This window comes from uncultured Bifidobacterium sp. (assembly GCF_959020155.1).
Taxonomy (GTDB): domain Bacteria; phylum Actinomycetota; class Actinomycetes; order Actinomycetales; family Bifidobacteriaceae; genus Bifidobacterium.
In genome coordinates this window covers 114,759-169,814 of record NZ_CAUERC010000001.1, presented here as the reverse complement: position 1 = coordinate 169,814, position 55,056 = coordinate 114,759, and the positions used below count along the sequence as shown (strand labels likewise).

Sequence of the window (55,056 nt, the reverse complement as noted above, 5' to 3'; positions counted from 1 at the left end):
CGGTCAGCATGCCCTCCACGACCAGCTCAATCCGCGTAACCTCGCCCAGCCGAGCGCCGAGAACGCGGATCGTGGTCCCCGCTATAAGCTCGAAGTCGACAGCAAGATTTTGCGCTTTATGAGCTCCAGAATCGCCGACATCGCCCACTTCGACGGCTTCTGGACCACCCGACCCGCCGAAAGCCGCCCCGGCCAGCGTTACTGGTACATCGGCAAAATCGACGGTGTGATCAACTACGTACGCCATATGAGCGAATGGACAGTGACCGCCGCCCTGTTCGAATTCGGCCCGGACAATGAGCCCAAGCCGATCATCGGCATCGTGCACGCCCCGGCCCTCGGCCTGACCTACCTGGCCGCCAGGGGAGCGGGCGCCGTGCGCATCCACAAAACCACGGTCGGCGAAAAGCGCGACAAAGTCGTGCCGTCGATGACCTCCTCACTGGATGGTTCCGTGCTGGGCTACGGCATGTCCTTCTTGCCCGGCGAATCGCAGCGTGCGCTCGACGTGGCATCCTCGCTCGCCGGACGCCCGGCCGACATCAAGCGTGTGGGCCCTGCCTCGCTCGACCTGTGCAAAGTGGCCGACGGCACCTACGACGCCTACTTCGAGCCGATGCTGCACGTGTGGGATATCCCCGCCATCGCCGCCGGCACCGTGGTGGTCTGGGAGGCGCAGGGCACGCTGAGCCGTTGGGACGGCGAACGCATCCACTGGCGTCACGATAACGATGTAGTGGCCTCCAACGGACTCATCATCCGCGAACTACAGCATTACCTGCACCAGTATCCGTGGCCCGACTCCATCAACCAGCGATAATTCGATAATTCCTGTCTCCTCCGGTTCCCCTCGGGTGAGGGGAGCCGTCGGCCGAAGGCTGACTGAGGGGAGTTTGACAACCCAAGAAGAAGACAACATGCCACAACAATTCGAACAACCTCAAGCACAGCAGGCCGCGACCCAGGAAGACGACGCCCTCGCCACCACGCAGGCCGCCGCCCAAACCGAGTCCACCGACCAAGCCGACGTGTTGGACGACATCCTCGACGACATCGAATCCGCCTTGGAAACCAACGCCGAGGAATACGTCAACAGCTTCGTGCAAAAAGGCGGCGAGTGATGCCCCAACTGCGTGACAGCGGCACCCGCTCCCTGCACGCCACGGAACCCGTACCATCCGCCGAGATGGACGGGTTCTGCCGTATTTTCGGCGTCGAAACCGAATACGGCGTGGCGGTCACCGGTGCCGAACGCCCCGTGGACGCCGGCCAGGTGGCGATGACCATGTTCCAGCCCATCGTCTCCCGTTCCCGCTCCACCAACACGTATCTGGCCAATGGCTCACGTCTGTATCTGGACGTCGGATCCCACCCCGAATACGCCACCGCCGAAGCGCGCGACCCGCGCGAGGCCCTGGCCCAGGACCTCGCCGGCGAACACGTGATGCGCAACCTAGCCCTGAAGGCCCAGCGCAAGCTGCGCGAATCCTACGGCGCACACGCCACGATCCATGTGTTCAAAAACAACGTCGACTCCGCCGGCCACGCCTTCGGCTGCCACGAAAACTACCTGGTCCGCCGCTTCGTGCCGTTGGAGACCATCGAACACCAGCTGCTGCCGTTCCTCATCACCCGCCAGCTGTACACCGGTGCCGGCCGCATGACCCCGGACGGCTTCCAGATCACCCAGCGCGCGGACTTCCTGGACGAGGCCGTCTCCTCGGCCACCACCCGCTCCCGCCCGATGGTCAACACGCGCGACGAACCGCACGCCGACCCCGACTCCTTCCGCCGGCTGCATGTGATCATCGGCGACTCGAACCGTTCGCAATGGTCCACATGGATGAAGCTTGCCGTCACGCACCTTGTGCTGTGCGCGATCGAAGACGCCTTCCGCCATGGCGTTCCGTCCGGATTCGAGCAGTATGCCTTTGCTGATCCGGCTGCCGCCAATCGCACGGTCAGTCGATTCCTTGACAATCCGCGCGCCGAACTGACGCTCGAATCAGGCGAATCCGTGTCCGCACTGGGTCTGCAGCGCCGGTATTATGCGGCGGTCAAGGCCTTCATCGAAACCCATGGCGATGCGCTGGCAAGTTCGCTGCCGGCCACCACGATCGACACGATTATGGGGGAGTGGAGCCGCGTTCTGGACGCGCTGGAGCGTGGTGCATACGATGCGCTCGCCGACCGCGTGGACTGGGCCGCCAAGAAGCGTCTGTTCGACGCGCTCAAACGCCGTCGCCCGGACGTCACCTTCGCCCAGATGGAACAGCTTGAGCTCGACTACCACGACATCGCCAACGGTCGCCTGTACGGTTCGCTCGTAGCCCGCAACCAGATGCGTGAGCTGCTGACAGGAGACAACGTGGAATACGCCGTGCACAATCCGCCGACCGACACCCGTGCCGCCCTGCGTGGCCGGTTCGTGGACGCGGCCCTGAACGTCGGAGCCCAGTTCTCCGCCGACTGGACCCACCTGGCCCTGACCGCCCCCGAACGCCGGGAAGCCATACTCCTCGATCCCTTCGAGGCCGAGCCCACCCTGGGATTCGAGCAGCTTATGGAAGCGCTGAACTAGTCCGGAATAATACGGTTGGACAACACGTCACAGCACCACAACAAAAAGACCCCGACCATCTCGGTCGGGGTCTTTGTCGTCAGTAATGCTCGAAGTAATCGCTACGAGCAGAAGGTCACTCGGTGACGGCCTTCTTCAGCAGGGAGCCAGCGGAGATACGAACGCCGTAGGAAGCCGGAATGTCAATCTGCTCGCCAGTGCGCGGGTTGCGGCCGGTGCGAGCGGCGCGCTTGACGCGCTCAGCGGAGAACAGGCCGGTGAGCTTCAGGCCTTCGCCGGACTTCATGGCCTCGACGAACACATCCTGGAAGGCGTTAACAGCAGCCTCGGCCTGAGCCTTGGTCAGGTTGGACTTCTGGGCGATCTTCGAAACGAGGTCAGACTTGTTGTATGCCATAAAGCATCCTTCTTGGGTCAGGGGACAAGCACTTTTGCTTAGTCCATGTTGTCATCAATGATACTAGCGCATGTTTCTGCGAAAACCCGCGTTTTATAAGGGTTTTCACATCTATTTCCCCGAAGGGGGTATGAAAATAGACGAATCAGACAAGATTATGCTTGTCAAGCCACTTCATGGCCGCCGCGCCCAGCGGAATGCGCAGCCAGTAGAACACCACGCGGTGCAGCAAAGTGGCGGAAAGCGCCACGCCCTGCGGCACTCCGACCGCCACGAACGCGAATGTCAGCGCCGCTTCCACACCGCCCAGACCGCCTGGAGTGGGCACTGCGGAACCCAATGCATAGGCCAGCAGGAAGACGAACGTCGTTTCAATCGGATTCGATGAATGGCCGAACGCTTGCAGGGCCGCCCAGAAAGCGAGCCCAGTGGTCGCGTTCTGGAACAGCGCGCCCAGGCAGCTGACTGTGAGCTGTCGGGGCTGGGAAAGCACGTCCAGCAGCTGGTTGATATACGTCTTGGCCAGCGGCATAAGACGACGGGTCACCCAGTGGCGCAACGGCGGAATCATCATCGCAATGGACAGCACCACGACCACCACGCCCAGCACGATAACCAACGTGTTTGTCGGGATTGCGCCGGAGAACATGTTGCGGCCGGTGAACAGGCCGATGATGACCAGCATGGAGAAGTACACGGCGTAATACACTACGAGCGCGGCGCTCATGATTGCGGTGGCCGGGGTGTTGCGATAGCCGGATTTGCGCAGGAACTGCAGGTTGACGAACGAGGGGCCCACGCCGGCTGGCATGGATACGGTGGCGAAGCCGCCTGCCACCTGGCTCATGAAGACGCCCATATTGTCACGCTTGTGCCGCGCCATCAGGGAACCGAGCGAAATCGACGAGCCGATCCAGCCGCAGACACCGAACGCGAGCGTCACCACCGCCATCAACGGGTTGGCGTTGGTCAGCGCGGTGATGATCTCCTCGGGCTTCAGCTGGGTGAAGACCACGACCACGGCCACGATGACCAGCAGCATGGTGATCATCGAACGCCAGGAGAATCGGGCCAGCGTCACCGGTTCGGCGGATTCCACCGTCTCCTCGTCAGCCAGCGCGGTGATACGACTCCTCAGGCCCTTGAGCAGCTGCTTGTCCCAGGATTCCAGCGCGCGCGTGGGGGAGGGGACCGCGACCTTCTGAATGAACGGGGCCAAGGCCGTCAGAGTCGTGTCTCCCCACGCCTCGCGGGCGGCCTCCACCGCCGGTTCCACGCCGATCAGCGCGGCGAACAGCACTAGCAGCTGAACTTTGTCGAGCGCGGTGTTGGCCGGACCGGAAGCGTTGTCGCCGTTGAGCCAGCCGGCAATCACGGCGGTGCCGTCTTCAAGCCGGGCGAGTGTGTCCGGCGTGATGCGCCGGTGCGTATAGCCGCGCCGGCTCGCCACGGACAGGTAGCGCATGTAGGCCACGGCATCCGCCTTGGTAAGCGTGTTCAGGTTGGCGGGCAGTTCGATGGTGTGTGCATCCAGCACCAGAATCGCGGATTCGTCGGTATCGGCGATGCCGTAGGGTGCGGGCGCGGGCAGTTTGATATTGTGCAGACCCAGCAGCATGGCGAAATGATGCTGGACGGCGTCACGCACGGAACGGTCACGTCGGATGGACACACTGGTGAAACGCACCCAGTCCCACAACTGCTTCAGATAGCCGACGGTATGGGTCTGCGCGTCGATGACGGAAACGATGAAACGACGGTTGTCCGTGGTATCCAGATCGTAGATGCGCGAGCCTTCGGCCAGATCGTCGTCCAGCGTGACGGCCAGTGAACCGTGGCCGACGCCGGGCTCCTGATGCCGAATCAGCGAGGCGGTGTCCAGTCCGATGCCTTTCAGGGCGGCGACCAGATCTTGGCCCCACACGCCCTTGTTCTGCGTGCCGACCACGAATCGGATCAGCATGCCCACCGTGCGACCGGCGGCCATCGAAACCAGCATGCCGGTAACCGAATGCCACGAAAGCACCACCATCACCGCGGCGATGGCATACAGGATATTCCAACTCCATTTGACCGTGGAGCGGGTACGGCGTGGCCCGGCGGCGGTCAGGAAGGACGCCATGCCGGCGTAGATGTCGGGCAACAGCCCGGAGCCGTATGAGGTGGCGGCTGAGACCAGTGCCATTGGCAGGGTGAAATCGTTCAGACTGCTGATTGCCGTCGATATGACCCACACAATGCCGTATCCGGCAAACATGGCCAGCGCGGACACCGCAGCTTGCAGCCATTCGCGGGCCAAGAGCAACTGAGCGAGCACGATAACTACGATGACCGTGGTGGCCAGCTGCGTCAGTACGGTGGAGGGGAAAGCAGCCAGCCAGTTGATGGCTTGGGCGGCGGTATGCGCGTCGGATTCGACGCCGCGCGTCATGCCGCCCAGATACACGGCGAACACCATGACCACGGCGGCCATCAATAGCGACAGACCGGCTCGGGTCAGGTCGCCGAAGTCGCGCGTGCGGCGCGGAGCGATGTCGTCGATGTATGGTCCGGAATCGTTGCTGTCGTCGGTTGCCGGGCTGTCCGGTCCGCTGACAGCAAAACTGGCCGACCGGCCGTCACCAGAGGCGATCGGCCGGTCGGTAGTGGAGGAGGTCGCCTTGTTCGGGCGATCTTCCGTAGTGGACTGATCCTGTTCAGTAGTCATGAAATGGTCACCTGACGCCTGTCCTTGTTCGGTTCAGTTTGCGGTTCGGTTTGTGACTCAGCGCAGTAGTGTGGTGGATGCGAAGGATTCGAGGGACTCGAGGGACTCGAGAGACTCGCATCGCGCCTATCTCAGCGGCCGAAAGCGACGAGCTGGCTGGCCACACCGGTGTAGGTGGCGGGGGTCAGAGCCTTCAAGCGAGCGGCGGTTTCCGGGTCGAAGGACTGCTGGTCGATGAACTGCTCGACCTGTTCCTTGTTGATGGTGTGGCCGCGCATAAGCTCCTTGACCTTCTCGTACGGCTTGTCCATGCCCGGCAGGCCCTTGAGCTCGCAGGCGCGCATGGCGGTTTGGATCGGCTCGCCAAGCACCTCCCAGTTCTCATCAAGCTCACGCTCGATGACGTGGGTGTTCGGGTGGATGGACTCAAGGCCGCCCATGAGGTTGGTCAGGGCGAGCAAGGAGTAGCCGAGCGCGGAACCGATGTTGCGCTGGGTGGTCGAATCGGTCAGATCGCGCTGCCAACGGGATTCCACCAGCGTGGCGGAGAGGGTGTCAAGCAGCGAGCAGCTGATTTCGAAGTTGGCTTCGGCGTTCTCGAAACGAATCGGGTTGACCTTGTGCGGCATGGTGGAGGAACCAGTGGCACCCTTGACCGGCACCTGGGCGAACACTCCACGGGAGATGTACATCCACACGTCCACACACAGGTTGTGCATGATGCGGTTGGCGTGGGAGACGGTGGAGTACAGCTCGGCCTGCCAGTCGTGGCTTTCGATCTGCGTGGTCAGCGGGTTCCAGGTCAGGCCCATGCGGTTGGTGACGAATTCGCGGGAGACGGCGACCCAGTCGACATCCGGGCATGCGGCCAGGTGGGCGCCGAACGTGCCGGTCGCGCCGTTGATCTTGCCCAAGTACTCCTGGTTTTCGATGTGCTTGAGCTGACGGTTCAGACGGTAGACGTAGACGGCGAGCTCCTTGCCGAGCGTGGTCGGTGTGGCCGGCTGGCCGTGGGTGAGGGAGAGCAGCGGCATATCCTTGAATTCCTCGGCCTTGCCGGCGAGGTGGTCGATGATGCGCTTGAACTCCGGGGTCCACACGTTTTCCATCGCGTTCTTGACGCAACGGGCGATGGAGAGGTTGTTAATGTCTTCGGACGTGCAGGCAAAGTGCACGAGGGTCTTCAGCTCGTCGTTGATGTTGGCCAGCTCGGCCGGAGCCTTGTCGATCTGATCATCGATGTAGTACTCCACGGCCTTCACATCGTGGTGGGTGATGGCCTCATGAGCGGCGTGCTGCTTGATGCCTTCGGCGCCGAAGTCCTCGGGAATGGCGCGCAGGAAGGCCTGCTCTTCGGCAGTGAACGGCTTGACGCCGTCAACGATTGGCTGGTTGCCGTTGCCCTCAAAGCCGTTGGCCAGAAGAATCATCCATTCGACTTCGACACGCATGCGTTCGCGGTTCAGGGCAGGTTCGCTCATGTATTCGACGAGCGGGGCGGTGGCCTTGTGGTAACGGCCGTCGAGCGGGGTCAATGCGATTGCGGGGGAAATATCGGTAAGCTTCATAACCTCCAAGGGTACTTCCAGCCGTGAACCGAGCGGCTATACTGTGGTGTGGCGTTCCCGCCCGAGCCGCACAGGTCAAGGAACGCCCGTGATTCGATTACTGTGTGCGGCCTTTAAGGCTAGGAGATCACCATGCCTGCAACCACCATTCATACTCTTCCGAAACGTTCGGTCGCCGTATCGTCGCTGAAATGGCAGCCGTTGGACATCGCGGTCGGTGCCACACTGGGCGCGGCCTGCGGCGTGATCTTCTGGGGATTCAACTTCGCGTACATGCCGATCTCTTCGGTATTCGGCGCGATTCTGCCCGGTTTCGCCAGCATCGTGCACGCCGTCTGGTACTTCTCCGGTACGCTGGCGGTGCTGATTCTGCGCAAACCCGGAGCGGCGCTGTACGTGAACCTTATCGGCACGCTGGTCGAAACGGTGATTGGTAGCCAGTTCGATTTGGGCTTCGTGATTATCTCGGCGCTGTTGCAAGGTGTTTTCGCTGAGATTCCGTTCGCCTTGACCCGTTACCGCATGTTCAATCTGCCGATTTCCATTGCATCCGGTGCGTTGGTCGCCTTGGAATACGGCACATATCTGATGCTGTTTCGCTACGTGGGTGTGTCATTCGTCAGCCCGCGTGGCATTGTGCACATGATTTCCGAGGTCACCGGCGGCGTGCTTATCAGCGGCGTGATGGCCTGGTATCTGATGCTGGCCATCGCCAAAACCGGTGTGCTCGACCGCCTCGCATCCGGCCGCGCACTCATCGAGCGACGCGCCTGACACTCTTTGCGCGCCACTCTCCCGGGAATGTTGCGCTGATAGAGGGGGGTTTCGGGCATGCTGGCGCAACAATCCCGGGAAAGTGGCGCTAGCCGCGTCTCTGCGGTGATTGCATTGTGGGGTAGCCGATTGATGCTAAGCATTGACAAGTTGATGTGCCCGTTGCCGTGAGACCCCGAGTATATCGCCTATTTGCTGTAGGGCGAGACCCATGCCATGTAGTTCTTGTGCCGCGGCGCGAGTTTCCCGCGCTGCGTTCGATCTGCATTCCGCTTCTTCCTTGCGCAGTCGCCGAGCTTCATCAAGATGCTCCTGCACGGATTGCGGCAGCTTTGTCTCTACGGTGAGTGCGAAATCAGCATCTTGTGTCATGACGGTGATAAGGTCGCGTGCCATACTTTCAATCTCTGCTGTTGTTCTTGCCTGCGTGAAACCGATACCGGGAATCTCAAGAATCCAGTATTTTTCGCCAGGGCGAACGATGACCTGATATGTTTTCACTGCTGATACCAGCCTTTCCCGAGTTTGGCTTCTGCTTCTTTGCAAATAATGTCCGCGAGGTTGTTGTCGATTTCGTTATGTCGTGGGATGGGGAATCATAAGTCCGTCGAGTTGGAATATCTCATGACTCCCTCCTTGCCTGATACTTTCAAACGTGACATTCTTGCGTTCTGCCGCTTGCTTCATCAGTTTGATGAGCCATCTCCTACTCGTCATTATATTGTTAACTCCTTTCTTGACAACTCTGTCAAGTGTGGTATTTACTTTTAACCGCCGAACGTGCTGAACTCGGTGGTTCGCTCGCTAGGGGCAATGGTCGCGGACTGGGTCATGCGGCCTTGGTAGTAGCGGGTTTCCTTGAGCTCTCCGTTGATAACTTCCTGGAAATGGGCTTCGTGGCGTTGCACGGCGGGGGAGCCGAGGTCGGTGGCGTTCTGATAGGCGGCCTGATGGTATTTGATCCAGTGCGACAACTCCCTGCCGTTGGTCGAACCAGCCACGGGTGCGGCGTCATATGGGGTCAGACCGGTGATGGGCGTTGCGCCGGGAGTGCATGAGCCGTCCGAATGCACTGTGGATGGTGTTGCCGCGGGCGCGGGCGATACATGCCCTTGTACGGTGAGCCAGTTATCGGTGACCGGGTTGGCGGCACCATCCAGTGCGGCGACCAGTTCATCATCGATTTCCACGCTGGTGACCCACGTGCGTTGCGGAATCGGATGATTGGCCACCGGCGATCCGGCTGTCACCACATGCTCGATGGTATATTCCTCCGCCCAATCCGAGGCAAGCGTGGCGGCAACGATACCACCCTGGGAATGGCCGATCAGCGCCACGGGCTCATCCTTGCCGATGCCTGCCTGACGCATCGCCTCGGCAACCATGCGAGCGCTGTCCGCTTTCCTGCGGCGCTCCTGATCGGCGCTCATCAGTTCCACGTTCTGCGCCCAGCCAAATGGTGAGTCAGGCTGTCCATCGGTACCCGGGATGGTGACCAGCCAGGAGTTGGTTCCATCAGATCGTTCATAGCGTTGAATGGCGATGGTCCCATATTCGAGTCCGCTGTTCAGCTCGATTTTGCCGAGCCGCTCTTCGGCGAGCCTGCGCAGATTCTCCATTGACTCGGCCACCGATCCGCTTGCGCGGACAACGTCGGCATTCGCCTGCACCTCGCGCACGTCCAGATGATTGCCTTGGACGACGTCTTTCGCCGGGCCGGAGAAATTGGCGATTTTCCCCGCAGCCTTGTTGACCTCATCGGTGTGCGCAATGCTCTTGCCGATAGGTACGCCGCCAATGATTCCGCCCGCGCCGCTAAGCACTCCTTCCTGGAACGGATAGGTGAACGTGGACATCCATGCCGGGTTCGGTTTGCCGTCAATAGTCCAGCCGGCCAGAAAGCCGCCCGCCGCCACAGCGGCAACACCCGCCGCGGCATATCCCGGTTTGGCCTGTGTGCCGGCCTGCAATAATTCGGTAAACATGCGCCGAGCCGTCATCTCCGCCTGAGAATACAGAGAGTGTGCGCGAATCAGCAGATCGGCCGCGCCACGCAGATCATCGCTCAACCGCTGACATGCCGTTGCATGGTCATAACACCGATTGCCCAGCGCGGCATATGGTGCAGTGACATGGCCGGGAACAACGGCGCTCGGATCGCCCGACTGCAAGGTGACGCACATCGGCGCACTATGCCGATGTGACTGCAACTGTAATGCGGCCGATTCCCAAGCCGTGGCTATGGCCGCAAATCCTGCCGCCTCGTCATCGAGAGCCTTGGCTATGGCGGCATATTCTTCAAGAGTGGCTGGCGCATATCCCACTCCGCCGTAAACGGACGATTCCACTTGCCAGTAATCGTGCTCGCTCATGACGACCCCCAAGCCAATCGGTGGGTGGTCTCCATGTCTTGCGCGAGACTGGCCGAATACTGTGCGGTGCGACTGAGCCGCGATCGGAATAGATCGGCGGCTTTACCGGTCCACACGATGTTGCTGGAGCGGTTCACGGCCACCGCCGTCTGGTCCGATTGCGCCAGTGTGGCCGCACGCTGGACGGACACGAGGTCGCGACTACGCTGTACCGCCGCATGGCAAGGGCAAGTGCCGTAATCGAACGGCGTCACCGTATTGCCGGCAAAGCCGCCGGTGGGATCGATGGGTGCTGGGTTGCTGGTGTAGGTATTCATATATCCAGCTAAAAGGACAAGACTCATGCTTGTCCAGCCGGAACGACCAATGTGGTTCTAGCTTGCCGATTTTGGGTGAAGTTATCCCCAAGTGTTGTGCATAGTCGTAACGATTATCCACAAATAGCCTGTTTGGACATACCTTGGATCAGCCATGGCCTATCGAAAATTGGATAAATGCCAAAGCCGACAGCCGAAACCGGGAAACAGCCGCGATAAAGCCATGACCCGTGAGGGTGTGAGAAAAAAGAACAACTGTGAACGACTGCTTACCACGGCTTGGTAGCCCCGGTACCCTTGTTCTGCGTCGCTTTCTGCTCGGATTGGGTGGTGTTCGACTGGGTATCGGTGGATTGCTGATTGGCCTTCATCAGCTCCTCGACCTGCTTCTTCTGTTCGTCGGTCAACGCGCCGCCCTTTTTGGCATTGGATGAAGAATTCTCGGATTGCTGTACCGACTGGGCTTGCCCGGAATCGGAACCGCTGTTCTGCGCCTCGGCCTGTTTCAGGGTGATCTTTGTCAGCTCGGAAGAAATCGAAGCATTGGTGTCGATGGCGTCCTTGACTTGCGGCAACAGAAGCGTGCGCATTCGCCCGGCCTCGTCGAATTGCGCGTCGGTCTGCTGCTGTTGCGCCTTGAGCGTGGTGATATCCGTGGACTCGTCCTGAGCCGCTTTGATATTGGCGTTCAATGATGCGGTGGCCTGATTGAACGTAATCGAAGCGGACAGGTTTACTGCCGCCACGCCGGCAACCAGCAACAGCAATACGGCGCCACAAGCCAGGACGATACGTGCCCAAAGCGGACACTTCGCCCGCATCCGAGTATTCGCCGAGCCATCGTTCTCGTGGATTTCGTTACTGTTTCTCACAGCAGTCTCCTTGAGGTTGCGATCCATGCACCGACTTCCATGGCAAGCAATATCGCCAACGCAATGGCCAACGGCCATACCACCGGCGTGGTGCGTGTGCGTTCCCTGACCGTGGTGGTCATGCGCCACTGCTTCGACGACTTGGCCGAAACCGAATCCGCCAAAGTCTGTGAAGCGTTCACGGCCACATACGTGCCACTGATCTCGTCGGCAATGTCTTTAAGGTTCTTCTCATCCATCTTGGAGATGCCGGGTTCGCCGGTATCCGGGTCGACCACCCAGTGGTCCGTGGTGTTGGAATCGCCGGCACTGACGCCATCGGCGATGACGGGAATCTTGCCGCCCTCGGTCGAGCCGACGCCCACGGTAAACCCATCATTGAGATACTGGCGCAGTGACGAGAACGTACGACGCGTCACATTCGAGGTCTGTTCGCCGTCAGTGATGAGGTACAGCACAATCGCATCATCCGGGTGCGCTTCACGAATCGACTTCACGGTCAGCAGCAATTGATCGATCGGAGCATCCAGACTGGAGCCCGCCGACACGGATGTGGCTTCCACCGCCAACGTGTTGGCCCAATTATCGATGGCCGGCGCATCCGGGGTCAGCGGCACATCAAGCGTCCCCGAAGCACCGAACCGTAACGCCGCGAAACTGGCGTCCGGATAAGCGGCGGTCACATCATGCACGGCCTGGCGTGCGGCATCGATGCGGGTAATGGTCTTCTCGGACCCGTATGTGGCGTCGGCCACCGCCATCGACCCGGTGGTATCCACCGCCACAATGACGTCGGTGGCATTGATGGCCTGTGAGGTGGTAGACGATACCACGCTGGGAGTCAGTACCATCACCGCGACGATGAGCAGCATAAGCGTACGTCGTATGCAAGCCCACACGGTCTCGTCACTGGAAGCACGGCGACGAACAAATAATGCGATTTCGAGAATGGCCAGTACGGCGAGCCCGGCCGCCAGCAGTCCGCCGGCGACCCAGCCCAAGGCGGGGGAGAAGGTGAATCCGTTCATCGCCTCAACCTCCATGCACATACGATCCAGATAATGAGTATCACGGCCAGAGCAAGCGTCCACAGACCGGGAGCGTCCACCATCGAGGATTTCGCCTTGTTCTCCACATCCGTATCTCTACGCGACTGAATATCCCGTACCAGCTCATCTATCGACGCGCCATTCGATTGGGTGAGGAAGATGCCTCCATGCGACTCGATCGCGGACTTCATATCCGTTGTGGTTTGGTCCGATTCACTGGCTTTCGGCCCGGAATACAGGCCGTCCACGGTGATTTTGGTCTGCTGGGTCAAATCCAACGCTTCGGTCAGCGAATAGGTGGGCTTGCCCGACACGACGTTGTCGGTGGCCAGCACGATGGATGCCGCACGCTGACGGTCGGCATTCGCATGATTGGCTTCGCCATAAGCGAAACCGGGGAGCATCGCCGCGCAAGACACCACGCCGTCGCCAATCAAGGAGGTGGCGTCCTTGCGGTTCTGCGTGCCTTCGAGCCAATTGGCGATGTCCTGATATTCGGCATCGGACATCTTATCGATGTCATCCTGCGACTCGACGCCTTTCAGCGCCTTGCTGGCGGAGGTCAACTGTTTGGTGACCAGTTCGTAGTCGTCGGTCAGCGGGAACACCGTGCGTGAGGTCGAGTTGAAGATACTCAAACCGATACGTTCCCCCTCGAAATGCTTGACCAGTTCCAAATAGGTGTCGATGACCTCGCGATCATAGGGGAGCGTGGACCCCGACACATCCAGACACAGGACGATATCTCGGCTGGAAGCGCGTTCGTCACCGGCATCCACTTGGCTGGGGCGAGCCACCAGCACAATGGCCAGCGCCAGCGCAAGCACCAGCACGCTGATGGCGAGACGGCCCAAAGCGCGCCATTGACGGAACAGGCGGGAAGCGTGCTCGGTATTGAGATCGTCGTCCATCGAGAATACAGGGGTGTCGTCGGCGGCGTTACGGCGGGCGAACACGACAATCAGCACGATAATCGCCAGCGTCGCCAAGACGCCGGCCAGAGCGGCCCAAGGCCAATGCCATGCCAGCATCATGAACGCCACCTTTCCACCAGATTCGCCACCCACTCGGCGGCCTGCTGCACGCTGGTCGTCTGGGCGATTCGGTTGCGGGCATCATCGGCAAATTCCGGTGGATACAACGCGCCAATGGTCTGCTTCAATGCGTCCAATCCTTGGCGATTCGCGGGCGTGCGATTCAGGTACGCCAAATCGGTCAGCGTACTGGAACTAAGCTCCTTGCCTGATGCGGCACCGGCGAAATCACGGGCGATGACGGACAATTCGACGAAAGCCTCATGCCGGGGCAGTACTCCGGATTCATGACGGGCCACCACATCGTCGATGCGGGCACGCCACTCGGCCTTGGAGCTGGCATTGCTATGAGCGCCACGCGCGCGGTCGCTGTTCCGAGGTTTGCGTGCGGGGCGAGACAGCATGATGATCAACGCGATCAGACCTACCGCCAGCAACAGGCATGCGATGATGGCCACCACCAGGGGAGTGGTCAAGGCCAACGACTCCACGGGCCTGAGATCGCCGGGATCAGTGGCGAGCGGGATGATGGGGAACATGCTGTGCATCATAGATCACCAGCCAAAGTCAGTCCGACCAGTTCGGGTGCAGTACCCAGTCTATTGCGTGTGGTGCGGGCCAATGCCCGGGACACCAGGGCGACGAAACGATCGAACATGGATTCGCTGGATGCGGATCGAATGATATGGGAACCGGCACGGGTGAGCTCCTGTTCCAAAGCCGCGGCCATATACGCGCGATGAGTATCGACCTCGGCCGCTGCCTTGGCGTTGCGCAGGAATGCCGGCACACGCCGTGCACTCAAGCCGTCGGTGGGAGCGTGGCGGGATGAGACGGCCTTGAACGGATTCATCGTCGCCACATCGATCAGCACCATCGGATGGGTGCGGGTAATACGACGGATCGTGGTGATATGCCGCTCCTCCATCGCATGCTCATCGGTGGCCAATACGATCAATGCCTCGCGATCCTTGATACGGCGCGCATATTCCAGCAGCGCGTCGATATTACGGTGATGATCCCAATCACGGTCAAGCGCCTTGTCCAGCGTGCGTTCGAACTGCGCGAACCCACCGTTGAACGGCACGCGGGTGATACTGGACTCATCGCCGAACACCAGCGAAATATCGTCCGACCGGCGCAACGACAGTGCGGCGAACATACGCAGCGCATTGGCGGCAACCTGCCATGCGCGTTCTCCGGAAGGGCATACGCCAGTCATCTCCAGGCCCACGTCCATCAGCAACCAGACCCGTGACGTCGACAGGCGCTCGCGCTCGACCACCATGGGGCGGCCTTGGCGGGCGCTGGTCTTCCAATCGATAAGACGGGATTCGTCGCCTGGCTCATAGGCATGCACATCCATCGCATCGCCGCTGCCGCCGCGACGCCCGGATGCGTGTTCGCCCTCCAGCGCGCCCAAAGCCTTCCTTACGGTAGGCAGGCTCAGCTGAGTGCCAAGGGCCTCGATCTTCTTGCGAACGGAATCGGAACTCACGGAACAGGAACCGTTTCGACGATCTTGTCGACGATCTGATCGCTGACCACGCCATCGGCCAGTGCCTCGAACGTCAGCATAATACGGTGGCGCAGCACCTCATGAGCGAACGCCTTGAGGTCCTCGGGTACCACATAGTCGCGCCCGGACAGCAACGCCTTCGCCTGGCCGATACGGGTCAAGGCGATGGTGGCGCGCGGCGAGGCGCCCAAACGCACCAAGGACGACAGTCCCTTGATGGGGCGGGAGCCGGCACCTCGTGACGTGGCGGTGATATCGACCGCATAACGCATGATCGCGTCGGAAACATGCACGCGGCGTGCCGCCTTGCGCAAAAAAACAACGTCGGACACGGAAATGCGTTCGCCGGTGATGGTGTCGGGACCGATCATATCGGAGCCGCGGCGGGTGAGCATGGCCAGCATCCGAGCCTCTTCGTCGGGCGAAGGATAGGTCATGACGGCCTTCATCATGAAACGATCCATCTGGGCTTCGGGCAGGTTGAACGTGCCCTCCTCCTCGATCGGATTCTCGGTGGCGATCACCATGAACGGCTTGGGCAAGGCGATACGCTGCCCGCCGATGGTCGTGGCACCCTCGGCCATGGCCTCAAGCATGGCGGACTGGGTTTTGGCATTCGAACGGTTGATCTCGTCCAGCAGTACGAAATTGGCGTGAATCGGACCGATCTGCGTGGTGAACTTCTGCGACGCAAAATCGAAGACCTGCGTGCCCACCAGATCAGATGGCATGAGATCAGGAGTGCACTGCACGCGCTTGAACGAGCCGGATACGCAGGTGGCGAGCGTCTGGGCGGCCGTGGTCTTGGCCAAGCCCGGCACGGATTCGATAAGAATATGCCCGCCGGCCACCAAGGTCACGATAAGCGATTCGCGTAGATTATCCTGACCCACCAGTGTCTGGGCGAACCTCGCCCGAATGGCGTCGGCCAGGATACGTGCGCGTTTGGCGTCATCGGCACCCAGCGGAGCCGACACGCCGGGCGCGGGAACGGCGACCGGTCGTGCGGCGGTGGTCGGCGAAGGTATGTTCGGTTGCGTGGGGAACAAAGTCATGCCCCCCACTGTAACTACTCACAATGACTGTTGGCCTGCCTAAAGAGTCCAATCCACCGGGTCGGCACCCATGGTGACTAGGGCTTGATTGGCTCTGGAGAATGGTTTGGAGCCGAAGAATCCGCGGGAAGCGGACAGCGGACTCGGATGAGGCGATTTGATAATGAAGGCATTGGTCAGCAATGGCTCGAGGCTTTGCGCATTACGCCCCCAGAGAATCGCCACCAGCGGCTGGGGCTTGCCGTCGGCGTCCGTGCGCGCGTTCAACGCACGAATCGCGGCCTCGGTGACTTCCTCCCAGCCTTTGCCCTGATGCGAATTTGGCCGCCCGACGCCGACAGTCAGACATCTGTTGAGCAACATCACCCCACGTTCCGTCCACGGTGTCAGATCGCCGTTGGTGGGCATGGGCACCCCAAGGTCGTCAACCAATTCCTTATAAATATTGATCAGGCTTTTCGGCAGCGGGTGAACATTTGGCGCCACGCAGAAGCTCAAACCCACCGGGTGACCCGGGGTCGGGTAGGGGTCCTGGCCGACAATCAGCACCTTGATGGAATCGAACGGGATGGTGAACGCGCGCAGAATATTGTGGCTTGCCGGCAGCCACGGGCGCCCGGCGGCGTTTTCCACACGAAGAAAATCGCCCATATGGTGGATGGTGGGCTCCACGTCGGCCAAGGCATGGGCCCACCCTGGCTCTACCAGTTCGCTCAATGGTTTGATCATGACTCACCACTGTAGTCAAACGTGCATATCCGGTGCATGGGGCGTGGTGTGGTGGACTGATGAGTTGTTTGCCGATTACACTCATGGGTAGTTTTGATAGGAAGAAAGGGCGATTATGGCACGCGACACGATGACCTACGAATCCTATGAACCGGATTCCTTCGACAATCCTCCGAAGGGACCGGTGGGAGTTCACCGTGGCGCTCGTTCGGTAATGGCCCGCCTCTGCCCGTTCATCGTCGTTATTCTGGTGGCCGCGCTGTGCGGTGTCGGGGCCTGGGCATGGATTTCCGGAGAATACAAGAATGTAGTGGGAGGATCGTCCCAGACGGCGACCACGTCCAAGTCCGATTCGTCCAGCAAGGCTGAGACCAAGAACAGCACCAAGGATGATTCCTCGTCCACTTCGACCGATTCGTCCAAGGACTCGACTTCGGATTCGGCAAAGTCCGATACCGACAGTGACACGACATCCTCGAATGAGAATCAAAACTCCGATCAGCAGTCTCAGCAGTCCGAAGCCATCGCGACTGTGAATAAGGCCACGCAGGTGCGTGTGGTCAACGCCACAGGAATCCAAGGATATGCGGGTCAGCAGGCCGATGTGCTGCAGACCGCCGGTTACACCAGTGTCGAGGCGACCAATCCGAGCGGCACATTGCCGGCTTCTTCCGTGGTGTGGTATCAGAATGAGACCGATAAGGCCACCGCTGAGGATGTGGCGACCACGCTTGGCATTTCGGCTGTGGAGCAGGTGCAAGGACTCGCCGTTCCCATTACGGTGGTGTTGCTCAACTAGCGTTGTTGATGCGCCCCTGATATCGGCGAGAAATACATCGAAAACTGTGAGCGTTCTCACGCCTATGGAATAATTCGTACCGAAAATGTGCCACTGCGGTTGAGATTGTTCCCTCGTCACTGTACAATCGTCATCTAGTCGCGAGGTAGGGGGAGCGCGATGCGGTTCTTTCTACGTTCCCTATAGGTTTTGTGTCGCGACGCCCAAGGGAACAAAGGAAAGACCAGATATGGCACAAGGTACCGTGAAGTTCTTCCTTGCCAAGAAGGGGTTCGGGTTTATCCAGCCGGATGACGGCGGCGAGGACGTTTTCGTGCACTACGCGGAAATCAAGGACGACGGCAGCACCAATAAGTTCAAAATGCTGTACGAAGGCGATCGCGTGGAGTATACGCCCGCTTCGTCCGGCAAAGGCACGCAGGCAAAGGATGTTGTCAAGCTGTCTTCGGGTGAAGCCCGCTCCGAGTGAGCAACACGCACGCAAGGATGTGCTTTGAAGGCCCTGACCGTTTCGACGGTTGGGGCTTTTTCATGCCCAAAGCGCAATCGCCGCCGATGGTGTTGGCACTCGGCGGGCGCGAGTGCTAATGTCTGGGTTAGCACTCGGAGGTCGAGAGTGATAATCGGCAGCTGACGGCTGGTCGTCACGACTCGACGCTTGCGAGTGATAACCGGTATACCTAGCCATTTGGAGGAATACGCAACCATGGCAAAGATCATCTCTTATGATGAGGAAGCCCGTCAGGGCATGCTGGAGGGCCTTGACAAGCTCGCCAACACCGTCAAGGTCACTCTGGGCCCGAAGGGCCGCAACGTCGTGCTCGACAAGACCTACGGCGCTCCGACCATCACCAACGATGGCGTGTCCATCGCCAAGGAAATCGACCTTGAAGACCCGTACGAGCGCATCGGCGCCGAGCTGGTCAAGGAAGTCGCCAAGAAGACCGACGACGTCGCCGGTGACGGCACCACCACTGCAACCGTGCTCGCTCAGTCCCTGGTTCACGAGGGTCTGAAGAACGTGGTCGCCGGCTCCAACCCGATCGCCCTGCGTCGCGGCATCGAGAAGGCCACCGAGGTCATCGTCAAGGAACTCGTCGCTGCCGCCAAGGACGTCGAGACCAAGGACCAGATCGCTGCTACCGCCACCATCTCCGCCGCTGACCCTGAGGTCGGCGAGAAGATCGCTGAGGCTCTGGACAAGGTCGGCCAGGACGGCGTTGTGACCGTTGAAGACAACAACCGCTTCGGCCTGGACCTCGACTTCACCGAGGGCATGCGTTTCGACAAGGGCTACATCGCCCCGTACTTCGTCACCAACGCTGACGACCAGACCGCAGTGCTCGAAGATCCGTACATTTTGCTGACCTCCGGCAAGGTCTCCTCCCAGCAGGACATCGTGCACGTGGCCGAGCTGGTCATGAAGACCGGCAAGCCGCTGCTGATCATCGCTGAGGACGTCGACGGCGAAGCACTGCCGACCTTGATCCTGAACAACATCCGTGGCACCTTCAAGTCCTGCGCCGTCAAGGCCCCGGGCTTTGGCGACCGTCGCAAGGCCATGCTGCAGGATATGGCCATCCTGACCGGTGCTCAGGTTGTCTCCGACGAACTGGGCCTGAAGCTCGAGTCCGTCGACACCTCCGTGCTCGGCCACGCCAAGAAGGTCATCGTCTCCAAGGACGAGACCACCATCGTTCAGGGCGCTGGCTCCAAGGAAGACATCGACGCTCGCGTGGCCCAGATCCGCGCTGAGATCGAGAACACCGACTCCGATTACGATCGTGAGAAGCTGCAGGAGCGTCTGGCCAAGCTGGCTGGCGGCGTGGCTGTCATCAAGGTCGGCGCTGCCACCGAGGTCGAGGCCAAGGAGCGCAAGCACCGCATCGAAGATGCCGTGCGTAACGCCAAGGCCGCCATCGAGGAAGGCCTGCTGCCCGGCGGTGGCGTGGCCCTCGTTCAGGCTGCTGCCAAGGCCGAGAAGACCGAGGCCGTCACCTCCCTGACCGGCGAAGAGGCTACCGGTGCCGCCATCGTGTTCCGCGCCATCGAGGCCCCGATCAAGCAGATCGCCGAGAACGCCGGCGTGTCCGGTGACGTGGTCATCAACACCGTCCGCTCCCTGCCTGATGGCGAAGGCTTCAACGCCGCCACCGACACCTACGAAGACCTGCTGGCCGCCGGTGTGACCGACCCGGTCAAGGTGACCCGCTCCGCTCTGCAGAACGCCGCCTCCATCGCTGGTCTGTTCCTGACCACCGAGGCCGTCGTTGCCAACAAGCCGGAGCCGAAGTCTGCTGCCCCGGCCGCCGGTGCCGACATGGGCTACTGATCCGCAAACGATCGCTAGCTGATTGAGCTGAAAGGGGACTCCTTCGGGAGTCCCCTTTTTTGTATTCCAGCCCCCTCAGGGAGGAGAGCCAAGAAACTAGCTGGCAAACAGGCGCGAAGCTTGGATTTCGGCGTCAGCGTACACGGTGGAGGCTTGCGTCAGCGAGCGTTGGATGGACTCGAGTGAGGCCTCCATCTGCTGTTGGGCCGCACGCCACTGTTCGGCTACCGCGGTGAACTGGGTGGCCGCCGAACCTCGCCATGCGTCCTGCAAGGCATTGAGATTGGTGTACATGCCGCCCACGGCCTGCCTGATTTGCGAGATCGAAGTGGCCACTGCGGCCGAGGATGATTGGATTCGCTCGGAATCTACCTGATATTGGGGCATCGTTGCTCCTTTTCTAGAGAGTTAATGGTATGTATGGCGGCCGCTTGCCAATACCGGCCGTTAAGGTGGAGGATATGTCAACAACGAATCGGGAAGACGGAAAAACAACTATTGTGGTCCTAGCTTCGGAGCCGTCCTATTCGGCCTTCGGGAATATGGTCCGAAAATGGCTTGTTTGCGCCATTTGCGCCCTTGCTGCAGTAGCGATGAACGCAATGTGGATAACTGCAAATGCCTATGGGGATAACTCAGGCGACAGCTCTGACAGCTCCAGCAGCAGCACCGACAGCGGCGTGACCATCACCGAGAACATCACGGATACGGAAAATCTCCTGGGCTCCCATGTGGCCGAAGTCACGGATGCCATCGCCAAAACTGAGAAGGAAACCGGTGTACACGTGCATCTGCTGTATCTTTCCAGTTTCAATAGTCAACAGGAACCAGGAGACTGGGCGGCAACCGTGATGGAGTCCATGAATCCCAAGCCGAACACAGTGATGCTTGCCGTGGCCTCGAATGACGGCAACCTGGTGGTCGTCGTGTCCAAGAACTCCGATAAGTGGCTTCTCGATAAAAAAACCGTCGATAAGCTATCCGACGCCGCGCGGCAGCCGTTACTGGAAAAACCGCAGAGCTGGTCTGGCGCGGCAACGGCAATGATGGATCAAATCGTGAAATCCAAAAAAGCCTCCACCCCATCGTCCACGGTGACCGTAGGCATAATCATCATGGGCGTGGTGTTGGTGGCGCTGGTCATCATCATCGTGGTCATGGTGGTGATTCGTCGGCGCGAGGAGATCAAGAAGGATTCCAAGGCCGAACTCCAAGATGACATTCAGGAAACGCCCAGAAGAGCGCGACACTCTAGGAAACATGAGTAAGCCTATTGAAGCATCGATTGTTGTTGTCGACGACGAGCCGTCCATCCGAGAACTGCTGGTCGCTTCCCTGCACTTCGCCGGATTCGAGGTAAACACCGCCGCTTCCGGTTCCGAAGCCATTGAGGTTATCGAAAAAGTGCAGCCTGATCTCATCGTGTTGGACGTCATGCTGCCTGACATCGATGGATTCACCGTCACCCGTCGCATCCGCCAGGAAGGCATTAACGCCCCTGTGCTGTTCCTCACCGCTCGTGACGACACCCAAGACAAGATCATGGGCCTGACCGTCGGCGGTGACGATTACGTCACCAAGCCGTTCAGCCTCGAGGAAGTCGTGGCTCGCATCCGCGCCATTCTGCGCCGTACCCGCGAACAGGTGGAAGACGACCCGATTATTCGCGTTGCCGACTTGGAAATCAACGAGGACTCCCACGACGTGACCCGTGCAGGGCAGCCGGTTGACCTGAGCCCTACCGAATACAAGCTGCTGCGCTACCTGATGGACAACGAGGGCCGAGTACTGTCCAAGGCACAGATTCTCGACCATGTCTGGCAATACGACTGGGGCGGCGACGCAGCCATCGTCGAATCGTACATCTCCTACCTGCGCAAGAAAGTCGACGGCATCGAGGTCGACGACGGCGAAGGCGGCAAGCGCAAGGTGACTCCGCTGATCGAAACCAAGCGCGGCATCGGATACATGATTCGCGAACCGAAGAACTAATCGCCTCCATCCATAACGTATCGCAATCTCATGAGTATCCCCGATAAGCAGTCAGGCGGCGTACCGCCGAGCAGCACGCCGAACGCCGCCCCGAACACGAATCCCATGCCTGCAATGTCGCCGTTCGCCGCCCATTTCCAAGAGCAGCGCGAGCGTAAGAAAAACATGCTGATGCGGCATATCGACCGTATCTCGTTGAGCAGCAAGCTGGTGGCCTGCACCATCGCCGTGCTGCTCATCGGCGTGTCGGTGATTTCCTTCTCCATCCGCGCGTTGGTGAACAACTACATGCTGCAGAAAACCGACACCCAGTTAAGCTCGCAAAGCCAACTGGTGGTCAACAATATCGATCTGCTGTCAAAAAATGACTCATCGGGGCCGAACTCGTACTTTCTGCAGATTCAATACACCGACGGAACCAAAGACAAAGAAGGCAATCCTCTGGTCGTGACTCCGCTGATGCCGCAGATGCAGGACGGTATCGTATCGGTGCCGATTCTGCCTACCTATGGCGATACCAATGGCATCACGCTCGGTCAGGCATTCACTACGCAGGCGGTGGCCAAGCAGATCATTACGGTGCAGTCCGACAGTGCGGACAACCAGAACGATTCGGCCAACGGAAACTCCAATTCCTCTGACACCATCACCAAGGTACTGGCCAACCCCACTGTCAATGCCAACCATGCCGCCATCGTCACGGCGAGGGCACCATGGCGTATTCTGCCGGTGACCTTCCAACAAAACGGCAAGGACCGGGCCGTGGTGTACATCGGCTTGTCGCTGGCCGACCAGATCGACACCGTCAAAACACTCACCCGATACTGCATTGTGGTCGGCATCGCCGTGGTGCTGCTCGGCGGCTCCCTGTCCACGCTGATCATCCAGCACACGATGACGCCGCTGAAGCGCATCGAGAAGACCGCCGCGAAAATTGCAGCCGGTGACCTGAGCCAACGTATTCCTTCCGCGCCGGAAAACACCGAGGTCGGCTCTCTGGCCGCCTCGCTGAATTCCATGCTCACCCGAATAGAATCCAGTTTCCATGAGCAGGAGGAGACCACCGACAAGATGAAACGGTTCGTCTCCGACGCCAGCCATGAGCTGCGCACCCCGTTGGCCGCCATCCATGGCTATGCGGAGCTGTATAAGATGCAGCGCGATATGCCTGGTGCCTTGGAGCGTGCGGACGAGTCCATCGAACATATCGAACGGTCCAGCCAGCGCATGACTGTTCTTGTTGAGGATCTGCTGTCTTTGGCCCGTCTCGATGAGGGGCGCGGCATCGATATGACCGGCACGGTGAAACTCTCGTCGCTGGTCACCGACGCCGTCGACGATTTGCACGCGCTCGACCCGGACCGTGCCGTTCGCCGCATGCGGATTTCCCTCGAACCGGCGCGCGATTTGAACCATCCCGCCGAATTCAACCTTGCCGAAGGCGATTGGCCTGAGGTCGTACTGCCCGGTGATGCCTCTCGACTGCGCCAGGTGGTGACCAACATCGTGGGCAACATCCACCGCTACACGCCTGCCGATTCGCCCGCTGAAGCCGCGCTCGGTGTGATGCCGGCCGCCATCGATCCAAGACAGCTCGCTCGCATGCCCGCCAGCGACGCGTCAATGCGGCGGTTCATCGACGCCGCCGAAGTAGGTGCCTCGATGCAGACCGGCTATCGATACGCCGTATTGCGTTTTGTGGACCATGGCCCCGGCGTGCCGCCTGAATCACGCTCGAAGATTTTCGAACGCTTCTACACCGCGGACCCGTCCCGTGCCCGAGAAAAGGGCGGTACTGGTTTGGGCATGGCCATCGCGCAATCCGTGGTCAAAGCACATCACGGCTTTATCTGCGCCACCGGCACCGATGGGGGAGGCCTGACCTTCACCGTGGTGCTGCCGATTGAGCAAATCGCCGCGCCTGAGCCCAAGCAGTCCACCGGCAAAACCAAGGACGCCAAACAGAAGACTTCTTGGTTCAGCTCTGAGCGTAAGACTCAGGCGACTCAGCCCAAAGCGTGAGGTCAAGCCCTGTGAGGTAAACTGTACCTTCGGTTTACTATTTCCATTGAGGATTAAGGAAGGTTCGCAATGCCCACCGGTCGAGTTCGTTGGTTTGACGCAGCCAGGGGTTATGGCTTCATCACCAGTGAGGAAGGCAAGGACGTGTTCCTGCCGGCTCAGGCCCTACCCACTGGCGCCACCACGTTGCGCAAGGGGGCCAAGGTGGAGTATTCCGTGGTGGACGGCCGTCGTGGGCCGCAGGCCATGGATGTTCGCCTGATCGCCTCCGCTCCCAGCTTGGTCAAGGCCACCCGCCCGAAGGCGGATGACATGGCCGCCATCTGCGAGGACCTCATCAAGATGCTTGATGCGGCCGGTAATACGTTGCGCCGTCACCGTTACCCATCTGCTGCCGACAGCAAAAAGCTGGCCACGTTGCTGCGTGCGGTGGCGGATCAATTCGATGTACAGGACTGATCTGATCTATGACTGATACCACCGAAACCATCGTGACACCGGACCCTCACGCCATCGCGCGCGCCGTGCTGCTCGAAGTGGCCGACGAGAGCGATCAGGTGGGGGATTTCGTTACCTCATATGATCTTGAGGATCACGTCACTGACTTCCGCTTCGCCGCGAATATCCGTGGCTACGAAGGATGGCAATGGTCGGTGACGCTGTATCACGACGAGGAGATCGACTCTTGGACCGTCAACGAATCCTCCTTGATTCCCACTGAGGGCGCGTTGATGCCGCCCAAGTGGATTCCTTGGAAGGATCGCCTCGAGCCCACGGATCTGGCTCCCACCGATTCGATCGGTACCGATCCGGATGACGAGCGCATCGAGGAAGGCGAAGTCGAGGAATCCTCGCTGCAGGATGTCAACGACGCCGTCGAGACCTTCCGACTGACCCGCCGTCACGTGCTGACCTCGTTGGGTCGTGCGCAGGCTGCCAAGCGTTGGTATGAAGGTCCGCGAGGCCCCAAAGCGTTGAGCACCAAAACCGCCGAAGGCAACCTGTGCTCCACCTGTGGTTTCTTCGTGCCGCTCGCGGGCGAACTCGACCGTATGTTCGGCGTGTGCGCCAACAAGTGGAGTCCGGATGACGGCCGCGTGGTTTCCCTGGACCACGGCTGCGGCGAGCATTCCGAAATCGAACCTCCCGAGCCAAGCCAGCTGTGGGTGCAGTCCAAGCCTGCTTTCGACGATCTGCATATCGACGTGGTGGCCAACCGTCCGCGCAAGCAGGAGCCGGCTGCCCAGGACGAGGCCGAAGGCGAAACCGACAAGACAGGCGAGCCTGCCGGCGATGATATCGAAGCACAGAAGACTGTTGACGGGAACGCCGTCGATACTGAGCCCGCTGAGGGGACGGCAGGTGACGGGACCTCGCAATCCCAGTCTGCCGGTGATGAGTCCGTTGCACAGAACGCATCCGATTCCGTTGTGGATGTTGATGCAGCTGATTCCAGCGACGAGTCCAAGTCTGATGCTGACGACGAGGCCACCGAAGAGGATATCCTCAACAACACCGTTGCCGATGATGATGAGGATGATGAGATGGACGACGAAGAGGATAACGCTCGTCCTTCAGACGATGTGGCTCCTGAACTCGAAACCGTCATCGATCTCATCGAGCAGCTGCGCCAGAACAGGGCGGACGAAGAATAAACTCCGAATTCCGCGAAAAGTAGATGGTGATGGGGTTGCAGGAATAAAGAATTCCTCCCTGCAAACCCATCACCGAGGCGTGCGTTAGCACTCCATGCCGATTTCGGTGAATCAGTGCACCACGGTCACCGTGCACTCGGCGAAGTTCACGATCTGGCGGGACACCGATCCCAGGAAGTGCGCGTCCAGCCCGGACAGGCCACGCGAGCCGACCACCAGATGGCTGGCGTACCGCGAGGCCGCGATCAGACCTTTGGATGCGGGAATATGGAAGGCGTTTGTGCTGACCTTGACGCCATCGGGAATCTCGGCTTTGGCCATCAGCTCGGCGAGAATCTCCTCGGCGCGGCGTTGACCGACCTTCACCGGTGCCACGGCGTTCTCATAGCCCGGAATAACGCCCAAATCCTTGAGCTGCCAGCAGAACATCACATGCAGCGGCGCGTCGTGCAGTCGTGCTTCTTCCAGTGCGAAATCGAACGCGCGGCGGGAAGTCTCGGAACCATCCACACCAACCACCACCGGGCGGCGAGCCTCCTCGACCACCGGCTGAGGCTGCGTGTAGTGAACGGGCTTGTCTCCCGGAGTCAGGGCGTTGGCAATGGCGTCGGTCACGGTCTCATCCTCGCTGCCGGCGATGCGCACCACGGTCACCGGCACTTCGGCGGCCTCGGCCAGCGAAGCGGACAGGGACCCCATGAACCAGCGGGCCATACGGCTCAGCGAGCGGCGGCCGACCACGATCTGCTGCGAATCATGGCCGATCTGCAGCAGGGCCGAAGTGCCGGAGGCCTTCACCGAGGTGAGCTTCAGATTCGCCGGATCGAAGTCGATGCCTGCAGCGGCCTTGTCGACCCACACACGCAGCTCGTTGGCAATATCGTGGCGGACCTTGGCCCAGGCCTCGTCACTGTCCGGTTCGGATCCCATATCCCAGGAATGCGTCCAGCCAAACACGGCGTTGACGCTTTGGCCGGTTAACGAGGCCTCCTCAAGCGCCCACTTCAGCGCGGCAAAGGATTCATCGGAACCATCCACACCGACAACGATGTCGGGCTTGGTTGCAGCTTCACTCATTTCGAGCCTCCTTGTAATCGACTACGGGTGAATCTAGAACCAGCATATCGTTTTCTTCTCCTCTCACGGCGCAATTCGTGGAATCCGATGAATAAACGTCATCGTGAATCGGTAGAGTAAGACGGAATGTCAATTGAGGAAGGACAAGCATGTTCGAACGGTTTACCGACCGTGCACGGCGCGTGATCGTGTTGGCGCAGGAAGAGGCGAGGGCCCTTCAGCACAACTACATCGGCACCGAACACCTGCTGCTCGGCCTGATCCGCGAAGGTGAGGGTGTAGCCGCCAAGGCACTCGCCTCGAAGGGCGTGGAGCTGGATGCCACCCGCAAGCAGGTTGAAGAAATGATCGGCAAGGGCAACGCGGCTCCGAACGGGCACATCCCCTTTACTCCGCACGCCAAGCAGGTGTTGGAGTTTTCGCTGCGTGAAGCCCTGCAGCTGGGCCACAGCTACATCGGCACCGAGCACATCCTGCTCGGCCTGATTCGCGAAGGCGAAGGCGTGGGCACCCAGGTGCTCATCAAGATGGACGTCGATCTGGGCGAGTTGCGTAGCGCGACCATCGATATGATTCGCGGCAACTCCGGCACCGGCACCGGTGACGGCAAGGGCGACTTGGCCAACGCCGGCGGCGTGACGGACAAGCAGAACAAGTCCGGTTCCGCCATCCTCGATCAGTTCGGCCGCAACCTGACCGCCGAAGCCGCTGAAGGCAAGCTGGACCCGGTCATCGGCCGTACCAACGAGATTGAGCGCGTTATGGTCGTGCTTTCCCGCCGCACCAAGAACAACCCGGTGCTGATCGGCGAGCCCGGCGTGGGCAAGACCGCTGTGGTCGAAGGCTTGGCCCAGAAGATCCAAGCCGGCGACGTGCCGGAAACCCTGAAGGGCAAGCAGGTCTACTCGCTGGACCTCGGTTCCATGGTGGCAGGCTCCCGCTACCGTGGTGATTTCGAGGAGCGCCTGAAGAAGGTGCTGAAGGAAATCAAGACTCGTGGCGACATCGTGCTGTTCATCGACGAGATTCACACCATCGTGGGCGCCGGCTCGGCTGACGGCGCGCTGGGTGCCTCCGACATGTTGAAGCCGATGCTGGCCCGTGGCGAGCTCCAGACCATTGGTGCCACCACCACCGACGAGTACCGCAAGTACATCGAGAAGGACGCGGCTCTGGAACGCCGTTTCCAGCCGATTCAGGTGCACGAGCCGACCATCGCCGAGACCATCGAGATCCTGAAGGGCCTGCGTTCCCGTTACGAGAACCACCACCACGTGACCATCACCGATGGCGCGCTGCAGTCTGCCGCAGAGCTGTCCAGCCGGTACATCCAGGACCGTAACCTGCCTGACAAGGCCATCGACCTGATCGATGAGGCCGGTGCACGCCTGCGCATCAAGCGCCTGACCGCCCCGCCTGAGCTCAAGGAACTCGACGAGAAGATCGCCAAGATCGCCGCCGACAAGGACGAGGCCATCAAGGGCCAGGACTTCGAGAAGGCCGCCGAACTGCGCGACAAGCAGGAGAAGCTGGAAGCCGATCGCAAGCAGAAGGAAGACTCCTGGCGCGAAGGCGAGTCCGACGTCAAGATGGTCGTGGACGAGGACGTGATCGCCGAGGTCATCAGCTCCACCACCGGTATCCCGGTGTTCAAGCTGACTCAGGCCGAGTCCAAGAAACTGCTCAACATGGAAGCCGAACTGCACAAGCGCATCATCGGCCAGGACGAGGCGGTTTCCGCCCTGTCCCGCTCTATCCGCCGTACTCGCGTGGGTCTGAAGGACCCGAAGCGCCCGTCCGGTTCGTTCATCTTCGCCGGCCCCACCGGCGTCGGCAAGACCGAGCTGGCCAAGACGCTCGCCGAATTCCTGTTCGACGATGAGGACGCGCTGATTCGCGTGGATATGTCCGAGTTCTCCGAGAAGTACGCGGCTTCGCGACTCTTCGGTGCGCCTCCGGGATACGTCGGCTACGAGGAAGGCGGCGAGCTCACCGAAAAGGTGCGCCGCAAGCCGTTCTCCGTGGTGCTGTTCGACGAGATCGAAAAGGCTCATCCGGACATCTTCAACACGTTGCTGCAGGTGCTCGATGACGGCCACCTGACCGACGGTCAGGGCCGCAAGGTGGACTTTAAGAACACCATCATCATCCTGACCACCAACCTCGGTACGCGAGACATCGCCAAGGCCGCCAACACGGGCTTCAACCTAGGTGCCAACAACGAGTCCAGCTACCAGCGCATGAAGGACCAGGTCAGCTCCGAATTGAAGCAGCAGTTCCGCCCGGAGTTCCTGAACCGTCTGGACGACATCATCGTCTTCAAGCAGCTCACCGAGCCGCAGGTGCGCCAGATCGTGGATCTGGACGTCAAGCAGCTCAACGACCGCCTGTTCGACCGTCATATGTCGCTCGAACTCACCGACGCCGCCAAGGACCTGCTCGCGCAGAAGGGCTTCGACCCGCTGCTCGGTGCCCGTCCGCTGCGCCGCGTGATTCAGCGCGACATCGAGGACGCCATCTCCGAGAAGATCCTGATGGGCGATCTCGAAGACGGTCAGCGCGTGATTGTGGATGCGGAAGGCGAGGGTATCCTCGGCGAATTCACCTTCAAGGGTGAGGAGTTCGAGGAGCCGGCCGCCGCCGATAAGCCCGCCGAAGACGGTGCCGCCACTGATGGCGAGACTCCAGCCGACGCCACTCCGGCCACTGAGCCGGCCGAATCCGCTCCCGCCGATTCCGGTGACGCTCCGCAGGAGTAGTCCGTTTCGATAGCGTAGCTAGCGCATACCAGCAAAGCTCCCCTTGACAGGGGAGCTGTCAGCGAAGCTGACTGAGGGGTAGACCTGCGCACACATGATGTGCACGTTTGTGGTCTACCCCTCAGTTGCCTCTGGCGACAGCTCCCCTGTCAAGGGGAGCTACTGTTTGTGTCGGATTATTACAGCAGGGCGAGTCCGGTGTCGATGGTCTCCTCGCGGGTAAACAGCGTGCGGCCGGCGCGCACCGAACGCAATACCGAGCAGCGCTCATACACGGCGTTGAACACGCTATCGGCGTCCAGCACAATGAAGTTTGCTGGCTTGCCCGTTTCCAAGCCGTACATATCGCGCAGGCCCAACGTAGTGGCACCGTTGACGGTCAGGAACTTCAACGCATCGTCGATTTCTTCAAAGCTCATCATCTGTGCCAAATGCAGCACATAATCAAGAATGAGCATCATATTGCCATTGCCCAACGGGTACCACGGGTCCTGCATTGAATCCTGGCCCAATGACACATTGACACCCGCCTCAGTGAGCTCCTTGACTCGCGTGATGCCACGGCGCTTGGGGAAGGTATCCTGACGGCCCTGCAAATACAGGTTCTCGGTGGGGGCGCAGGCGAAGTTGATATGCGCCGCCTTAAGCAGCTTGGTCAGGTGGAAGAAGTAGGCGTTGTCCGCCGATCCCAGCGAACAGGTGTGGCTGGCGGTGACCTTCGGGCCAATGCCAGCCTTATATGCCAGCGCCGAAAGCAGCTCCACGTAACGGGAATTCGGATCATCCGTCTCATCGCAATGCACGTCGATGAGCTTGTCGTATTTCGAAGCCAACTCAACTACCGTGTGCATGGAATGCTCGCCAAACTCACGGCACTGTTCGAAATGGGGGATGCCGCCCACGCAGTCGGCACCCATCTTGAGTCCTTCCTCCACCAGCTCGGCACCCGATTCGCCATGCGGGCCCTCGTAGGAGTACATGCCCTCCTGCGGGAAGCTGACGATCTGGAGAGTGACCGTATCCTTCAATTCCTCCTTAAGCTCCAGCAGCGCCTTTAACGAGGTCAGGTTCGGGTCGGTCACATCGGCATGGGATCGAATGAGCTGCACGCCATGCAGCATTTCTTTCTTAATGCCGATTTTCGCGCGCTGCTTGATCTCGTCGACCGTCAAGTCGGACTTGGTCTCACTCCATCGCTGGATGCCCTCAAACAAGGTTCCGCTTTCATTCACCGCACCGGGCTTGCGGGCCGTGAATACGTAATCAAGGTGCAGATGCGTATCGCAGAACGGTGGGCAGACAAGTTTGCCGCCCAGATCGACCACCTCAATGGCCGCCAGATCACCACCCTGAGCCTCATATTGTTGCGCGAGTCCGGGGCCGAATGCGGTGAACACACCATCCGTGACGAGAATGTCCTGCAATGGCAGGGTGCTTGCAGCCGTGCTTCCGGGTTCTCCGGTGGCGATATGTGCGTTGGTGAACAGTGTGGTAGTCATCGTCGCTCCTTCAACTGGTGTGTTGCCGAACGGTTACGTGAACCGACTGCCCGCGTAACCAACTGAGGTTATTGTCAACAGCACGCTTTGCGGTGAGGTTAACCGGAACGACCGGTGTTCCGCGGGGGAATGGACAGATTGTATGACTGTATCGATTCGCAGTGTGCTTCATAACACGCAGTTCAAACGAGCCGATCCTGTGGTGGAGGTCGAAGGCAAAGACCTCGATATGCCAGTGCGATGGGTGTTCACCAACGAGCGAGAGGATGTCTCCAGCTTCCTTTCGGGCGGTGAGATGCTGATTATCGAGGGCAACGCTCTGCTCGCCGCCGATTGGCACGGCACGCTAGGACAATATGTAGCAAGCCTGGCACAGGCTGGTGTCGCCGCTCTGGTGGTCGAACTGGTGGAGGGTGTGGTGCGGATGCCGGACGAACTGGTGTCTGCGGCCAGGCTGCATGGGTTGACGTTGATTGGTTTGAAATCTCGCGTACCTTTTGTCGACATCTGTCAGAGCGTCAATACCGCTATCGTGCACGAACAGATGCACTTGCAATTGGAGGTGGACACAATGTCCACTTCATTACGTGAGGGATTGTCCCGTACCGGCAATATCGAGGCTGTGGCCGAAACCATTGCGTCGCTGTTCGGCGAAAGCGTCGCCATTTTCGATGGTGACGGTCTGTTGGCCGCTCGAGCGGGTCGTGCGTTCGATGCCGGCAACGAATCGAGCGCCGTCATCGCCCTTGAAAGTCGCTCCCGGCCGGTGGGAGCATTGGAGATCACGCAACGCACCATGACTTCCGACGCCACGATGCGTCGGGCCATCGCCACCATCGTGTCTCCGGTGGCCGCCCTTTATATTGACGGCGGTGCGCGCATGGGCATGATGCATCATCTGAGTATGGGTCCGGCCGACGGCGTGCACGTCAATACATTTGAGGCGCAGGAAGCGCATGCGATGCTCGAAGCGCTGGGTTTTGCCGGATCATGCATCTATATGCCATTCGCTTTTCGGTTCAGATCGGTGGTGGAAGGCATCAACCATGTATCGACGATGGTCGAACGGTTCGAAGAACTGTCGGGATGCGCCGTCTCCTGCATGCTGGAAGGTGACTTGATGGTCGGATGGTGCTCCACCACCGATTCCTCAGACGGTGCGGCCGCATTCGGACGCCATTGCATGGATGCGCTTGCCGTGCTGGAAGGCGACGGTGTATACGTGGTGCATGGCCGAGTGGCATTGGACACGGTGACGCTGGTCGACGGGTTCGCGGTATTGCGTGACATCGCCAATCAGGAACCGGCATACGGGCGAATCGTAAGTACCATGTCCGCACTCGTCGACCGTTTCGTCGCATCCTCTGATATGGACAAGGCGATGCGCATGCTCGTGGTGCAGACCATCGGATTCGAGGTCGCCGCCTCTCCGTTGTTGCTGGACACACTGTGCGCCTGCTTTGACAACCTCGATAGCAAAACCGGCGCGTGCGAGCAATTGGGTATCAGACGGCAAACCCTGTACAACCGACTGGACAGAGTGACACAAATGGTCGGCGTCGACTATAACGACAAACCGAACTGGTCGATGCTGCTATTCGCCGCCAAACTCACGAAATCATGGCAAGAACAGCTTGGTGAATAATGCGCCAGCACCACTGGGCAACCTGTCCACTTCTACGCCGAACGGGTTAATCGACGATTCACGTTTCAGCAAATACTCAAGGGCATAGTCGAGGCTATCGCGGCGCTGGTCGACCTGCTGCGAAACGGATTCCTACTTGAATCCCATTCAGTCACACGAACAGCACATTCTTGAAAGGACGGTGACATCATGAGTTCCGCAACGATTACTACATCTGTACGACTGATGAATTCCACCCCTCAAACTGAAGAACAGGCCATGGTCAGGAAAGTCGCGGTATCCTCCTTCCTCGGCAACTTCATCGAGTGGTTCGACTACGCCTCCTATTCGTACTTCGCCACCACTATCGCCCTGGTGTTCTTCCCAACCGACAATCACACCGTCGCCATGCTGCAGACCTTCGGCGTGTTCGCGCTATCCTTCATCCTTCGCCCAATCGGCGCACTGTTCTGGGGTAGCTATGGAGATAAGAAAGGCCGTAAAGCCGCACTGGCCCACTCGATTATGTTCATGTCCGGTGCGAGCTTCCTGATCGGCTGCCTGCCGTCTTACTCGGTGATTGGCGTTGGCGCGCCGATTCTGCTTCTACTGCTGCGCATGGTGCAGGGCTTCTCCGCCTCCGGTGAATATGCCGGTGCGGCCACGTTCCTCGGCGAATATGCGCCCACTTCAAAGCGCGGCATCTACTGCTCGCTGATTCCGGCTTCCACCGCTATCGGTCTGCTCGCCGGGTCTACTCTGGCCACGCTGATGGCCACCAACATGAACTCTAGCGCGATGGTCGGTTGGGGATGGCGTGTGCCGTTCCTGCTGGCCGGCCCGCTCGGTCTGATTGTGCTGTACATCCGCGCCAAGCTCGCTGATTCCCCCGTCTACCAGTCGATGAACGATGCGCTTGAGTCCAAGGGCGCCGCCTCCGCCGACGGTCAAATCGCTGCCAAGAGCGGCATGTTCGCCCCGCTCGCCGAGTTGTTCCACAACCATCTCAAGGCTCTGATCATCAGCTTCGGAGCCTGCGTGCTGAACGCGGTCGGCTTCTACACCGTGCTCACCTACCTGCCGACCTATCTGTCTGACACCGTCGGCATGGACGCCCCCCAGTCCGGCACCATCACCACCATCTGCCTGGTCGCCTACGTGTTCATGGTGTTCGGCATGGGCCACATCTCCGACAAATTCGGCCGCAAGAAGGTGCTCATCGGCGCTTGCGTGGCGTTCATCGTTCTCACCGTTCCTGCCTTCCTCATCCTCAACACCTCCCAGTTCTGGCCCGTGCTGCTGGTTGAGCTGGCAATGTGCGCCACCCTGACCGCCAACGACGGTACCCTGTCCAGCTACCTGACCGAGACGTTCCCCACCTCCGTGCGCTTCACCGGATTCGCGTTCAGCTTCAATCTGGCCAACGCCATCTTCGGTGGTACGGCCTCGTTCATCGCCACTGTCCTGATTGCCCTGACCGGTTCGTCCATCGCCCCGGCCTGGTACATGGTGGGCGTTGCGGCCATCGCCTTGGTCGCGATGATCCTTTCCCACGAAAACACCGACAAGGATCTGAATCACATCTGATCTCCTCAGCTCCGGCTCCTTCCCCGAGGGAGCCGGGCGTATTCATCGACCATCCAATCCACCACCAACCTAAAGGAGTACTGCAATGGGTAGCAACCGCCGTATGGACCACATGACCTGGCCGGAATTCAAGGAGGCGAAGACTCGTCCCGTCATCGTGCCGATCGGTTCGACCGAACAGCACGGCCAGCATCTGCCCATCGGCACCGACGCGGTACTCGCCACGCGGGTCGCCGAAGATCTGGCGGAACGCATCGACGGCACCGTGCTGCCCACCCTGAGCTACGGATACAAGTCCAAGCCGCTCTCCGGTGGCGGGCCGCTGTTCCCGGGCACTATCGACATGAACGGCGTGACAGTGATCAACCAAATGCACGACGTGCTGAGCGAACTCATCGCCGATGGCTTCACCAAGATCGTCGTCATGAACGCGCATTTTGAAAACGAGGCGTTCATCGTCGAGGCCATCGACCTGGTCACCCGCGAAACCGGGGGAGTGGCCACCATCGTGGAAACCAATTGGTGGGATCCAGTTCCGCAGTCGGTTATCGACAAGGTGTTCGATGGATTGGTGTTCCCCGGCTGGGCATTGGAGCATGCGGCCGTCACCGAAACTTCGTTGATGCTCCACTATGCGCCGGAACTGGTGCACATGGACCGTATGGTCGAGGAAGCCGGTGCCACGGCGAAATCCTATGTCCGCTACCCTGTGCGCCAAGGTGACGTTCCCGCTCACGGCGGACTCGCCAATCCGGCCGGCTCAAGCGCCGAACGCGGCCGTCTGATTGCCGAGGCGTGCGTGGATGCGGTAGCTGAGATCTGCGCCGAGGAATTTGGCGAGTAATCTCCCCTTGCTGACGCATTCGTAGTGACTCGGGTTGCAAAGGCCTGACCCTGATAGTACGGGGTCAGGCCTTTCCCATCCCAAGACGCCGCTAAGAATTCACCTGAGAGTCGCCTTTCTAGGCATGGCCGTTCAATCGACGATTCTAGCGTGACTGGTGTGAGCAGGAATATGAAGAACCGGCGGTGGACCGGCAAGCGATCGTGGATCGTTTTTGGTGCAGTAGCGCTTATCCTTACGGCTCTGGTGGTTCCTTATGCTTGTGCGGGAACCACGGGAGCCGTTCCTTTTTCCGGCGATAATCCATCTTCCGGCACCCGTACGGTGACCATCGCCGACATCACTGATTTTCACGGGCATATCGAACGTGGTGCGGACAACGCCACCGCCTTCACCGTGGCCGACAGCCATAATCCCGGCAATATGATTCCGGTATCGACCGGCGATTTGGTGGGAGGCTCCCCGTATGAGTCGGCGGTGGAGAAGGACCAACCCACGCTGGATATGGCCAAAGCGTGGGGATTGACGATTTCGGCGATAGGCAACCATGAGTTCGACCGCGGTGTCGCCGATTTCAACAATCGTATCGCTGATCCCAGCAACGGCATCGACTGGCTGTGCGCCAACGCGTCTGCCGCCAATAAGTCGCCTGACGGACTGCTGAGCCACGTACGTGACTCTACGATTCGAACGGTGAACGGCAAGCGGATCGGTTTCGTGGGCGCCCTTACTGATGCGCTCGGCTCGGTGGCCACTCCGCAGATCACTCGTGATGCCGATCTTGACGAACGGGCGGTGGACGCGATCAATCGTGTGGCCCGTGAACTCAAGCGCTCCGGAAAGGTGGATGCGGTGGTGGCCTTGCTGCATGCCGATGCTTCAGCCGCCGCCGATATTGGGCGAGATGTTGATGTGGTATACACCGGTCACAGTCACGCGATCAAGCGTGGTACAACCGCGGGTGGCGCGCCTATTTACGAGGCGGGCAGCTTCGGGCGGAACATGGCCGTGCAGGATTTGATCATCACCGGTGCCGGGCGTCGCGCCACGGTGCGAGTGGCCGATGTGGACCTCGGCAATGGCACCAGCCATACGGCGGTTGACGGCGTGCTGGGCGTGGATGGGCTTAATGCGCATCCGGCGCAAGCCGCTTGGATGTCTGCCGGTGCTGAGGAGAACGATGAGGTATCGCGCGCACAGCATATTTACCAGGCGTCGGCAACATATGCGAACCATACCGGCAGCGCGGTGATTGGCACCTTGGCCTCCGGCGTGAATTTCGACAAACAAGGTTCGGACAAGCACGGGAATACGGTCGGTGTGCTGGTGGCGGACGCGAACCGAGAGTCAATCATGAAGCATGTGTATGCCGGGAATCGCTTGCCGGTAATCGGATTTTCGAATAATGGCAGTCTGCGGACTCCACGGCTTGATATGAATGGCGATGGCAAAGTCACCGTGCGCGAGGTGGATAGTCTCATGGCCTTGCAGTTCAAGGCCGCGCATGAGACGCTCACCGGGCGCGATGTGAAGAGAGTGCTCGCCGAGCAATTTCGCCGTGACGATGGGCGACTGGAGCGGCGCTGGCTCGGCATCTCCTCGAACGTGACGTATCGGTATGCCGAATGCGGTACGGCTGGTGAGAGCGGCAATGCCGATGCCGGCGCTGATACCAACGCTGACGCTGACGAGTGTGCTGCCGACGAACATGCGGCGGTTCGTATCGCGAACCTCGCCGTTGACGGCCGACCGATTGCGGACGATGACCTGGTGATTATCGCGTCCAATTCATATCTGCTTCAGGGCGGCGACAGTTACCCCGCCTTCCGTGCCGGAACCAATTACGGCGAGCTGGATATGCCATACAGCCAGCCGTTGCATGAATATCTGGCCGCACATCAAGGGCTCACGGCAGTTGTTGCAGTACCGGTAGGGACTCAGGCGTAAGACACCAATTGCTGGGTGACTGAGGAACTATGGGGTGAAGTTATGAGTATAGGGCAGGAGAAAACGGCATAAATATGACGAAGCTCCCCTCGCTGAGGGGAGCTGTCGCCGTAGACGACTGAGGGGAGCTTGCGGTATAACCGTAAACTCCCCTCAGTCAGCCTTGCTGCCAGCTCCCCTCTCTGAGGGGCACCTGGCGAGACCCTTACTTGATGGCGTTCAGCCACTGCTCCTTAGTGGCCTTCTCGGCTTCGAGCTTGGCCTTCTTCTTCGGGTCGGATTCGGCCGCGATCTTGGCGTCGAGCTCGGCGAGCTGGGCGTTGAGCTGCTCCTCGAAGCTGGACTTGCGGGCGTCGGCCTCCGGATCGGTCTGCTTCCAAGCGGCATCCTCGATGGCCTTGATCTGCTTGTCAACGGCGTCGAGACGGTTCTCGATGCGGCGCATATCGTCACGCGGCACGTAACCGATCTGATCCCACTCTTCCTGAATCTTGGCCAGCTCCTGGCGGGCCTTCTTGGCCTCGGCGTCGGTCTTCACCGGCACCAGAGCCTCGGCCTTGACCAGCAGAGCCTCCTTGGCAGCCAGATTCTCCTTCTCGGAGGAGTTGATCTGATCGCGATCGGCCTGACGAGCGTTGAAGAAGGTGTCGGCGGCTTCGCGGAACTTGGCCCACAGCTCGTCGTCCTCGTTACGGCCAGCGCGGCCGGCCTTCTTCCAACGGTCCATCAGATCGTTGAACTTGCGGGAAGTCTCACCCCAAGCGGTGGAATCCTTGAGCTCATTGGCCTCGGCGATAATCGCTTCCTTGGCTTCCTTGGCGGCTGTACGCTCGTTGTCGCGAGCCTGAGCCCACTTGCGGCGAGCCTGGTTGAAGGTGGTACGGGCGACGGAGAAGCGCTTCCACAGCGCCTCGGCCTCCGGCTTGTCGATGCGCACGGTGGTGCGCTGGTGGTTCTGCCACTCGTCGAACAGGTTACGGAACTTGTCGGCGGTGGAGCGCCAGTTGGTGTTGTCGCCCAGAGAAGCGGCCAGTGCTTCAGCCTTCTCGACAATGGCGGTGCGCTCGGCAACGGCCTTGGCCTGGGCGGCCTTGCGTGCCTCGGCGATTTCGGTCTTCTTGGCCTCGCCGGCAGCCTTCAGCTCCTCGTACTGGGTCTTGAGTGCGGCAAGATCGCCCACGACGGCTGGCTCGGAGGTTTCTTCACCCAAGAGCTTCACGGATTCGTCGATTTCACGGGCCTTGATGTTCGGGGAAGCCAGGCGGGTGGCCAGCAGATCGAGCTTGGCCTTGAGATCCAGGAAACGACGGGCGTACAGTGCCAACGCCTCTTCCTTGGAGACATCCGGGAACTGGCCTACCTCGCGCTCGGCGTCGCCATCCTTGACGAAGACGGTGCCGTTGTCATCCACGCGGCCGAAGGCCTCGGCGGCCTTGACATCAGCCTCGGAATAGGCGGCGGTGGCGGCGGCCGGGGCGGCAGCGCGCGGCTTGGCCGCCGGAGTCTTCTTGGCGAAGGCGGCGGGGGAGGGCGCGTGCGGTTTCGGCATGGAAGCGGGGGACGGAGTCGGCGCCGGCGTGGCCGCGCTGGCTTCGGGTGCGGGTGTCGTTGCCTGCTCTTCGGGCGCAGCGGTGTTTACGGGTTCGGTGACAGTTTCGTCGGCCATGGCCAGCTCCTTAAAGCGTAGAATGCATAAGCAGGAGCGTCTCCCATCCCGGGCGAACCAGGAAGTTTTGACGCAACCCTCACCTATTATATTGATTTCGTGGCTAAAGGTGCATCAATATCAGGATTCCCGGAGTGGCTCCCCTCCGAACGTGTTGTGGAGCAGCGTGTTATCGATACGCTTCGTAAGGTTTTTGAGCTCAACGGCTTCATCGGCATTGAGACGCGAGCGGTGGAAACCGGCGCTTCTTTGCTGAAAAAGGGCGAGACCAGCAAGGAGATTTACCTGCTGAGCCGTTTGCAGGAGGTCGGTCATGAATCCGACACTCCGATTGAAGAGCGGTTGGGCCTGCATTTCGATCTGACCGTGCCGCTGAGCCGGTATGTGGTCGAGCACTCGGGTGCGTTGGCGTTCCCGTTCAAGCGCTGGCAGATTCAGAAGGTGTGGCGTGGCGAGCGTCCGCAGGAAGGCCGCTTCCGCGAGTTCGTGCAGGCCGATATCGACGTGATCGGTGCCGGCGACCTGCCCGACCACTATGAAGTGGAACTGCCGCTGGTCATGGTCTCCGCGCTGGAAGAGCTGCGCGCGTATGGCCTCCCCAAGGCCACCGTGCACGCCAATAACCGCAAGCTGTCTGAAGGCTTCTACCGCGGCCTTGGTCTGACGGATGTCGAGGGCGTGCTGCGCGAGATCGACAAGCTCGACAAAATCGGTGCCGATGAGGTGGCCCGATTGCTCACCGAGACCTGCGGCGCCACCGAAGCACAGGCACGCGCCTGCCTCGAATTGGCCGAGCTCAACGCCTCCGACGGTGCCGAGCTTGCCGCCAAGTTCGATGCGCTGTGCGAGGCTCACGGCATCGCCAAGGATTCCGAGGCCTACACGCTGGCTCGTCAGGGACTCGATACCCTGGCCATGATCGTCGACGAAGCCGCCGTCATCCGCCCCGGTTCCGTCATCGCCGACCTGAAGATCGCCCGCGGTCTCGACTACTACACCGGTTCCGTCTACGAGACCTTCCTCGACGGTGCCGCATCACTCGGCTCCATCTGCTCCGGTGGCCGTTACGACAATCTCGCCTCCCAGGGCAACCGCAAGTACCCGGGCGTGGGCCTGTCCATCGGCCTGAGCCGACTGGTCAGCTACATGCTGCACACCGCCGGCGCTCACGCCAACCGTGTCAGCCCGGCCGCCGTGCTGGTCGCTGTGTGGAATGAAGAGGACCGCCCGGCCGCCAACCGTATTGCGAACCAACTGCGTGCGCGCGGCATCGCCACCGACGTGGCACCCACCGCGGCCAAGCTCGGCAAGCAGATCAAGTACGCGGACAAACTCGGCATTCCGTACGTGTGGTTCCCGGCCACCGCTGCCGAAGGTGCGGAAGGCGCAGAGCCCGCTGGCGACGAGGTCAAGAACATCGTCACGGGCGAGCAGGTTGCCGCCGATTGCACGTCGTGGGAGCCGGATACTGTGGTTGCCCAGCAAACCGTCGAAATCTGACGTATTCGCGCGAAAAATCGAGGAGAAACAAGACAATGAGCCAGACGGCTTACAGAACACATCATGCCACTGAAGTGACCGAGGCCCTGGTCGGCCAGAAGGTCACCCTTGCCGGTTGGGTTGACCGACGCCGTGATCACGGTGGCGTGGCCTTCATCGACCTTCGTGATTCGACCGGTCTCGTGCAGGTCGTCATTTACGACGAGGATATGGCCCGCCCGCTGCGCAGCGAATTCGTGATTCAGATTACCGGCGAAGTGCGCCTGCGCCCGGATGGCAACGAGAACACCCATCTGGCCACCGGCAAGATCGAGGTTGTGGCCGAGACCATCGAGATCCTCGCCAAGTCCGACGCCCTGCCGTTCCAGGTTTCCACCGCTCTTGAGAATGAGTCCGAGAACAAGCTGCCTGGCGAGGACGTGCGTCTGAAGTACCGTTACCTTGACCTGCGCCGCCCGTCCATGCAGCACAATCTGAAGCTGCGTTCCGACATGGCTAAGGCCGCCCGCCACGCGCTGGAAGACATGGACTTCACCGAGGTCGAGACCCCGACCTTCATTAAGTCCACCCCGGAAGGCGCCCGCGACTTCGTGGTGCCGGCCCGTCTGGTGCCCGGTTCCTGGTACGCCCTGCCGCAGTCCCCGCAGCTCCTCAAGCAGCTGCTCATGGTCTCCGGTGTCGAGCGTTACTACCAGCTCGCCCGCTGCTACCGTGATGAGGACTTCCGCGCCGACCGTCAGCCCGAGTTCACTCAGCTCGATATGGAAATGGCCTACGTGGACCAGGAAGATGTGATGGCCATGACTGAGAAGGTCATCGCCGCCATCTGGAAGTCCGCCGGCTATGAGGTCCAGCTGCCGCTGCCGCGCATCACCTGGAAGGATGCGATGGACAAGTACGGCTCCGACAAGCCGGACCTGCGCTTCGGCAACCCGCTGGTGGAGCTGACCGAGTACTTCAAGAACACGCCGTTCCGCGTGTTCCAGGCCCCGTACGTGGGTGCCGTGGTCTTCAAGGGCGGTGCCGCCACGCCGCGTCGTCAGTTCGACGCTTGGCAGGATTGGGCACGTCAGCGTGGAGCCAAGGGCCTTGCCTACGTGGTCTTCGGCGAGAACGGCGAGCTCAAGGGCCCCGTCGCCAAGAACCTGTCCGATGAGGAGCGCAACGGCCTGCGCGAGGCCGTCGGTGCCGAGGAAGGCGACGCCGTGTTCTTCGCCGCCGGTTCCCGCGAGTCCGCCCAGCTGCTGCTGGGTGCCGTGCGTGTGGAGCTCGCCTCCCGCGAAGGCCTGCTGGATCCGAAGAAGTTCGCTTTCACTTGGGTCGTGGACTTCCCGCTGTTCAAGCCCACGGATGACCCGGATGATGACGATGTGGCTGTCGGCCACTCCAAGTGGACCTCCATGCACCACCCGTTCACCATGCCCTCCAAGGATTGGATCGACAAGTTCGACAAGGACCCCGAGCACGCCATGTCCGATTCCTACGACATCGTCTGCAACGGTGAGGAGATGGGCGGCGGTTCCGTTCGTATCCATCGTGACGACATCCAAGCCCGTGTGCTCGATGTGCTGGGCATCACCAAGGAAGAGGCCGACGAGAAGTTCGGCTTCCTGCTTGAGGCATTCAAGTACGGCGCTCCGCCTCACGCGGGTTTGGCCCTCGGTTGGGACCGCACCGTGTCCATCCTGGCCGGTGCCGACTCCATCCGCGACGTCATCGCCTTCCCGAAGGCCGGCGGCGGCCGCGACCCGCTGACCGGTGCTCCGGCCCCGATCTCCGACGAGCAGCGCGCCGAGACCGGCGTCGACTACGACCCGGACGCCGACGAAAACTAATCTACGGAGCGTATACCGCCTTTCCTCAGCACTCGACGCACCTTAGTGCGCCTTCGGCTTCGAACGGCGGTCTCCGCATGCGTAGATTAATTTTCGAGGAGTAATGCTCCGGTGCTATTAGCCGCAAATGGCCCTTGGAATAATTCCAAGGGCCATTTGCTTTTTGCGGGTGGGGCCCAATGTGCCAAATACCTGCCAAGGGGTGCCAAATACTCCGCCCGATGGCACCTCCGCCATGCGGCAAACCTCGCACCATGCGGTGTCCCCTTTGGCGTTTGCCGATTATCCCCCCATGGGGCGGTAACTTCCTCATGGGGCGGTAAACAACCCATGGGGCGGTGAAAACCCCATGGGGCGGTAGGTCAAAATGGCTTAATTCCGCGGTTTCACAATTTCTTCAAACCGCCCCATGGGCAAATTACCGCCCCATGAGGAGCGATCGCAACTCCGTATTTGATCAATGTTGTGATGCTTTGTTGTGTTTTGCTTGTTTCCGCCTCCTGTATTCCCCTTTGCGCGCATTGATGGTAAGGCTGCCGTCTATTAATACCCGGCATGAAGGTTGAGGACGGCCAGGAAGCGGTATTTGCATCGCGGTGGCAACCTCTTGTGCGAAGGCACGTTGTTTGGCGGTGTTCCACAGGTCATCGGCGAACACCTCGATGACGGTCCAGCCCAATTGCCGCAGACGTCGACGTTTTTGCTGGTCCCGCACATATTGTTTGCGGAAGCGACGGTGATGATCGCCATCATATTCAATAGCGACTTTGTATTGTGGATAAGCCATGTCAACGGTGTAGGTGTATCCGTTCTCTGAATCGGTAATGCCATATTGTGTTTGCGGTATGGGCAGGCCGAAAAGCATAAGCGCCAAGCGTGTACGAGTTTCCTGAACGGAATCCGATGGTTTTACGAGCTTCAGCGCCGCCTCACAACGCGCACGGCCAATAACGCGGTGAAAGGCCGTTAGTCGTTGAGTGAATTGTTCAATGGCATATCCATAACGTCTGATGAGCGCTTCAGCCAGCACCACTAATTCAGTGAGGTTGAGATATTGGGCAAACTGTATCCACGCATCCATGGGATGCATGCAGGTTACGCCGTTTGAGAAAGCGATACTGTTGAACTTTGCATTCCATATGCGATAGTCGACATTGTCCAATGAAGAGCGGGTCCCCTTGCTCCTCACCGTCACATAAAAATCCTTCTGCGGCAACGTGCTGTGCCTCGGCAACTCCACGCCGCATAATTCCAATGCGGTATACAGCGAGAAACACAACGTGCGTTTCGTGCGCACTTTGCCCAGCAGATTCCAACAGGCCGTGTTCTTGGCCGTGGCTTTGGCGTCAAGATCTTTGCGCAGATAGTTGTTGATTTCGCCATTGTGCGGCACTTCGCTGTATCCGTTCATGCGCCGAGCGTAGCGCATTCCACGGTGGCACAGGGGCAAAACCGAAAAATGGGGATAACTTAAGCGGCGCGAACCGGTTATCCACCGGCATATCGTGTGCCGCGCCCGGTTATCCACCGCGCTTCGGGAGTGTCGTCCACCGTATAACAGCACTCATCGTGTGCGAACAGCTAGCCACGCTCAAAATGCCTAGCGCATTTATACGAATACGACATGGGAAACGGCGAGACCAGCCCCACACAATACAAAGTGACCGCCAGCCATGCGCCCGACTGCGGCATACACGGCAGCAACGCCAACGACACCAAGGCCAAACATGGAATCAGCAGATAGGACAACACGTGCCCGCTTTGCCGTCGCAGCAACGTCTCAGCCACCACGCAGCAGGCAATCAGCGCACAGCAGACGCCGAGCGATGCGCGACTCAGCGAGAATGTATGCCGATGCCCAATGCCGCCTTCACGATGTCTGATGCGGAAATGAGACATCGACTGAGCAACTGTGTGGACATACTGTGAACACGTTGGAAACGTCGGTGTGCTATCCTCCCACTCATGTCTGAAACGAACAATGAAACAGCAGTGCGTTCGCGCGCGACAAGCACAACATCACCGAGCAAGGCCAAATTGACCCCGCTGGTTCCCGGCAAAGAGGACCCGAACCGTCCGCTAGTCGAACTGACCCACGTCGAAAAGCACTTCGGTGCTTTGCACGTTCTCAAGGACATCAACCTGACCGTCGCCAAGGGTGAGGTGCTGGTGGTCGTGGGCCCGTCCGGCTCAGGCAAGTCCACGATGTGCCGCACCATCAATCGCCTCGAGACCATCGATTCCGGCGACATCCGCATCGACGGCAAGCCCCTGCCACAGGAAGGCAAGGAGCTCGCGAACCTCAGGGCCGAAGTTGGCATGGTGTTCCAGTCGTTCAACCTGTTCGCCAACAAAACCATTCTTGAAAACGTGACGCTGGCCCTCATCAAGGTGCGTCACATGGACAAGAAGGAAGCCGAGCAACTGGCCATGGACCTGCTCGCCCGCGTGGGCGTCGACTCCCAGGCCAGCAAGATGCCCTCCCAGCTCTCCGGTGGCCAGCAGCAGCGTGTGGCCATCGCCCGCGCGCTCGCCATGCGCCCCAAGGTCATGCTGTTCGACGAGCCCACTTCCGCACTCGACCCGGAAATGGTCAACGAAGTGCTCGACGTGATGGTCGAACTCGCGCATGAAGGCATGACGATGATCTGCGTGACCCACGAGATGGGTTTCGCGCGCAAGGCCGCCGACCGCATCGTCTTCATGTCGGACGGCCAGATTCTCGAAGAGAACACGCCCGACGAGTTCTTCGAGCATCCGCAGACCGACCGTGCCAAGGACTTCCTCTCGAAGATCCTCACCCACTGACGAACCCACTGAAAGACGGGTACGCAATCCAATGACATTCACCAATACGTTCAAACGGAAGGCTTGCCGCGTGATCGCCGCGCTCGCCGCCGTGGCCTGCACAATGTCGCTGGCAGCCTGCGGCGCGGACGAAACCGGCAAGATCCGCATCGGCATCAAATTCGACCAGCCTGGCCTGGGCTTCAAGAAGTCCGGCACCTACGTGGGCTTCGACGTGGACGTGGCCAAATACGTCGCCAAGAAACTCGGCTATTCCGAAGACCAGATCATCTGGAAGGAAGCCCCCTCCAAGCAGCGTGAGGCCATGATTCAGAACGGCGACGTGGACATGATCCTCGCCACCTACTCCATCACCGACGAGCGCAAGAAGGCCGTCTCCTTCGCTGGCCCGTACTTCGTGGCCGGACAGGATCTGCTCGTGCGCAAGGACGACAACTCCATCAACGGCCCCGAAGACCTGAACGGCAAGCGCCTATGCTCCGTCACCGGTTCGACCTCGGCCGCCACCGTCAAGGAGAAGTTCGCCTCCGAAGTCCAGCTCATGGAACAGCCCGGTTACGCCGAATGCGCCACCGCCCTGTTCTCCGGCATTGTGGACGCGGTAACCACCGACGACATCATCCTGGCCGGCCTGGCCTCCGCCTCGCGCGGCAAGCTCAAGGTGGTTGGCAAACCGTTCACGCAGGAATACTACGGCGTGGGCATCAAGAAGGGCGATACGCAGCTGGCCACCAAAATCAACAACGCCATCGTGGACATGATTCAGGACGGCTCGTGGGAGAACGCCATCAGCGATAACACCAAGGGCACCAACTACACGCCCGACGTACGCTACAACCCGCCCATCCCGGACGAAGGAGAGGAGGCCTGATGAGCGGATTCCTGGAACTCTTCAGCCAGTATGACGTGCTCGGCGCGTTTCTGGTCAATATCGAACTGACCTTGTGGTCCGCCCTGTTCTCCCTGATCCTCGGCGTGATCCTTGTGGTGATGCGCATCTCGCCGATTTCCTCACTCAGGGCCGTGGCCGGTGCGTATGTGGAACTGTTCAAGAACCTGCCGCTGACCATCATCATGGTGTTCATGGTGCTGGGTGCCTACGCGCAGCTGAAGCTCAGCTTCTCCGACACCTTCGCCACGAACTTCTTCTGGCTCGCGGTCACCGGCCTGAGCCTGTACACGGCGGCGTTCGTGTGCGAATCTCTGCGTTCGGGCATCAACACCGTGCCGATTGGCCAGGCCGAGGCCGCACGAGCGCTGGGCTTGGGCTTCATGCAGTCCGCCACCGAGATCATTCTGCCGCAGGCCTTCCGAGGCTCCGTGGCACCGCTCGGCAACACGCTGATCGCCCTGCTCAAGAACTCCACCGTGGCCGCCGCCGCATCCGTGGCCACCGAAACATCCTCGCTGATGAGCGAGATGATCGAATTCCGTCCCGACGTGATCATCCAAATCTTCCTGATCTTCGCGCTCGGCTACGTGATCCTGATCATCCCCATCGGCATGCTCACCACGTACCTGTCCAACAAACTCGCCGTAAGGAGGTGACGGATATGGCCGATACTTCGAATTCCGTGCTGTTCGACGCGCCCGGTCCCAAGGGCCGGCGCACCATTCGCATCGTCAACTGGATCGCAGGCATTCTGTTCGCGGTGGTGCTCGTGCTTATCCTCATGCGCCTGCACAACCCGCCGGACGGCGAGAATCAGCTCAGCTGGGAGCTGTGGAAGCCCGCCATCGAACGTGAAGCGTGGACCGATTTCTACCTGCCCGGACTGTGGATGACCATCAAGGCCACCGTCGTGGCCGTGGTGGGTGCCGTGGTGTTCGGTCTGGTGTTCGGCGTGGGCCGACTGCTGCCGAACCCGCTGGTACGTGGCGTTTCCGCCGTGATCGTCGAGTTCTGCCGTGCGGTGCCGGTGCTGCTGCTCATGATCTTCTTCTGGCGATGGTTCGCGTTCGCGGGCCTGCCCAGCCCGTCCTATTGGGCCGTGGTGCTGGCCTTGGTGCTGTACAACGGTTCGGTGGTCGCCGAACTGGTGCGCTCCGGCGTCGGCAATCTGCCGGGCGGCCAGCGTGAGGCCTCGCTCGCTTTGGGCCTGACCGAAACGCAGTCGCTGATGGAGATCGAGGTGCCGCAGGCCGTCTACGCCATGCTGCCGGCCGCCGTCACCCAGCTGGTCGTGGTGTTGAAGGACACCGCCCTAGGCTCGATCATCATGTATACCGACCTGCTGCAGGAATCGCGCCGACTCGGTTCGATGTACTTCAACATCCTGCAGACGCTGGTCATGGCCGCGGTGATTTACTTCATCGCCTGCTGGCTGCTGTCGAGGCTCGCCGAATGGCTGCCCGCGCGCATGCAGCAGCGTACGGCTGCACCCGCCGAGCCCGAGCCACTGGCGCCGATCGCCGCCGGCGACCCGTCCAATGTCAACCAGATTGCTGTGGCCAAGGAGGTCGAAGAGCTGCCGCTTGGTGGTACGCCGCGCAAATACCATGTGCATCACCGTGGCACCAACGCCTCGATTCGCAACTGGCGGCGCACCCGCTACGAACAGGGATATGACACCACCCAGCCCGAGTCACAGGTTGACCCGGAGACCGGCGAATTCCCGGCGTTCCGCAAGCCCGAAGACAAGCCAGAGGCCTGACGGTCAGCTCAATCGCCGCTAAGCCAGCACGAAGAATTTACTGAGTGTTTGACTGGGCTCCGGCTACGTAGCCTTCACGGAGGATAGGTTGGAACATATGAAGATGTTCCGGCACCTATCCTCCGTTTTTGCTATTGCGACCATTGCGCCGCTGGCGTTGGCGGCCACGCTAGCCGCGACGCCTGCAATCGCACAGGCCGACCAGCTGCCCAACCCGGATTGGGTGGCATTGCTCTCCGACTACGAAAAGAACTATTGGCAGGCCCCCACCGATGCCGGACACGGTGGCAAGGTGCTCCACGCCGATACCATGAAACTCGACGAAGATTTGGCCGTGGCCATTAACCACAAAGCCGCCGAAAATCTCGATAAGGATGGCCTGAACGCCCAACGCAAGCGTGCACTCGTCGACTCCGATCTGCAAGCCGAGGAAACCATGCCGGACGCGCTCGGTCCGGTGCTTGGCAAATATATGAGCGAAGGGCTCAAATCCGAGAAACTCAACGCCGTCGCCGATATCTTCTCCTTTAACGTGGCCTCCACCTACGCCTCAAAACGTGCGGCCATGCATCCGCGCCCCTATCTGAACCGTGCGGAAAGCAGCTACGGCGGCACTAACGATCTCGCCGGACTGCCCGCCACGCTTGACATCAAGCAATCGCCCTCATGGCTCGAACACGTGCCCGGCTACTCGAACTTGCAGAAAAACAGTTCCTACCCCTCCGGCCACACTACCGGCGCCTATTCGTGGGGTATCGCGCTGGCCGGCATGATTCCCGAACTTGCGCCGCAAATCATGGCCCGCACTTCGGAGGCTGGCAACAACCGCATCGTGCTCGGCGTGCATTATCCGCTTGACATCATGGGCGGGCGCATTGGCGCATCCGCCCAGAACGGGCAGTACTGGCATAACGAATTCGCTTCGTCCATCGTGCCCGCGTCCCGGCAGCTGCGCGACTATCTGGTGTCCCGCTGCGCCGCGGACGGCCACGGCACTACCCTCGCCGCCTGCATCGCCAACACCAAGGCCTCCGGTTCGGGCGGCTACACCAACGATTTTCTGGACCCGGTGGCCACCGAGCCGGTCGCGGACCAAGCCTCGGCCGTGCGCGTCTACACCGCACGCCTGACCTACACCTTCCCGCAAGACACCGCCCAGTCCGGCGCTGATTTCGTGGCCCCGCGCGGGGCGGCGGACGTGCTGCGACTGGCCTATCCCGAACTGCACGCCGATCAGCGCAACGCGATTTTGAAAGCCACCGCCTTGGATTCCGGATACCCCCTATGGCAATCGAGCGACGGCTGGCAGCGTATCAACTGGGCCAAAGCCCTGTGCGCCCGCGTCACCTTGGATAAGCACGGCGACGTGGCCAAGGTCGAGACCGCTGACCAAGTGGCGCTTGCCGGCCCGAGTGTGGTCAATGCCCAGTACACCGACGCGGGCAATCACCCGGCGTCGGATAGCTCGGCGGGTGAAAACAGTGCCATTGCGGCCGAACCGGATCTCGCCACCCTCCATGCCGCGCAACGACCGGCGTTGATCAGCGTAGCTATCGGTACCGCTGTAATCGCGATTGTCGGCGGAATACGGACGGTTCGACGCAAATCCAAGAACCAGCTTCAGCAGTAATTCAGCCAAAGTTCAGTCGCGCTGCTCACCGCTGCGGTGACACTGAGCAGCATCGCCCTGATCGGCGTGCCCGCTGCGACTGCGGACGAGCAGCAGACCACTGCCGAACAGAACACGGCTGCCAAACCATCCGTAATCATCAACGAGGTCTATGCCGGCAATACGAAAGCTGCCGGAGACCCGGATAGCAAGCGTTGCGATTGGGCCGAGCTCAAGAACACCGGCTCCACAGACGTTGACGTGAAGGGCTGGGGCATCTACGACAGCGGCAAGAAAGCCAAGAAGCACTACACCATCGGCGCCAGCGAAGTAACGAATACGGACACCGTCATCAAAGCCGGCGGATATCTGGTGGCATACATCGACCCCGACAAGGCAAAGCCTGCCAAAACCTGCGATGCCGCTCCCGATATGAAAGTCTCCTCGATCAAGAGCGACAATCTGATAGTCACGATTCTGGCCACTTCGAATTGTGATGATAAGAACGCATCCACGAAATTCAATGATTCGGCCACCCGACTCACGTTGCAGGACAGCGACGATAATGTCGTGGCCGATGCCGTGTTCGATTTTTCGGGTCTATTCCACGTATACCGCGCAGCTGTCCAGCAAGCGCAAGGGCATGGAAGCTGAAGGCAAGACCTGGAACTACCACGATATTCTTGCGCAATTCATCACGATGCACAACAAGAAGTCAAACGTACTGCTTATCTGGTCGGGTGACTGGCCCACCTACAGCAGCAATTCCGACAAATACTATGTGATTCTTGCCGGTGAGGGCTTCGACTCGACGGATGAGGCTTGGAATTGGTGCAAAGCCAACAATTACGGTCCGAACGACTGCATGCCTATAGATTTGCAGTAACAAGTGGAATGTGAATGTCGCTACGTTGCTGGGTCTCCTGAGTTACAAGACGTACAATCGGGAGCATGGCCAAGGACGACGACAGAACCAACAAGCCTGAAGAGGCCGGCAAGTGGGGTACAGCCGGAAAATCCTCAGGAAAGAACAACAAGAACGGCAAGGGAAAGGAATACAAAACCGATCGACGGATCGACAAGGTATTACAGCTCGCGGCGGATCGCATAGACACCATCGACTCCAGTGCCAGCGTGCCTGAACGACTGGCACGTGCGGCGAAATCCAGTGAACTGCTCAGCGCCGTATGGTCGTTGCCGCCCGCTCAACGTCTTATGTTCCACCACGGCATGCAGGTCACTGATGTCGAAGGCGATTCCACTCCCGGATTCGACGGCAATAAAGAGGACGCCGAGAAGTTCATTTCGATCAGCTCCTCCGAAATCGCCCGATACCAGCGGCTCATGTACGCGAATGGCGTCAAAGGCTCGACACGGCGGCTGCTCATCGTGCTGCAAGGCATGGATGCCTCCGGCAAGGGCGGCATCGTGCGTCACGTGTTCAGCCAAGGTGACCCGATGGGCATCCATTACCATGGCTTCGGCAAGCCTGCGGCCGAGGAGCTCGACCACGACTTCCTCTGGCGTGTGAAGCGTGAATTGCCCAAGCCGGGGTGGATTGCCGTATTCGACCGCTCCCATTATGAAGATGTGGTCATGCCGCACGTCTATGGCACCTATCCCGAAGACGTATGGCGTGCCCGCTACGACCAGATCAACGATTTCGAACGTGAACTGGCCGCCAGCGGATGCGCCATCCTCAAGATCTTCCTCGTGGTAAGCCAGGAAGAACAGAAAAAACACTTTCTTGGGAGGCTGGATGATCCCACCAAGTTCTGGAAATTCGATATCTCCGACCTCGAGGCCCGCGACCGATGGGATGAGTACATGTTCGCTTGGCAGGAAGTGTTCGAGAAAACCAGCACGGCCGCCGCACCGTGGTACCTCGTTCCGGCCGATAACCGCTGGTATTCGCGAGCCGTGGTCTCCGAACTGCTGCGCACCACCTTGAAGAACATGAACATGACCTGGCCTCCCCTCGAACCCGAGGTGGACCCCGACGAGGTGCGCCGCCGGTTGGCGTGAGCGATCCTCCCATTGGCGGAGCCAAGCGCATGGCACAGCTCTTCGCATGGCTCCGCCCGCTGGCGGGAGGCGTCGCATAGCGACGGAGGGCGGCTCGTGCCGTCGGAATAGGCCACTAGGTAGACTGAGCATTATGACTGACGAGAAGGAATACGGATCCCTGGGGCGGCTGGCCCCCGAATGGGACGGCGACGGACGCGAACGGAATCTTACGGCCGACGACATCTACGAACGGTTCTTCGGCTGGGTGGAAGACGTCAAGGGCATCGAGCCGTGGCCGCATCAGGAAGAGGCCATTATGGACCTCTTGGCCGGCGACCATGTGATTTTGAATACCCCGACCGGTTCGGGCAAATCGCTGGTGGCGCTCGGCATGCACTTCGCCGCCCTATGCACTGGCCGCCGCTCCTATTACACCGCTCCGATCAAGGCGCTGGTGTCGGAGAAATTCTTCGACTTGGTCGAAGTGTTCGGCCGCGACAATGTCGGCATGATCACCGGTGACAGCCACATCAACGCGGACGCGCCGATCATCTGCTGCACCGCCGAAATCCTCGCCAATCAGGCTTTGCGCGAAGGCACCCATGCCGATGTGGGCCTCGTGGCGATGGACGAATTCCATTATTACGGTGATCCGGAGCGCGGCTGGGCGTGGCAGGTGCCACTGCTCACGCTGCCGCAGACCCAGTTCCTGCTGATGAGCGCCACGCTCGGCAATGTGGACGCCATCGCCGACAAGCTCTCCGATCTGAACGACACCCCGGACGTGGATGTAATCGCCGACGCGCCGCGACCGGTGCCGTTGAGCTACGAATACACGCTCGACCCGATGGAAAAAACCGTGGAACTCGCCTTCCGCAACGGCGAAACCCCGATTTACGTGGTCCACTTTTCGCAGGACGCCGCATTGGAGACCGCGCAAGCGCTCGCCTCCACCGGTGTATCCAGCAAGGAACAGCGCCAAGCCATCGCAGAAGCCATCAAAGGCGTCAAGTTCACCACAGCCTTCGGCAAGATTCTGCAGCGACTGCTGCGCACCGGTGTCGGCATCCATCATGCCGGCATGCTGCCTCGCTACCGCCGCCTGGTCGAACAGCTCGCCCAGCAGGGTCTGCTGCCGGTGATTTGCGGCACCGATACATTGGGCGTCGGCATCAATGTGCCGATTCACTCCGTGGTGCTCACGGCCCTGACCAAGTTCGACGGCACCAAGATGCGCCGCCTGCGCGCCCGCGAATTCCACCAGATTGCCGGACGAGCTGGCCGTATGGGATTCGATACCGAGGGACTGGTGATCGCCGAGGCTCCCGAATATGAAATCGAAAACCAGAAAGCCATCGCCAAGGCCGGGGGAGATCCGAAGAAACTCAAGAAGGTCAAGCGCAAGAAGGCGCCGGAAGGTTTTGTGACCTGGAACCAGAGCACGTTTGATAAGCTCATCGACGCTGAACCGGAGACCCTGGTCCCGCACCTGAAAATCACGCATTCGATGGTGCTCAATGAAGTGGCGCAGGGCGGTGACGCCCGTGCCCGTATCGACGATCTCATCGACGATTCCGCGCAGACCCCCGACCAGAAGGAGCATCTGCACCAGCGGGCCGACGAGATCTTCCAAACCCTGTTCGATACCGAAGTCATCGAAACCGAGGACCGCAAGGACGGCGGCAAGGACTACTACATGACCCTTGATATGCCGGACGACTTCGCCCTCGACCAGCCGCTCTCCCCGTTCCTGCTGGCCGCGCTCGAACTGCTCGACCCCGAGTCCGACACCTATGCGCTGGACGTGATCTCCATGGCCGAGGCCACGCTCGAAGACCCCAAGCAGGTGCTGCGTGCCCAGGAGCGTCAGGCCCGAGACAAGGCGATGGCCGATATGAAGGCCGACGGACTCGACTATGACGAGCGTATGGATAAGCTGCAGGAGATTACGTATCCGAAGCCACTGGAAGACATGCTCGAAGCCGCGTTCGATCAGTACCGCCACGATGTGCCGTGGGCCAACGACTACTGGCTGTCGCCGAAATCCGTGGTGCGCGACATGGTGGAAACCGCCTCCGACTTCACCGGATACATCACCCGATACAACATCGCCCGCTCCGAAGGCACCCTGTTGCGCTACCTCTCGGACGCCTACCGCACGCTGGCGCGCACCGTGCCGCCCGAAAAGCGTGACGAGCAACTCGAAGACATCATCTCGTGGCTGCGCGTGCTCGTGCGCTCCATCGACTCCTCGCTGGTGGACGAATGGGAGAACGCCGGTGACTCGGCTGACCAATCCGAGGCTGCGGCATCCCTGGCCGCGCCCGGCGCAAAAAGCGCGGTGGTCGAGGACCGTCGTGGTCTTACCGTGCTGGTGCGCAATGCCTTGTTCCGCCGTGTGCGGCTTATGGACCTTGACCAGCCGGACAAGCTCGGCGCGCTCGACAAGGACTGGGGCTACGGCGTGCACGAATGGGAAGATGTGCTCGACGACTACTACGACGAGCACGAGTACGTGGGCATCGGCGCCGAAGCACGCTCGCCCGAACTGTTCATGTTGGATGACAAGCACGAGAACGACGAGCATACGTGGAAGGTGCGTCAGATTATCGATGATTCCGATGGCGATCACGATTGGGCCATCGAAGGCATCGTGGACCTCGACGCCACCCAAGACACCGGCGAAGTAGTCTTCCACGACTACAAGGTGAGTAACTGATTCCTTTCTTGGCTCCCCTCTCTGAGGGAAGCCAGGGTGCAGCTCGAACGTCTGTTCGAACACTGGGGTACTATAGGACGTTATGAGTGAGAACGATTTGTTTGGGGCGGCTGATGCGCCGGAGTCGATGACGCGGCCGTTGGCGGTGCGCATGCGTCCACGCACTTTGGACGAGGTGATTGGCCAAACGCAGGTGTTGGGCCAGGGCTCGCCGCTGCGCCGCCTCGCCAATCCGGCCAGCAAAGGCAGTCTCACCGCGCCGAGCTCCGTAATCCTGTTCGGCCCTCCAGGCGTCGGCAAAACCACGCTCGCCACCATCGTGGCCGGCCAATCCGGCCGCGTGTTTGAGGAACTCTCCGCCGTGACATCCGGCGTCAAAGACGTGCGCGACGTACTCACCAGCGCTCACGAACGGCTCGTGTCACGCGGCCAGGAAACCGTACTGTTCATCGACGAGGTACATCGCTTCTCCAAATCCCAGCAGGATGCGCTGCTTCCCGCCGTCGAAAACCGCGACGTGACCTTTATCGGCGCCACCACCGAGAACCCGAGCTTTTCCATCATCAAACCGTTGCTCTCCCGTTCGGTGGTCGTCAAGCTTGAGTCATTGGAGCCTGATCAGCTCATCGAACTGGTGCAGCGCGCGCTGACTGATGACCGCGGTCTCAGGGGCGAGGTCAAAGCCACGGACGAAGCCATCGCCGACATCGTGCGCATGGCCGGTGGTGACGCACGCAAGAGTCTCACGATTCTGGAGGCCGCGGCTGGCGCGGTCACTGGCGACGAAGCCCGCAAAAAGGGCGCACGCCGACCCATCATCACCCCCGAAATCGTGGCTACGGTAATGGACACCGCCACCGTGCGCTACGACAAAGACGGCGATGACCATTACGACGTGATTTCCGCATTCATCAAATCCATGCGGGGCTCCGATCCGGATGCCGCCATCCATTATCTGGCACGCATGCTGAAAGCGGGTGAAGATCCGCGCTTCATCGCCCGTCGCATCATGATCGCCGCCAGCGAGGAAGTCGGCATGGCCGCCCCGCAGATTTTGCAGGTCACCGTGGCCGCGGCGCAGGCCGTGGCGCTGGTCGGCATGCCCGAGGCACGTATTATTTTGGCCGAAGCTACGATTGCCGTGGCC

The 55,056-nt window shown here is 60.3% G+C and carries 47 protein-coding genes (1 of these 47 cut by a window edge); 29 read left to right on the top strand and 18 right to left on the bottom strand.

Annotation, left to right across the window (positions count from 1 at the left end):
• From Q5H31_RS00745 to pafA, 3 genes are all read left to right on the top strand, one after another.
• Positions 1–820 (top strand): inositol monophosphatase family protein (locus Q5H31_RS00745; protein WP_302457376.1); only part of this gene is annotated, 820 nt, incomplete at its 5' end.
• 97 nt (positions 821–917) lie between these two features.
• Complete coding sequence (locus Q5H31_RS00740; protein WP_007057184.1) at positions 918–1,121, top strand: ubiquitin-like protein Pup; 204 nt, start codon at positions 918–920, stop codon at positions 1,119–1,121.
• Positions 1,121–2,581 (top strand): Pup--protein ligase, encoded by a 1,461-nt coding sequence (pafA, locus tag Q5H31_RS00735; RefSeq protein ID WP_007055593.1) that lies wholly within the window; start codon positions 1,121–1,123, stop codon positions 2,579–2,581. The genes Q5H31_RS00740 and pafA overlap by 1 nt, the downstream gene beginning before the upstream one ends.
• Positions 2,582–2,696: 115 nt before the next feature.
• Here pafA and Q5H31_RS00730 read toward each other — a convergent pair whose 3' ends face one another.
• The 3 genes from Q5H31_RS00730 to purB all read right to left on the bottom strand — a co-directional run bounded on the left by Q5H31_RS00730 (position 2,697) and on the right by purB (position 7,253).
• On the bottom strand, positions 2,697–2,978 hold the full coding sequence (locus Q5H31_RS00730) for an HU family DNA-binding protein (protein WP_007053170.1): 282 nt from the start codon (positions 2,976–2,978) through the stop codon (positions 2,697–2,699).
• Between the two features lie 145 nt (positions 2,979–3,123).
• A complete protein-coding gene (locus Q5H31_RS00725; RefSeq protein WP_007057178.1) occupies positions 3,124–5,685 on the bottom strand; it encodes a lysylphosphatidylglycerol synthase transmembrane domain-containing protein in 2,562 nt (853 codons plus the stop codon).
• Positions 5,686–5,816: 131 nt separating this feature from the next.
• Entirely contained in the window at positions 5,817–7,253 is a 1,437-nt protein-coding gene (gene purB, locus Q5H31_RS00720) for an adenylosuccinate lyase (protein ID WP_077382757.1), read from the bottom strand.
• A 132-nt stretch (positions 7,254–7,385) separates the two neighbouring features.
• Between purB and Q5H31_RS00715 the strand changes: the two genes are divergently transcribed.
• Positions 7,386–8,027 (top strand): ECF transporter S component, encoded by a 642-nt coding sequence (locus Q5H31_RS00715; RefSeq protein WP_029679661.1) that lies wholly within the window; start codon positions 7,386–7,388, stop codon positions 8,025–8,027.
• A gap of 135 nt (positions 8,028–8,162) precedes the next feature.
• Here Q5H31_RS00715 and Q5H31_RS00710 read toward each other — a convergent pair whose 3' ends face one another.
• From Q5H31_RS00710 to Q5H31_RS00665, 10 genes are all read right to left on the bottom strand, one after another.
• Positions 8,163–8,528 (bottom strand): hypothetical protein, encoded by a 366-nt coding sequence (locus tag Q5H31_RS00710; protein ID WP_007053174.1) that lies wholly within the window; start codon positions 8,526–8,528, stop codon positions 8,163–8,165.
• Positions 8,529–8,794: 266 nt separating this feature from the next.
• The gene (locus tag Q5H31_RS00705) at positions 8,795–10,399 is read right to left on the bottom strand and encodes an alpha/beta fold hydrolase (RefSeq protein ID WP_007057153.1); all 1,605 of its coding nucleotides are present in this window, start codon (positions 10,397–10,399) and stop codon (positions 8,795–8,797) included.
• Complete coding sequence (locus tag Q5H31_RS00700; RefSeq protein WP_007057193.1) at positions 10,396–10,716, bottom strand: hypothetical protein; 321 nt, start codon at positions 10,714–10,716, stop codon at positions 10,396–10,398. Before Q5H31_RS00700 ends, Q5H31_RS00705 begins: the two co-directional genes overlap by 4 nt.
• Positions 10,717–10,985: 269 nt before the next feature.
• On the bottom strand, positions 10,986–11,483 hold the full coding sequence (locus Q5H31_RS00695) for a DUF6466 family protein (RefSeq protein ID WP_032738516.1): 498 nt from the start codon (positions 11,481–11,483) through the stop codon (positions 10,986–10,988).
• A gap of 101 nt (positions 11,484–11,584) precedes the next feature.
• A complete protein-coding gene (locus Q5H31_RS00690) occupies positions 11,585–12,616 on the bottom strand; it encodes a VWA domain-containing protein (RefSeq protein WP_008782716.1) in 1,032 nt (343 codons plus the stop codon).
• Entirely contained in the window at positions 12,613–13,671 is a 1,059-nt protein-coding gene (locus Q5H31_RS00685) for a VWA domain-containing protein (RefSeq protein WP_007053180.1), read from the bottom strand. The genes Q5H31_RS00690 and Q5H31_RS00685 overlap by 4 nt, the downstream gene beginning before the upstream one ends.
• Positions 13,668–14,222, bottom strand: coding sequence for a hypothetical protein (locus Q5H31_RS00680; protein WP_302457375.1), 555 nt, complete (start codon positions 14,220–14,222; stop codon positions 13,668–13,670). Before Q5H31_RS00680 ends, Q5H31_RS00685 begins: the two co-directional genes overlap by 4 nt.
• The gene (locus tag Q5H31_RS00675; protein ID WP_007053182.1) at positions 14,219–15,169 is read right to left on the bottom strand and encodes a DUF58 domain-containing protein; all 951 of its coding nucleotides are present in this window, start codon (positions 15,167–15,169) and stop codon (positions 14,219–14,221) included. The genes Q5H31_RS00680 and Q5H31_RS00675 overlap by 4 nt, the downstream gene beginning before the upstream one ends.
• Positions 15,166–16,245, bottom strand: a complete 1,080-nt coding sequence (locus Q5H31_RS00670) for a MoxR family ATPase (RefSeq protein ID WP_047379832.1) — start codon at positions 16,243–16,245, stop codon at positions 15,166–15,168. Before Q5H31_RS00670 ends, Q5H31_RS00675 begins: the two co-directional genes overlap by 4 nt.
• 39 nt (positions 16,246–16,284) lie before the next feature.
• On the bottom strand, positions 16,285–16,974 hold the full coding sequence (locus tag Q5H31_RS00665; RefSeq protein ID WP_302457374.1) for a uracil-DNA glycosylase: 690 nt from the start codon (positions 16,972–16,974) through the stop codon (positions 16,285–16,287).
• A 115-nt stretch (positions 16,975–17,089) separates the two neighbouring features.
• On the opposite strand from Q5H31_RS00665, the gene Q5H31_RS00660 reads away from it, so the two are divergent.
• The 3 genes from Q5H31_RS00660 to groL all read left to right on the top strand — a co-directional run bounded on the left by Q5H31_RS00660 (position 17,090) and on the right by groL (position 20,105).
• The gene (locus tag Q5H31_RS00660; RefSeq protein ID WP_007055622.1) at positions 17,090–17,773 is read left to right on the top strand and encodes a LytR C-terminal domain-containing protein; all 684 of its coding nucleotides are present in this window, start codon (positions 17,090–17,092) and stop codon (positions 17,771–17,773) included.
• Between the two features lie 229 nt (positions 17,774–18,002).
• On the top strand, positions 18,003–18,242 hold the full coding sequence (locus Q5H31_RS00655; RefSeq protein WP_007053186.1) for a cold-shock protein: 240 nt from the start codon (positions 18,003–18,005) through the stop codon (positions 18,240–18,242).
• A gap of 237 nt (positions 18,243–18,479) precedes the next feature.
• Complete coding sequence (gene groL / locus Q5H31_RS00650) at positions 18,480–20,105, top strand: chaperonin GroEL (protein ID WP_007053188.1); 1,626 nt, start codon at positions 18,480–18,482, stop codon at positions 20,103–20,105.
• 96 nt (positions 20,106–20,201) lie between these two features.
• On the opposite strand, the gene Q5H31_RS00645 is transcribed toward groL, so the two are convergent.
• A complete protein-coding gene (locus Q5H31_RS00645; protein ID WP_007053189.1) occupies positions 20,202–20,492 on the bottom strand; it encodes a WXG100 family type VII secretion target in 291 nt (96 codons plus the stop codon).
• 215 nt (positions 20,493–20,707) lie between these two features.
• On the opposite strand from Q5H31_RS00645, the gene Q5H31_RS00640 reads away from it, so the two are divergent.
• The 5 genes from Q5H31_RS00640 to Q5H31_RS00620 all read left to right on the top strand — a co-directional run bounded on the left by Q5H31_RS00640 (position 20,708) and on the right by Q5H31_RS00620 (position 25,774).
• A complete protein-coding gene (locus tag Q5H31_RS00640) occupies positions 20,708–21,373 on the top strand; it encodes a TPM domain-containing protein (RefSeq protein ID WP_302457378.1) in 666 nt (221 codons plus the stop codon).
• The gene (locus tag Q5H31_RS00635; RefSeq protein WP_007053191.1) at positions 21,366–22,097 is read left to right on the top strand and encodes a response regulator transcription factor; all 732 of its coding nucleotides are present in this window, start codon (positions 21,366–21,368) and stop codon (positions 22,095–22,097) included. Before Q5H31_RS00640 ends, Q5H31_RS00635 begins: the two co-directional genes overlap by 8 nt.
• Positions 22,098–22,127: 30 nt before the next feature.
• Positions 22,128–24,119, top strand: coding sequence for a HAMP domain-containing sensor histidine kinase (locus Q5H31_RS00630; protein ID WP_013410836.1), 1,992 nt, complete (start codon positions 22,128–22,130; stop codon positions 24,117–24,119).
• A gap of 69 nt (positions 24,120–24,188) precedes the next feature.
• Positions 24,189–24,578 carry a cold-shock protein gene (locus Q5H31_RS00625; protein ID WP_014485459.1) on the top strand — a complete coding sequence of 130 codons (390 nt, stop codon included), beginning with the start codon at positions 24,189–24,191 and terminating at the stop codon, positions 24,576–24,578.
• A gap of 8 nt (positions 24,579–24,586) precedes the next feature.
• The gene (locus tag Q5H31_RS00620) at positions 24,587–25,774 is read left to right on the top strand and encodes a DUF3027 domain-containing protein (RefSeq protein ID WP_014485460.1); all 1,188 of its coding nucleotides are present in this window, start codon (positions 24,587–24,589) and stop codon (positions 25,772–25,774) included.
• 111 nt (positions 25,775–25,885) lie between these two features.
• Here the strand turns inward: Q5H31_RS00620 and Q5H31_RS00615 are convergent, their stop codons facing one another.
• A complete protein-coding gene (locus Q5H31_RS00615) occupies positions 25,886–26,851 on the bottom strand; it encodes a universal stress protein (protein ID WP_013410845.1) in 966 nt (321 codons plus the stop codon).
• Between the two features lie 149 nt (positions 26,852–27,000).
• Here Q5H31_RS00615 and Q5H31_RS00610 point away from each other — a divergent pair, with 149 nt between their 5' ends.
• Complete coding sequence (locus Q5H31_RS00610) at positions 27,001–29,610, top strand: ATP-dependent Clp protease ATP-binding subunit (RefSeq protein WP_007053196.1); 2,610 nt, start codon at positions 27,001–27,003, stop codon at positions 29,608–29,610.
• Between the two features lie 179 nt (positions 29,611–29,789).
• On the opposite strand, the gene Q5H31_RS00605 is transcribed toward Q5H31_RS00610, so the two are convergent.
• Positions 29,790–31,109: an amidohydrolase family protein gene (locus Q5H31_RS00605; RefSeq protein WP_007053197.1), complete on the bottom strand. Its 1,320-nt coding sequence runs from the start codon at positions 31,107–31,109 to the stop codon at positions 29,790–29,792.
• Between the two features lie 142 nt (positions 31,110–31,251).
• Here Q5H31_RS00605 and Q5H31_RS00600 point away from each other — a divergent pair, with 142 nt between their 5' ends.
• The 4 genes from Q5H31_RS00600 to Q5H31_RS00585 all read left to right on the top strand — a co-directional run bounded on the left by Q5H31_RS00600 (position 31,252) and on the right by Q5H31_RS00585 (position 37,111).
• Positions 31,252–32,754 carry a PucR family transcriptional regulator gene (locus Q5H31_RS00600; RefSeq protein ID WP_302457373.1) on the top strand — a complete coding sequence of 501 codons (1,503 nt, stop codon included), beginning with the start codon at positions 31,252–31,254 and terminating at the stop codon, positions 32,752–32,754.
• A 189-nt stretch (positions 32,755–32,943) separates the two neighbouring features.
• Positions 32,944–34,320, top strand: coding sequence for an MFS transporter (locus tag Q5H31_RS00595; protein WP_195607248.1), 1,377 nt, complete (start codon positions 32,944–32,946; stop codon positions 34,318–34,320).
• A gap of 85 nt (positions 34,321–34,405) precedes the next feature.
• On the top strand, positions 34,406–35,164 hold the full coding sequence (locus tag Q5H31_RS00590; RefSeq protein ID WP_007055620.1) for a creatininase: 759 nt from the start codon (positions 34,406–34,408) through the stop codon (positions 35,162–35,164).
• A gap of 171 nt (positions 35,165–35,335) precedes the next feature.
• Positions 35,336–37,111 carry a bifunctional UDP-sugar hydrolase/5'-nucleotidase gene (locus tag Q5H31_RS00585; protein ID WP_302457372.1) on the top strand — a complete coding sequence of 592 codons (1,776 nt, stop codon included), beginning with the start codon at positions 35,336–35,338 and terminating at the stop codon, positions 37,109–37,111.
• A gap of 205 nt (positions 37,112–37,316) precedes the next feature.
• Here the strand turns inward: Q5H31_RS00585 and Q5H31_RS00580 are convergent, their stop codons facing one another.
• Complete coding sequence (locus Q5H31_RS00580; protein WP_007053980.1) at positions 37,317–38,777, bottom strand: DUF349 domain-containing protein; 1,461 nt, start codon at positions 38,775–38,777, stop codon at positions 37,317–37,319.
• A gap of 99 nt (positions 38,778–38,876) precedes the next feature.
• On the opposite strand from Q5H31_RS00580, the gene hisS reads away from it, so the two are divergent.
• Both hisS and aspS read left to right on the top strand, forming a co-directional pair.
• On the top strand, positions 38,877–40,277 hold the full coding sequence (gene hisS, locus Q5H31_RS00575; protein ID WP_114555140.1) for a histidine--tRNA ligase: 1,401 nt from the start codon (positions 38,877–38,879) through the stop codon (positions 40,275–40,277).
• A 35-nt stretch (positions 40,278–40,312) separates the two neighbouring features.
• Positions 40,313–42,112, top strand: a complete 1,800-nt coding sequence (aspS, locus tag Q5H31_RS00570; protein WP_007053205.1) for an aspartate--tRNA ligase — start codon at positions 40,313–40,315, stop codon at positions 42,110–42,112.
• A 457-nt stretch (positions 42,113–42,569) separates the two neighbouring features.
• Here aspS and Q5H31_RS00565 read toward each other — a convergent pair whose 3' ends face one another.
• Positions 42,570–43,523, bottom strand: a complete 954-nt coding sequence (locus Q5H31_RS00565) for an endonuclease domain-containing protein (protein ID WP_007053207.1) — start codon at positions 43,521–43,523, stop codon at positions 42,570–42,572.
• Positions 43,524–44,077: 554 nt separating this feature from the next.
• Between Q5H31_RS00565 and Q5H31_RS00560 the strand changes: the two genes are divergently transcribed.
• The 10 genes from Q5H31_RS00560 to Q5H31_RS00515 all read left to right on the top strand — a co-directional run.
• Positions 44,078–44,920, top strand: coding sequence for an amino acid ABC transporter ATP-binding protein (locus Q5H31_RS00560; RefSeq protein WP_161519626.1), 843 nt, complete (start codon positions 44,078–44,080; stop codon positions 44,918–44,920).
• A 31-nt stretch (positions 44,921–44,951) separates the two neighbouring features.
• Positions 44,952–45,791 carry a glutamate ABC transporter substrate-binding protein gene (locus tag Q5H31_RS00555; RefSeq protein WP_007053210.1) on the top strand — a complete coding sequence of 280 codons (840 nt, stop codon included), beginning with the start codon at positions 44,952–44,954 and terminating at the stop codon, positions 45,789–45,791.
• Positions 45,791–46,468, top strand: a complete 678-nt coding sequence (locus Q5H31_RS00550; RefSeq protein ID WP_007053211.1) for an amino acid ABC transporter permease — start codon at positions 45,791–45,793, stop codon at positions 46,466–46,468. The genes Q5H31_RS00555 and Q5H31_RS00550 overlap by 1 nt, the downstream gene beginning before the upstream one ends.
• Before the next feature lie 5 nt (positions 46,469–46,473).
• Positions 46,474–47,574, top strand: a complete 1,101-nt coding sequence (locus Q5H31_RS00545; protein ID WP_007053212.1) for an amino acid ABC transporter permease — start codon at positions 46,474–46,476, stop codon at positions 47,572–47,574.
• A gap of 97 nt (positions 47,575–47,671) precedes the next feature.
• A complete protein-coding gene (locus Q5H31_RS00540; protein WP_302457371.1) occupies positions 47,672–49,204 on the top strand; it encodes a phosphatase PAP2 family protein in 1,533 nt (510 codons plus the stop codon).
• A 36-nt stretch (positions 49,205–49,240) separates the two neighbouring features.
• On the top strand, positions 49,241–49,837 hold the full coding sequence (locus Q5H31_RS00535; RefSeq protein ID WP_236839692.1) for a lamin tail domain-containing protein: 597 nt from the start codon (positions 49,241–49,243) through the stop codon (positions 49,835–49,837).
• A complete protein-coding gene (locus Q5H31_RS00530) occupies positions 49,827–50,069 on the top strand; it encodes a hypothetical protein (RefSeq protein WP_007053991.1) in 243 nt (80 codons plus the stop codon). The genes Q5H31_RS00535 and Q5H31_RS00530 overlap by 11 nt, the downstream gene beginning before the upstream one ends.
• A gap of 65 nt (positions 50,070–50,134) precedes the next feature.
• Positions 50,135–51,208 (top strand): PPK2 family polyphosphate kinase, encoded by a 1,074-nt coding sequence (locus Q5H31_RS00525; RefSeq protein WP_007053216.1) that lies wholly within the window; start codon positions 50,135–50,137, stop codon positions 51,206–51,208.
• A 133-nt stretch (positions 51,209–51,341) separates the two neighbouring features.
• Entirely contained in the window at positions 51,342–53,909 is a 2,568-nt protein-coding gene (locus Q5H31_RS00520; RefSeq protein ID WP_014485471.1) for an RNA helicase, read from the top strand.
• Positions 53,910–53,991: 82 nt separating this feature from the next.
• Positions 53,992–55,056, top strand: partial view of a replication-associated recombination protein A gene (locus Q5H31_RS00515; RefSeq protein ID WP_131210635.1) — the 5' portion only. Its footprint extends 315 nt past the window's final position; only the first 1,065 of its 1,380 coding nucleotides appear in the window; the start codon lies at positions 53,992–53,994; its stop codon lies beyond the right edge, outside the window.

Bases quoted from the DNA above. Each gene is read 5' to 3' on its own strand.
- Q5H31_RS00740 (WP_007057184.1), top strand. From the start codon at position 918: ATGCCACAACAATTCGAACAACCTCAAGCACAGCAGGCCGCGACCCAG.
- pafA (WP_007055593.1), top strand. From the start codon at position 1,121: ATGCCCCAACTGCGTGACAGCGGCACCCGCTCCCTGCACGCCACGGAA.
- Q5H31_RS00730 (WP_007053170.1), bottom strand. From the start codon at position 2,978: ATGGCATACAACAAGTCTGACCTCGTTTCGAAGATCGCCCAGAAGTCC.
- Q5H31_RS00725 (WP_007057178.1), bottom strand. From the start codon at position 5,685: ATGACTACTGAACAGGATCAGTCCACTACGGAAGATCGCCCGAACAAG.
- purB (WP_077382757.1), bottom strand. From the start codon at position 7,253: ATGAAGCTTACCGATATTTCCCCCGCAATCGCATTGACCCCGCTCGAC.
- Q5H31_RS00715 (WP_029679661.1), top strand. From the start codon at position 7,386: ATGCCTGCAACCACCATTCATACTCTTCCGAAACGTTCGGTCGCCGTA.
- Q5H31_RS00705 (WP_007057153.1), bottom strand. From the start codon at position 10,399: ATGAGCGAGCACGATTACTGGCAAGTGGAATCGTCCGTTTACGGCGGA.
- Q5H31_RS00700 (WP_007057193.1), bottom strand. From the start codon at position 10,716: ATGAATACCTACACCAGCAACCCAGCACCCATCGATCCCACCGGCGGC.
- Q5H31_RS00690 (WP_008782716.1), bottom strand. From the start codon at position 12,616: ATGAACGGATTCACCTTCTCCCCCGCCTTGGGCTGGGTCGCCGGCGGA.
- Q5H31_RS00685 (WP_007053180.1), bottom strand. From the start codon at position 13,671: ATGATGCTGGCATGGCATTGGCCTTGGGCCGCTCTGGCCGGCGTCTTG.
- Q5H31_RS00680 (WP_302457375.1), bottom strand. From the start codon at position 14,222: ATGATGCACAGCATGTTCCCCATCATCCCGCTCGCCACTGATCCCGGC.
- Q5H31_RS00670 (WP_047379832.1), bottom strand. From the start codon at position 16,245: ATGACTTTGTTCCCCACGCAACCGAACATACCTTCGCCGACCACCGCC.
- Q5H31_RS00665 (WP_302457374.1), bottom strand. From the start codon at position 16,974: ATGATCAAACCATTGAGCGAACTGGTAGAGCCAGGGTGGGCCCATGCC.
- Q5H31_RS00660 (WP_007055622.1), top strand. From the start codon at position 17,090: ATGGCACGCGACACGATGACCTACGAATCCTATGAACCGGATTCCTTC.
- Q5H31_RS00655 (WP_007053186.1), top strand. From the start codon at position 18,003: ATGGCACAAGGTACCGTGAAGTTCTTCCTTGCCAAGAAGGGGTTCGGG.
- groL (WP_007053188.1), top strand. From the start codon at position 18,480: ATGGCAAAGATCATCTCTTATGATGAGGAAGCCCGTCAGGGCATGCTG.
- Q5H31_RS00645 (WP_007053189.1), bottom strand. From the start codon at position 20,492: ATGCCCCAATATCAGGTAGATTCCGAGCGAATCCAATCATCCTCGGCC.
- Q5H31_RS00640 (WP_302457378.1), top strand. From the start codon at position 20,708: ATGTGGATAACTGCAAATGCCTATGGGGATAACTCAGGCGACAGCTCT.
- Q5H31_RS00635 (WP_007053191.1), top strand. From the start codon at position 21,366: ATGAGTAAGCCTATTGAAGCATCGATTGTTGTTGTCGACGACGAGCCG.
- Q5H31_RS00630 (WP_013410836.1), top strand. From the start codon at position 22,128: ATGAGTATCCCCGATAAGCAGTCAGGCGGCGTACCGCCGAGCAGCACG.
- Q5H31_RS00625 (WP_014485459.1), top strand. From the start codon at position 24,189: ATGCCCACCGGTCGAGTTCGTTGGTTTGACGCAGCCAGGGGTTATGGC.
- Q5H31_RS00620 (WP_014485460.1), top strand. From the start codon at position 24,587: ATGACTGATACCACCGAAACCATCGTGACACCGGACCCTCACGCCATC.
- Q5H31_RS00615 (WP_013410845.1), bottom strand. From the start codon at position 26,851: ATGAGTGAAGCTGCAACCAAGCCCGACATCGTTGTCGGTGTGGATGGT.
- Q5H31_RS00610 (WP_007053196.1), top strand. From the start codon at position 27,001: ATGTTCGAACGGTTTACCGACCGTGCACGGCGCGTGATCGTGTTGGCG.
- Q5H31_RS00605 (WP_007053197.1), bottom strand. From the start codon at position 31,109: ATGACTACCACACTGTTCACCAACGCACATATCGCCACCGGAGAACCC.
- Q5H31_RS00600 (WP_302457373.1), top strand. From the start codon at position 31,252: ATGACTGTATCGATTCGCAGTGTGCTTCATAACACGCAGTTCAAACGA.
- Q5H31_RS00595 (WP_195607248.1), top strand. From the start codon at position 32,944: ATGAGTTCCGCAACGATTACTACATCTGTACGACTGATGAATTCCACC.
- Q5H31_RS00590 (WP_007055620.1), top strand. From the start codon at position 34,406: ATGGGTAGCAACCGCCGTATGGACCACATGACCTGGCCGGAATTCAAG.
- Q5H31_RS00585 (WP_302457372.1), top strand. From the start codon at position 35,336: ATGAAGAACCGGCGGTGGACCGGCAAGCGATCGTGGATCGTTTTTGGT.
- Q5H31_RS00580 (WP_007053980.1), bottom strand. From the start codon at position 38,777: ATGGCCGACGAAACTGTCACCGAACCCGTAAACACCGCTGCGCCCGAA.
- aspS (WP_007053205.1), top strand. From the start codon at position 40,313: ATGAGCCAGACGGCTTACAGAACACATCATGCCACTGAAGTGACCGAG.
- Q5H31_RS00565 (WP_007053207.1), bottom strand. From the start codon at position 43,523: ATGAACGGATACAGCGAAGTGCCGCACAATGGCGAAATCAACAACTAT.
- Q5H31_RS00560 (WP_161519626.1), top strand. From the start codon at position 44,078: ATGTCTGAAACGAACAATGAAACAGCAGTGCGTTCGCGCGCGACAAGC.
- Q5H31_RS00555 (WP_007053210.1), top strand. From the start codon at position 44,952: ATGACATTCACCAATACGTTCAAACGGAAGGCTTGCCGCGTGATCGCC.
- Q5H31_RS00550 (WP_007053211.1), top strand. From the start codon at position 45,791: ATGAGCGGATTCCTGGAACTCTTCAGCCAGTATGACGTGCTCGGCGCG.
- Q5H31_RS00545 (WP_007053212.1), top strand. From the start codon at position 46,474: ATGGCCGATACTTCGAATTCCGTGCTGTTCGACGCGCCCGGTCCCAAG.
- Q5H31_RS00540 (WP_302457371.1), top strand. From the start codon at position 47,672: ATGAAGATGTTCCGGCACCTATCCTCCGTTTTTGCTATTGCGACCATT.
- Q5H31_RS00530 (WP_007053991.1), top strand. From the start codon at position 49,827: ATGGAAGCTGAAGGCAAGACCTGGAACTACCACGATATTCTTGCGCAA.
- Q5H31_RS00525 (WP_007053216.1), top strand. From the start codon at position 50,135: ATGGCCAAGGACGACGACAGAACCAACAAGCCTGAAGAGGCCGGCAAG.
- Q5H31_RS00520 (WP_014485471.1), top strand. From the start codon at position 51,342: ATGACTGACGAGAAGGAATACGGATCCCTGGGGCGGCTGGCCCCCGAA.